Below are 57,671 nucleotides of genomic sequence, written 5' to 3' on the forward strand. Positions count from 1 at the left end.
CAACTTTTTGCTCATTGGACTCAACCCCAGTAATTTTTCTCGATTATACAAAAAAAGTCCCCTATAGGCAGACTTTTTTAAGTGTCTACTCTATAGGGGACAGTTTATGCTGTCGACAGCTCGAAATATTTGCTCTACAAAGTCTTATGCTCCCTCTTTTTTCTCCCGCAGATCAATGACGATGGTTCCAGCCGCCACCTCTTCCTGTACGTCTACCAAACAATGTCCGTACGGATAACGATTCAAGACGGCTGTCATCTGTTTCGTATCATCGTCTGATCCATCATCTATCAAGGTAATTCGGATAGGTCTGCCACTCCAATACGAGCGAAACAGCAGACTCCGCACTACACGTTCCAGCACCTGTTCCGAATTGCGTACCAGCAACCGATAATGCTCATACGGGAGCTCGCTCGCGCTATCCGTCCGATTGGTCCAGCGCTCCGCGATCATTACCAACAAAGAGGAGCATCCAAATGCTGCCAAAAGCCATACAATCAGCTCTTCCATCGCGGTCATACCTCCTCCTATACCAAGGTATGCCGCACGGCTTGAACAGCGTGCAAATAGGAAGCGCTTCCTACAGTTTCACCCAGCCGTTTTTAATGGAGATGACAACAGCTTGTGTCCGGTCTTGCACATTGAGCTTTTGCAAAATGCTACTAACGTGATTTTTAACCGTCTTTTCACTAATAAACAAGAATTCCCCAATGGCACGATTGCTTTTCCCTTCTGCCATCAGCTGCAATACTTCCCGCTCGCGACGGGTAAGCGACTCGATCACTTTTGGATCGATGGCTTGTGATTCATCTACGGAGAAGCTACGCTCTGCCGTCCCTTCCTGCTCGCTCAGACGACGGAATTCTTCAATCAGCTTGCCCGTCACCTTCGGATGTATGTATGCACCACCACTCGCCACTACACGTACAGCGTCAACGAGGTCTGACGTTCCCATTTCCTTCAGCAAGTAGCCAGACGCTCCAGCGCGGAGTGTACGATACACATATCCCTCATCATCATGAATCGAGAGCATAATCACACGAGTAGAAGGGCTTACCGAAATCACATTTTCTGCAGCAGAAACGCCATTTATGTTCGGCATGTTAATATCCATCAACAAGACATCCGGCTTGTGCTCTTCCGCCAATACTGTGGCTTCTCCTCCGTCCGCACCTTCCCCGACGACCTTGAAATCATCTTCCATTTCCAATATTCGCTTTACACCTTCGCGAAATAATTGATGGTCATCTACAATCACGATGCGGAGTTCTTGCTGTCTCTTATCCATGGTTCATCCCCCAGTACTTATTTACATATCATGTCACAATTTTATCGGTATTTGGAATATAACCTTGGTTCCCTCTCCTGGAGCGGATTGCATCTCAACACTGCCCTCTAAGAGCTGTACACGCTCCCGCATTCCCAAGAGTCCAAAAGAGTTGCCATTCGCCATACGTTTTTCCAGATCGAATCCGACCCCATCGTCTTTGACGACAAGACTTAACGAATCTTGTACAAATTCCAGCTTCACTTGAACTGTCGTAGCGCCTGCGTGCTTCTCCACATTGTTCAGACATTCCTGAACCAAACGGAAGATCGCAGCCTTTACTGAACTGCGCAAAGGAGGCTCCACACCGAATACTACCAGATCGATGGAAGACTGAATTCGCTCTTCGCACGTTTGAATATATTTTTGCAAGGTAGGTACTAGCCCTAAGTCATCTAATGCCATTGGACGCAAATCAAAAATAATACGTCGAACATCCGCCAAGCTCAAGCGTACCATTTCCTTCAACTCATGAAGTTCCATTTGCGCTTCCAAAATGCGCTCGTTCTTCAACATGCGTTCTACAATTTCCGAACGCAGCACGACATTCGCCATCGATTGAGCTGGACCGTCGTGAATTTCGCGCGCGACACGCTTGCGCTCTTCTTCCTGAGCCTGGATTACCTTTAAGCCCATCAACTGATGCTGCTTAGCCGATTCTAGCGCCTCACCTATCTTACTTAAGTCCCCCGTTAAGTAACCAAGCACGACGCCCATTTGAGAAACCAACTTTTCTGCACGGACGATGGTTTCTTCCAAGGTACGCAGTTGACGCTCCAAATCATTTCTTCTGCGCTTCAAATTGTTTTCCCGCTCGCGGTAAATGGACAGTTCTACCTGAATACGACTCGCCTCTTCATACGCAACCCGGATATCTTCCTCCGTGTACATATGAAAATTACGACTGACCAACACGAGCTTGTTGCGCGATTTGCGATACGCGAGTTCAAGCGCATCGACCTTTTGAATCACTTTGGAAATCTCTTGTCGAAGTTCATGTAAATCAAACTTCAAAGAGTTGCCATGCTGTCTGGCGTTTTCAGCTATATCAAATATTTGAGTTTTACTCGTTTCTACGGTTTCAATCGTTCGCTTGATCACCCCGTCCAGCACGCTGATATCTATCGCTTTGTTCATGATTGCTCTCCTTCAAACTCATTTTTAGCCTTCGTGAACAACTGTTGGAGGTGCTCTTCTTCAACATCTCGCAGTCCCATGTCATTGCGTGGAATGGCAAACGGATCTGTTCCCTGTTTTACGAATCCACGATTGGATGTAAATACATAGCGGTAGCCAGCTTGACGAGCTGTCTCCAGTACGATTGGACTTGTGTAGCCAAATGGCAACGAGATGACATCGATCTCTTGCTTCATCCATTCGCTTAAACTGACGCGAGATATCCTGAAATCCACATAGAGACGGTCCCTGTACTCTTTTTCGTCCTCTAAACGCTGCAAATCTTTCAGATAGACCGGAGCTGTTTCTGGGCCAAGGTCGCCCCACTCATTTCGTTCTTCCTCTTCATGCAGACTGTACGTATGGGACCCGATTGTAACCAGTCCCGAATGAATCATTTCGTTAACCTGTTGACGCGTAAGTGGTGGCGTCATATTCTCCCGTTTTCGGTCAGCTACATCTCTTAAGCGCCCCGCAATTGCGAAGTTCACTGAAGGGTAGCCGTATGTACGTAAGATCGGAAATGCTTCTCTGTAGTAACTCTCATACCCATCGTCAAACGTAATCAAAACAGCATTCTCAGTCGGTAAGGTACCCGTCTCCATAAATCGCAGGAACTCATCCAACGAAATCGGATTCAGGTCGTTATCATGTAAAAATTTCATGTGTCGGGCAAATTGATCAGGAGCTATGACATACCGCTGATTCGATTGATCCGTGACATGATGGTACGTCAAAACCACAACCTGATTGTTATACCACTTTTTCGTTTGAACCGCTGCTTCTTCAATTGGTGTGACGTTTGGCTCAGCATTTTTTGTCTCACTTATGCTTATAGACGTATCCACTTGGGGAAAAGGTTGCACTTCTTGTTTATTCTTTTTTTCCAGAAAAGATTCGCCTAACAACCCAATAGCCACTGCAAAAAACAAAAAAGTAAGAAATACGATCAGGAAGAGCCTTCTGTTCGGCAAAAAAACCCCTCCTCTACTTCCTCACTAGGAGATTCGACACAGTCCTACAAATTCCTGTGCAACAATCGACCCAATAATTGGATGACTTTGCTCCTAAAATGAAAAAGAGCCCAGTAGCAACACCAGGCTCTTTTTATGTCATTCATGCTATTACAGTTGAGCAGCCTCTTGCTTCAGTATTTCAGCCTTGTCTGTTTGCTCCCAAGGAACATTCAGGTCATTGCGTCCGAAGTGGCCATATGCAGCTGTTTGTTTGTAGATAGGACGACGCAGGTCGAGCTGCTTGATGATACCAGCAGGACGCAGGTCAAAGTGTTTACGAACCAATTTCACCAGAGCTTCTTCGGAAATGGTACCTGTGCCGAATGTATCTACTGCGATGGAAACTGGTTGTGCTACACCAATTGCGTAAGCAACTTGTACTTCGCATTTGTCTGCGAGGCCAGCTGCCACAATGTTTTTCGCTACATAACGAGCTGCGTAAGCACCGGAACGGTCAACTTTTGTCGGATCTTTACCGGAGAACGCACCGCCGCCATGACGAGCATAACCGCCGTAAGTATCTACGATGATTTTGCGGCCAGTCAAGCCAGCATCCCCTTGTGGTCCACCAATTACGAAACGGCCAGTTGGGTTGATGAAGTATTTGGTTTCAGCGTCCAACAGTTCAGCAGGAACAACTGGTTTGATTACGTGTTCAACCAGATCTTGCTTGATTTGCTCCAGAGTTGTTTCGGGAGCATGTTGGGTAGAAATAACGATTGTATCGATACGAACTGGTTTATCACCATCGTACTCAACGGTTACTTGTGTTTTTCCGTCAGGACGGAGGTAAGCAAGTGTACCGTTTTTACGTACTTCAGTCAGACGACGAGCCAATTGGTGAGACATGCTGATCGGAAGTGGCATCAGCTCAGGTGTTTCATTGCAAGCAAAACCAAACATCAAACCTTGGTCACCAGCACCAATTGCTTCGATCTCAGCGTCAGTCATTTTGCCTTCGCGTGCTTCCAATGCTTGGTCTACACCAAGTGCAATGTCAGCGGACTGCTCGCCAATTGCAGTAATAACACCGCAAGTGTCAGCGTCAAAACCGAATTTCGCACGGTCATAACCGATTTCACGAATGGTTTCACGAACGAGCTTTTGGATATCTACATAAGTGTTTGTAGTAATTTCACCTGCTACGAGAACCAAACCAGTAGTTACGGATGTTTCGCAAGCTACACGAGCGTTTGGATCTTTGGACAGGATCGCATCCAAGATGGAGTCGGAAACTTGGTCACAAATTTTATCCGGATGTCCTTCGGTTACAGATTCGGATGTAAACAGACGACGACCTTTTTGCAAAGCCATGAGAAAATACCTCCTTTGACCTCATACAAATAGTGTGGTAGCCGAGTCAGGATTTTATCTACGTAAACGCAAATAAAAAACCTTTTCCATTTTTGAGGAGGAAAAGGTTTGAGCGTTTTTTGCTTCCTTCATCCTCTTATCGGCCAGAACGGATGTCCGTTCTGCTGGTTAGCACCGCTCTAGATCGGTTGCCGGGCTTCATAGGGCCAGTCCCTCCGCCTGCTCTGGATAAGAGTATCCATTACGGATAATAGAATAATTGTTTTTTTCAGAGATGTCAATAGGAAAATTTTTACTTATAATTGATAGGCTTTGGAAAGTACCACTACTACCTCGGCGCGAGTAGCCCTTCCATTCGGTTTAAAGGAAGAACCGTACCCACTGAGCCAATTTCTAGATGTCAAAGCTTCAATGGCAGGAGAAGCCCAATGACTCGCTGGCACATCCTGATAATTCGAGGTACCTCGGTTATACATCAAAACATCACGCGCCCGCGCGATCATTACCGCCATCTCTGCACGCGATATCGGCTGATCCGGCTTCATTTCATTCTTCGGGTACCCTTTCAAAATTCCTAATTGATAGGCTACACCTAAATTGTGATACGCCCAGTGCCGCTTTGGCATATCCCGGAAGGTCGTTTTTCCTGTGTAGGTAGTCGCTACCTTGGAACCGGTCGCACGCATCGATTTAAGCAGCATCGTCGAAAACTCTGCACGGGTCACTGCCTGATTGGGCTTGAACGACGCATCATTAAATCCATTTACAATATCGCGAGAGCTAAGTCTGACGATCTCTGAGCGCGCCCAGTGGTCCGAAATATCGCGATAGCCCGCTATCAATTTCTGCTGCGTCACCGTGAGTCGGTACGATTCATATTTGAACGCAGTACCGCTATTAAGTCGTACATAATATTTTCCTGGTTGCAAACGCAAACCGATAATATCGTTTCCTCGGTTAGACAACTCCGCTACCTCATTCGTCGAAGCGATCGCATAGTTCATGTTTCGATCGCTGTAGAGCGCGAAACGAAAGCCGCTATCGACAGGGATGTACGGCGCTCGGAACGTCACATACGATTCACTATTCACAGTAAATTGGAACCAGTCGGAATCAGTAGCTGTCGGTATTGTGCCTGACATCACTGTCCCACCGCCTAACGGAGACGCTTTTTGATAGGTGTCATTCGGCTCATTAAAATCTTTTTTTACTGGCGTGTATCCCAGATCCAGCTGATATTCGCCATTCACCGCATTGCGATTGTACTCACTCACACGGATGTAATACTTACCTGGTGACACTTCTTTTTGGACGCGCTCTGTCGGATTGTCTTTCGTTCCATTATCGTAGTTAGGGTCCCAGACAACCATCTTTTTTCCGATCTCTTGTTTACCGATACTCAGCAATAGATCGACACGCTTGTTATCAGGACTAACAGTGACATCCAAATGCCCGTATTCACGAACATAGTAGGAGAACCAATCCTGATCCCCTTCATCGTGAAAATTGCCTGTTACACTGATTTGATTACCTACGAGCGGCCTTGCCGTCTCTTGCGTATCGTTCGGTTCATTCCGGTCCGGATTGATGGTAAACTTACTCGTCAACACGTAGGTAAAAGCGTTATTGACCCCTCCGTTACGCATTAACCGGATATTCATGCTTCCCGCCTTGACCGGAACCGTTATCGTATCCCCATTCCCGAAGTACTGCGTGATCGGTGGACGATTTTCTGGGTAAAAGGTAGCTGCCATCGCTGAAGAAACACCAGAAGTCACAGACGCTGTGAAGCTGACCTTTCCATCGTAAGGGATGTCCATCTTCAGCCAGTCTATCGTGTCTTTTGGCCCCAAATTTCCACGTATCTGAGACTCGATCGGGAACGCTTTTGCTGAGTATGTCTGATTATTCGGCTCTAAAAAGTCATAGGATAAGGGCGTTCGAACTGCCTTGTCGACATTTAACAACCCGTAGCCCGTTTTTCGGTCCCATCCCTTTTCTCCTAAGTCCGTAGCCGTTTGATAAAGCAATTGTCTTACATCAAATGGACTTAGTTTGGGATGACGAGCTAGTATGAGCGCCGCTGCACCTGCTACTTGTGGTGCCGCTGCTGAAGTACCGCTAAAAGAACCGTATTTCCCCCCAAGCTTGGTCGTATAAACATTGAAACCAGGCGCTACCAGGTTCAGCTCAGGTCCTGTATTACTTTGATACAGCACTTCATTGTTACTCCTTACAGCCCCTACCGCTACTACCGTGGGATAAGCAGCCGGATAAGCCACACGGCTACTCTCATTGCCACTAGCTGCAATCAGAACAGCTCCGCTTCTTTCCGCTCGTTGCACAGCATTCGTCAGTTCCTTGGAGTAGGCCATACTACTGAGAGACATCACAATGACTTTGGCACCACGATCCAAGGCAGTATTGATACCCTTAGCAAGAGTCGGCTCCGTAGTATCTCCCTTTTTGTCCAAGATTTTAATCGGCAAAACCTTGGCATTCCACAAGACACCGGATACACCCATACTGTTATTCCCGCTAGCAGCCAGTACACCAGTTACTTCTGTTCCATGTCCGTTATCGTCTTGGGCAGATCTCCCTGGATTGACAAGATTCACACCCGGCAGAAGGTTGTCCTTCAAATCAGGATGCTCATAGTCCGCACCGGAGTCCAGCACCGCAATGATAATCTGTTCATTACTATTTACGACTGGCCATGCTTGGAGAGCTCTAATCTGACTCAAATGAAGCTGGTTACTTAAATAGTAGTCATTCGATGCTGGTGGTGCTGCAGCATAGATCGTTTGGTTGTTTGCCATCACTAGCGCGACACTAATCGCAGTCGCAACTGACATGTTCACTGATTTTTTCATGTAAAACAGTCCTTCCTTCTCTCCCCTGCACGATGAGCAGTCTAAAAGGAATTCAGGTATTTATCTTCTCATCCTAGCATAGCGGATGAAAAGGGAGACACGCAACCCTGATCACCCAATATTTGGAACGTCATAACAGTACAAAACCCTTTTCACCATGGGCAAAAAGGGTTTTCTTCTTACTGTAACAAACCTTTATTGTCTTCCACTTCAGGTGTTACCTGAGCTTTTTCTTTTTTTCTCTGCTGTGCTTTCGGAATAAAAGCAGTCAGTTCCGCCAGATTTACCTCTTCCTTTTTAATGGAGGAGAACGGAATATCAAATGCCCATACACGATGGCTATTTGCTTCTACCTTCATGTTTTCCAAGGTGAAGTGTACACGTGCGACGGTATCGCCATCCTTATCATGAACGATAATCGGCACTTCTGTAAACTCCAGACGTTTTGCCAGACCGTTACGGAAAGCAACGATGACTTTTAGGCCGTTATCTTCACCTGGCTTGATGTCGAGGACTTGCAAATCTACTTCGCCCTCTACAATTGGAGCCTTTTCTGCTGCCTGCTGCATGTATTGCTTGGACTCATCTGCACTCAGACCCAAATTATAGTTTTGGTTCTCTTCTACTTCGTTCTTCTTCGGCTTGATATAAGCCAGCTTCAGAGGAACCTCTTTTTCAGGGATACGGTCGAACTCATCCCAGCGGAACATGAATTCCATTGGACGGCTGGACATTTCCATCACTGGACCAGATGTAATCAGATCAAAAGTCTTTCTCGCGACTTCCTCTCCATCCTCCGTCACCAAAGACAACGGAAGCTTTTGCAGCAAAATGCTGCGGTCAGTCGCATTGCGAACGTAGGTAAGAACCAAGTAACCATCATTGGTAACCTGTGTGAAGAAAGGAATGATACCTACTTCGTTACGAACTACTGGAGGCATTTCATCATGCGCATATTGCAAGAGCTCGTGCTCCGCTTCGTCCAATTGATCATCCCACGGACCGTTCAGCACCAAAAACAATTCCTTGGATTCCACACGGTTCGCAGATTGCTGCGGATTATCTAATCCGGATACACCCAAATAAAACTCTCTATGAAGATTCTCATGAATATCCTCGCGTACTTGCTCCAAGCTCTCCTTGGAACCAAACCAATTTTCTAATAACCAACTCATAAGTCAACCTCCTCTTTCCCACACCTCAAAAGTATTGCGCTCTATTCTACCTCAAGCGTCCATCTTTTCAGGTCGGCATCAGGCTTTTTCACTAAATTTGGCGGGAATACAATCAACCACGGACGGCTGTAACCCGGCTTCACATTAATGCTACTTGCGTCCAGCACACCTGTTGCTACGAGATCACCATTTGCATCAGCAATCGTCAGCTTGATTTCATCTGGACGGTAATCGTGAGCCATCCCATTGCGGAAGAGCATCGCTGCTACCAAATGTCCTTCCTTTGTCATTCCGATGTCAAAACCAGTAACCTGAACGGTATCAATCGGAATCACTGGCAGAGAGTGCGCCAATGCTTCCAGACGATCCTTTTGGCGATCAGTCATGCGCTTTTCCATTTCAGGATCGAGCTCCAGATTACGAGGCCACACATGCGAATTTCTACCAGCCTTCATAACCACTTTCCAGCGGTTAAAGGTGAAATTATCATGCAGATAGCTCTCTTCCGGGAACAATACCTCCCACGGACGGCTGGTATGCGGCGGAATTGCATCCATATCTGACAAATCCACCTTGATCCGTGCAAACGCCTTATCATCGAGATAAATCGCTAACCCAACGTTTTTGATCCGTACTGGCTTATTCGTGGAATTGCGGAAGAACATAGCGACAGTCAGGCCGTTTGGTTGCGGAATCATACTGAATCCAGTTACGCTAACCATGCCTTTACGCATCTCAGGCAGTTCTTCTTGCAAAAAGCGGAGCGTATACTTCTTCTCAGAATCCAGCTCACTTTCCCAAATCTGGCTCAGTGACAATTCCGTACGAATCTTTTCAGCTCCACCTACAGAAGCTTCCTGTTGCTCATTGCCTTCCATTTCGACCTCGGTGTTTTTCATCTCAGCGACATCAATGGCAGACTCTTCTTGAATATCTTTTTTCAGATCCTGTTGATCCTTACCTAATAAATTCTTCATAAAGGAAAACATAGGCTACCTCCTCACACGTCCGGACACGAACGAAGCTCTCTCATCATGATAAACTTTTTTGACTAGCCTATGCAAATTTGCTCTCTTGCATCAGGCTTATTGGGGAACGTTTACTTTCCAACGCGACAAGTCCAGCTCTTCCTTTTGAATGCTCTCTGGCGGGAAAATAAACAGCCACGGCTTGCTGGTATTGGCATTTACAGTCAGGCTTCCTAGTTCAAACAGGCCTTCTGCCACTTTATCCCCGCTTGCATCATAAAGCGCCAGCGGCAACGTTTCAAAGGACAGCGACTGTGTAGAGCCATTGCGAATCAAAAGCATCGCATTCAGAGCACCACTTTCGGTTCTGCGAATTTGCACACTCTGTATATTTACTTCTCCCTCTTTTAGAGCAGGGAGGTTCTTCGCTAATTCAATTAAGGACGTTTTTTGTTCATCAGTCAGCGCCTTAATCCAGGATTCCTCAAGCTCCAGCTGCTGTGGAAGAACCATCTTCTTCTGTGCCATCTCAAAGGCGATCTTCCAATTCACGAGAAGAACTTCTAGCTGTAAAAAGTGCTCTCTGGTAAATACAAACGACCACGGCCTTGCAGAACGCGGCGGAATTTCTCCAAGCTCGCTCAAATCAAAAGATTGGCGGGTAAACAGCTCCTGATCCCCAAACAGTACCACCAGTGTCATCTCATTCAGGCTGATTGGACGGTCCGTGCTGTTCCGGACGAATGCCGTCACTTCGATCCCGTCATCATGTGGAACAAGCGCAGTTCCCGCCAAGGAGATATTCCCTGGCTGCAACGGTTCCAGCTCTTGAGCCATAAAGGAGAGCGAGTATTTCTCTTGCGCACTCAGCTGTTTCTCCCAAGATTCATGCAGAGAGAGTGTTGTTGTGACGCCAGTTGATTCAACCTGTACCTGTTGTTCTTCCTGATGTGACTGTTCGGTATCAGCAGCGGAAAGGATTGATTCCTCCTGAACCTGCTCTCGCACCTCATTGGTTGTCGGTTTATTCCCCATTAAATTCTTCAAGAAGGATAACATATCGTCGCTCCCAACTTTTCTCTACATCTATATATAGTTACATTCGTCATCCACTATAGCATAGTGACATCCTTTTGCAACATAGAAAACTTGGCATTCCAAGTGGAAAACAAGCGGTTTTTGCAACCTTTTCACAGCATGATTCGTACTGTTAGTTATGTTAGGATACCCGTACGCAGCAGGCGATGTCAAGGAATGGAAGGATGGGTGGTGGGGCAAAAAACTGCTCTCAGCCTCAAGGACCGTTTTTTAGTCTGGTTATCCCGTGCAAACACCTTTGATCATTCACCATGTCTCAGTCGCATATCTAATGAAGAAAAAATTTTTATGCTATCTAGACGTTTGAGATTTCATGTATAACATTTCCATAATGAGTTAAAGTTTACAACCTTGTTTATTATTGATAAAATGTAAGGGTCTAAACAAATAACTTGGGGAATTTCTTTTTGGCCAACTGTCTTGTGCAGTTGGTCCTTTTTTATGAGGTATAAGAAAGAGCCTATCACAAACGCGATTGGCTCCTTCGATTTTTTTCAGTTCCTTCTATATATACGGATGATTTGATCAGTAACGTCATCTCCGGCATTGCTTGTAATCTCGAGCGTTGCCGTCTGGCGGTATTTTTCGGTTTCTGCGATTGCGATTTCCATGTCGCTTTTTTCACCTTGCGCAAAGGCTACCATCGGTTCGGTTATTAAGAGTGATCATTTGGCATCAATAAAAAACAAAACGCTTATCCTACCCAAGGATTAGCGTTCACTACTAAGTTAGAGGACTATTCGCTAATAGAATAGTCCTTTTTATTTTTACCAGATTTATTATGCTAGTTTTCTTTAACATCAACTTCCAATGGCAGAACTACACTTCCATATTGTGGGGATTTCCATTACTTAGGAACAAACTACATCCATATTCCTTTTTTCTACAAATGACGGGTAACATGGGCCCTATGAAAATACTGGTAGGACGTGATTTGCTGGAATTGGTGAACAATTAGAAATTATTGTAAGGGTTAGTGCTATTAACGGTACAACTGTTGAAGTTAAATTCAACAAAGAAGTTGATGCTGCATCTTTGTTTGCTGATGACAAGAGCGGTGCATTCGACGCTGGTGTTGTAACTATTAACTCTATCGATAACGTTGCAGCTGGTGCTTTGTCCGGTAAATTGAGCGAAGACGGCAAAACTTTGACTGTAACGACAGCAAGTGCAGTTTCCAAGCGTTACAACGTAGTTATCGATGGCATCAAAGCTAAAGATGGCTCTGCTTTTGCTAAATACGATGAAGTTGTAACATTCGCTGCTGACACTACTGCTCCAGCTATCGTTTCCACTGTAAAAGATTCCGCTAGCACTTTCACTGTTACATTCTCTGAGCCAATTAAACAAATCGGTACTGTAACATACAAATATGCTGACGGTACTCCAGTTGCAGATGGTCATGTTACTCATAACTTCACCACTACAACTGACAAAGTGACTTTCACTTTGACTTCCAATATCGCATCTGGCAAAACAGTTATCGCGACAGTAATTGGTGCGCAAGACACTGCGAGCAACCTGCTCTCTCCAAACCCTGCAACAGTAACAATGGTTAAAGGTGCTTTGGACGGAGTAGCTCCAACAGTTTCTGCTATCACGCAAACAGGAGCAACTACTTTCACTGTTAAGTTCTCCGAGCAACTTGCTGCAAACCCAACAATCTCCATCGATGGAACAGACGTTGCTACAGCTAGCGTGGTTAAAGACGCTACAGATGCTACTCTCTACACTGTAACTGCTCCAGCAGTACTTGACGGTGCTAAAACAATCGCTGTAAAAGGCTTCAATGACCTCAGCGGTGAAGTTGGTGCTGACACAAGCAAGGTTGTAGTGTTCACGAAAGATGCTGCAGCTCCAAAAGTTGCTTCTTCTAATGTAGTAGTAGATGCTACTGATAGCAAGCAATATCTTGAACTGACATTTGATAAAGATGTTAAAGTTGATACTGGTAAAGTAACTGTTACTGGTACTTTCGTAAAAGACCATATCACGAACACGATCACTGTAGCTGATACAGAAGTAAAACCAGATGCAACTAACAAGAAAGTAGTTCGTGTAAACCTCGATACTCTCTTGGGCGACACAACTACTGATGTTGAGGGTGCTACATACAACCTCGACCTGAAGTTCACTGGTGTAACTAGTGCTGCAGGTGTAGTTGTTGAAGATGCTAAAGCAACATTTACTCGCGGTAAAGATGGCGTACCAGCTAGCGGTGCAGTTGCGAAAGTAAAAACTGTAATTCAAGATGCTACTAACAACAACAAAGTAAACGTTACTTTTGACCAAGCAGTAGACGGAGCTTCTGCTACGAATGCAGCTAACTACAAAATTGACGGCGCTGTTGTTGAATCTGTAACATTGCTGCCAGCTGTAACTGCAGCTGGAGCAACTACTCAAGTTGCTGTTCTGAACTTGAAAGCAGGTTCTAATGAATTCACTGGTACTCGCAACATCAACATCTCTGATGTGAAAGCTCTCGGTTCTACTAAAGTGATGGAGCCATTCCACACTAACACAGAAGTACTGAAAGAGAACGTTGCTCCAGTTGTCGTTTCTGCTAAGCTGACTGGAACAACAGAAATCACTTTGACTTTCTCTGAAGCTGTACTTGATGATACTGCTGAAGATTTCGAAGTGTTGATCGAAGGCAAATCCCAGGGTACTGCTGAAAAAGTAACCACTGGCATCGGTTCTACTGCTGTTACTACTGTAAAAGTAGCAATCGCAGCGGTTGACGCTGACAAAATTGCTAAAGGTATCTCCCTGAAAGCACTGGATACCATTGATGTGAAGGACGCTGCAGGAAACGCTTTGTCCGTTCCAGCTAACATCGTTGTTACTCAGTAATCGAAACATTACTTCATAAGCTCTACAAAAGAGCAAAGGAAGTTGAAAAAGCACCCCATACGCAGAAATGTGTACGGGGTCTTTTTCTAACCGTCAGAGAAATAATTGTAATCTGTAGCAAATGGTGGGAGGGACTAACGCTTTCATGCGCTAGTCCCTTTCATTTGCGTTTACATAATACTGAAAACTTATATCTTTTTTAATCACATAACATTTTCGTTTCATTGTATGTAAATATCCAATTAACGGTTATACTAATCGTGTTCTTACTTTTTCTGCTTATGTACACTTGGATTCATGGTGGTGTTGCGAAACAAATGGTTTTAACTCAAGCAGTAGACCTATTCTTGCAATACTTGTTCTCTATTGGCCGGAGTGAACAAACAATAACGGGGTATAAAAAGGATCTCACCTATTTTACTCGCTTTCTGGAAAGCAAATACAACTGTGAACCATACATCGATGAAGTGACTGCTACGGATATCGAGGACTTTCTTTTATATCTGAAATCGGAGCGTTCCTATGCTCCTGCTAGCAGACAACGCAACCTCCATACTTTTCGTTCATTCTTTGCTTATGCGCATAAAAAAGAGTGGGTTGCGAGGAATATCGCGCTGTCTGTAGAGAAAATAAAGGTGCAACAAAAAGAAAGAACATACCTGGAAGAAGATGAGGTATACGATCTCGTAAACACCATCGATCATCCCTTAATAAAACTAGTGGTCATGGTCCTCTTCTTGACTGGTATGCGCATATCAGAATGCCTGAACCTCACATTACAAGATGTGAAATGGGATCAGCAGGTGATTCTCGTGGTGGCTGGTAAAGGAAACAAGGATCGGTTCATTCCCATCTCTCCTCGTTTACTGCCATTGTTGAAAGAATACGTACAGTATCAGCGACCTGATTCTGGTTCCAATCGATTCTTTTGTACGAAAAAAACCGGGAAGCTGTCGCCGGTATACGTAAATCGCGAAATTACGGAAGCAGTCAAGCGATTAGGGTGGAGCAAGAAAGTAACAGCACATATCCTCCGCCACAGCTTTGCAAGCCAGCTAGTTAAAAAGGATGTTAATCTGGTACAAATACAAAAACTTCTAGGTCATTCATCTTTGAACGTAACCAGTATTTATACTCACACCAATTTAGATCAGTTACGAGATGCGATCAGCCATTTGTAGATGTGAGTATAAAAAATCCAAACACTTAAAAGCTTAAAAGAGAGAGAAATAGGAGTGTAGAGTGTGGATATACGTACAGAGAAAAAACCAATCTATGATGAGCGAGTCAATGAGATATTGCGAGGCATGATTGAGGGAAAATCAAGAGATGAGTTAGCGCAGGAATTGGGACATAAGAATTACAAGACGTTAGATATATACATGCGTCGCAAGAACTTTATGTGGGATCGTTATAAACAAGCTTATGTACCTATACATACAGTTACCGAGAAGTGGGACCCAAGCAAAGATTTAATGAAGTCTTCAATGGAGTCGACGATTCTCTCGCTCTTTCAGAAAGAAGGAGCAGATGCGAAGACGATTGCCAAACGTATGGGCTTTCAGGATCATCGAGAGCTTGCAACATATATGAAGGCAAAAGGATACAAGTGGTGTTCTGATACGAAGAACTATGTGAAGGAATATGGAAGACTGGCTGATAAGGAAATGGTTCACAACGAAGCAGTAACGAATTTCTCTAATGAAAATCCCCTGGAAGAACTAGAGGAGCCTTTTGTAGGGGCTAGAACCGGCCTTACGGGTTCGAGACAGATGGATCAGTATCTTTCCCTACTCGAGCTGTTGGAGCGCAACAGAGGCCGTTTAATCGATCTGGTGGTCCCTGGCTCGGAATCAGGAAAAGTTCCTCGATATGCCGTACCTGGTGTTTTCGTTACGAAGTCTGTTCATATGACAAATACACTTGATCAAATGGTGCGTGAATATAGTAAGGAAAAAAATATTAGCCAGCGAGATATATTTGCGGTGGCATTGATTGAGTTTTTCAAGCGATATGGGTATGAGAGAGAGATTAGTACGTTGATTGGAAAGTTTTAGAGTAAAATAGTCACTTTCATTATAAATAATTTGTAGGTACTGGCCTCCCCATCTATATCTTTACGTTTAGCTAGGGAGGCAGTTTATGTTGGCGTCTAACTCTTTGCCGTCATCAAAGCGACTTTTCACTATAACTATTGCTTTTTATAATGAAAATAACGCAAGAAGGTCAGGTAAAAAAGAGTCTGCCTCTGCGAGACAGACTCTTTTGGCATAAATACGAATTTGGACGACAGATATGATAAGCCCCGTATTAAGCCATTGTTTAAAAATTTTGGTTAAACTTCATTTCTAACTATTTCTGAGAAAATTAAAAAACGGTTATCACAATTTCTTACTAAATACTAATTACGCGTTAACGAGATGGTTATATTTTGGTCAGATAATGTTTTTGTAGACGTAAATATTACGCTCGCCCCAGAAACAGTGATATTTTGGCGGAATATCCCTTTGCCATCATTGAGTGCATGAAAAGCAGAGGCAATTTTGTCTGCAACTTCAGAAGGTGTTTCTGTACCTTGTAGGGTAACAGTAACAGTCTCGTTTAAAAAGAAAGATCCGTCGGTAAAGTTAACGCGCACATCCATCGCTCCAGAACCAGCCTCAGTAATTTCAAGTTCATTTACCTCAGCTACTCCTCCCGTACCAGCGACTCCTTTGTTCCATTCTGAGCCTACTCCAGTGACACCTGTGGCGTCTAGATCTTCTAACGTGATGGTAATATCTTTGTCTGCCTCTTGAGTCGGTTCATTAATATAAACAGACGTTCCACTTCCTGTAATATTATAATCTGCTTTTAATTCCTGATAAATCGCATCATATAGCTGGAAAAAGATCGCTGAAGCACTGTCATTCATTTTCACCGATTGAAAAATGTCTTTTCGAATCTGACCATCATCAAATACTACCTTAATCCTTCCGTCTTTATTTGCACCTGTTAAAATTTCCAACTGATTCGTCTCTTCTCTACCACCGGTCGGTGCCATACCTTTTACTACTTCCTTTGCATTCCACAAAATCTCGCTATTCTCGTCTTATCCCGTTTGAATTTTAGGGTTATAACGAGCCTACACCGGACGGGCGACTTTCATCGCATACGGCGTTCCATCAGCGAATTAGGAAAGGTTACGTCTTACAATGGGCATGTTCATCCTATCAAATGCTTCTCACAAATTTCTCACAAACTTAACCGTCTAACACGCTATACTGGCAGCAGTCTTAAGCATGATCAAACGACAAAAAGGACTGCAGAATGTATCTCTCTGCAATCCTTTTTGGAAATCGTTCATTTGTAGACTTGAGAAACTACAACGCCCATTGTAAGTTCTCGTATCCTTCTTATCCGCTGACTGGGTTCCTTCGCTCCGGCCAGTTTTCTCCTCCCCGTCTGTGTTACCACTACGGGTACAAACGGCAAGCCATCCACACTACTACGAACCCGCTGCCATCTTATCAGCCTCACGGGTGCTAACCCACCTCTTCTGATAAGACTTCAAACGTTCCACCTTGTCTATCCCTTGTTTTGCTGACCTTAGGTCCCCACTATACAATCCGAGAAAAACAGGTTTAACAGCCTGAATTGTTCCTATTTCGTCTGCACGATCTCGCGTACATCGACTGTTGTTAAACCCCTAGCGCTTAACTACCTAACAACAGCTATCTCGTATCGGGTCACCATGGATTCGTCGCCTGACCATAGTCAACTTTTAAGGAGCCCCGCCTTGCTTTACGCAAGTACGACTTCACCTGACTTCACGGAAGCAGTTGGTATAGGACTGTTTTCCGTGCAGGAGGATTAGGCACATGAGTCATAGGCTGTTCTCATGGATTGGAGTTGCACCAATCTATTTGACAAGATAGTTAGAGAAAAACCCCTAAACCGCTTTAAAAGTTGTCTAGGGGTATTCTCACTTCTTTCACTCAAGTGAGTTTATGAAGTAACGTTTCGTGATTTTTTTAAGGAGTTTTCAATCCATCAAATGCTGTTTCAGCAGTTGCCAAGTCAGCTTTTGCTTGATCCAACTCTGCTTTTGTGGATGTAGCATTGTCGTGTACACCTTTAGCTGCGGTGATAGCTGTTTGGAAGCTAGCTTTTGCTGGCGCTGGATATTCACCAGAAGCGTTTCCTTCTGCTGCTGCATCATGTTTCGCTTGAGCAGCTACGACTGCATCGTTCAAAGCTGTTTTAGCAGCTTCCAATGCTTTTGCATCGTCAAAAGCTTTACGAGCGTCAGTTACTGTTTTGTCTGCAGCAGTTACTTTGCCTTCAAGAGCTGTTTTGTCAGCGCCAGTAGCAACCTTAGCAACTTTTGCTTTAGCATCAGCCAAAGCGGATTCTGCTGCAGTCAGGTTTGCTTCTACTTTGAGGTCTTTACCTGCTGCTGCTTCCAGAGCTGTTACAGCATCTTGTGCTGCTTTCAGTGCAGCTGCACTGTCAGCATCAAACAATTTGCGAGCATCTGCAACTTTTTTCTTAGCCAGAGTTACTTTTGCAGCAAGAACATCTTTATCTGAACCAGCTACTACCTTAGTAACAGCAGCCTCAGCGTCTTTTACAGCTTTTTCAGCTTCAAGCAGATTCGCTTCAACTGTCAGGTCTTTGCCTGCTGCTGTTTCTAGAGCTGCTACAGTTTCTTGCGCCGCTTTCAAGTTAGCTGCTGCATCACCTTGAGCTTTGTCTAGCTCTTCAATTTTCTTTTCTGCTGCTTCGAGGACCTTGATGTTTTTCACCAATGGTTTTGCTTCCGGTTTCAGCGCATCGTACTGTGCACGAGCAGCTTGGACTGCAGCTTTATCTGCAAGGGTGATATTTGCTGGGAGATCAGCAATAGCCTTATCAGCTGCTTTAGCCGCATTTGAGTCGATTGGATCTACACCGACTTCCGGTTTAAAGGTTACAGAATACAAACCAGTCAACTTGGTGCCTTTGTAGGATACCAAGCTCTTCGAAAGCGTAATTACATTAGAATGCTTAGAAGTTCCAAGCGTTCCATCTTTCAAAGTCAAAATTACTCTTTCGTAACCGTTGTTTGTATTGTTATCTGCATCTTCAATGGAGATCAATGTACCTTTTGGCAGGTTCTCACCATCGAGTGTGTAGTTTGCTGGGTTAACAGCATTCTTTTCAGAACCTGTGTACGTAACACCAGAAGTAAATGTTAATACAATTGTATCTTGGCCACTACCATTCAGGAATCCTTCAACTTTGTTATACGTAGAACCATTTGGAAGTGAACCTGCTACCATGAATACATCATCAGCAACTACAACGTTTGGTTTAATAACAAAGTTTTTGGTCAAGGTTTGAGCAGTGTTACCTACGTCATCAGAAATCGAACGGACAACAAGCGTCCAAGTTTGATTTCCACCTTTGTTTACAATGTCTTGTGGGCTATCTTGGTTAGGTTCTGGTTGCGGTACGACTTCAAACTGCTTGTCAGCATGGTTTTTGTCGGTGTATTTCTCAACCTTACCTTTAATTGTGATAGTATTACCATCCTTGTCTTTACCCAAGAATTCAATGATAGGTACAGGGATAGTTGTTCCTTGGCTCTCAGATGGTGTATCAATTACATCATTTCCATTCTTATCTTGGCCAGGAAGTTTAACCGGTTTGCTCATCTCAACATTGTAACGGCCAGTAGCGATCTCAGTAATATCTGTGATGCTTGGGCTGGTTGTATCAGGGCCAGTCATGATTGCGTCGCTGAGAGGCATGATAATGTCTACATTCTGCTTCCCGTTTGCCGGATTCATAACAGATTTAGCAGCAATGAACAGGCGATAGGAGTCATTGTAGTAATTCTTTGTTGTTAATTTTGTATTATAGATTTGTGTCCAGTCATCTTTCAACTCAAATACATACTCAGAATCAGATACTGGATCAATAGTCAACAATGGTGTACGACTATATTTACCAGATACATCCTCTACATTTTTCCACTCAACAGTGCCATCCGCATTTTTTACAGCTACCTGAAGCTTCGTGTTAGCAGTTGTCAAGCCAGTAACTTGCTTGTTAAATGTAACACGGAATTGCTCAGAGGATTCCACACTTACAGAAGCAGAAGGAATTGAATCATCTCCAGCTACATTGAAGTCCAGGGATTGGCTAGTAGAGATATTTTTGTCATCTGTCAAACCAGCATAATCATAAATCGAGGACAACTGAACAGAGTGTGTACCTGCAGGCAGATAGTTCTTGGTTTTGATTGTCAAGATATCGCGGGTATCCTCTAACGTTTCTGCATCGAAATCGCCAAAGCTGTAAGAATCAATTGCTGTAATTCCGCCATCGAGTGATACATCTGCTTTAGCAATTGCTTCAGAGAATTTTACTTTTACTGTTTTCAGATCTTGAGAAACAGCAGAGGTAGCTTCTGGTTTACGTGCATCCGCCAAGATAAAGTCAGCAGAGGTTGTTTGTTCCCCAATATTGCTGTCTTGAATAAACTTCACGAATACTGTCTCGTTATCTTTTAGTGTGTTATCTGCTGCGTGTTTATCCAAGATAACCTCTAATGCTTTAGAGTTCCCAGGAACTGCTTTCAAACCGCGGACAACGTAAGGCGTCGTATGGCCTGGTTGGGTAATCTCGATTTTTGCTTTCAAGATAGCATTTTTCGAAACTGGATCAACTTTAGGCTTTTTGGTAACTTCATCGATCTGTACAAAGTCAGCAATCGTAACATCTTTGTTGAAGTTGACAGTTACACGGTCAGCTTGGTTTGAACCTGCAGATCTAACAGCTGGTTTTTGTTCTGGGCTGGTACCATCATCCAGTTTCACTTTGAAGTGAACATTTTTAGTTCCAACGATTTTACCGATCAGATCTTTGTAATCACCAGATGCTTCAATAACTTGTGCATCTACTTTAGCTACCAGATCTTTTTGGCTAAATTCAGAGCGCAATGTAACGGTTGCAACACCATTTTGAACAGTTACACGTTCATTAGCCAAGTTTCCATAAGTGGAGCTGAAAGCAATCAGTACGTTGTCTGCATTTGTATCAACTTGACCTGTCACTTTATCCAACAGTTTAGCAGTTACAACCAGATTGTCTGCACCGTTGGCGAGGATTTGGTCACCAGGTACATTTGTTGACAATTCCAGGTTGTAAAGATCGGTTACCGCAGGTGTAGTGAATTTGCTATCAGCAACATCTACTGGCTTACCATCCACCAACACTTGTTTAGTTACGATAGTGTACTCAGTTGTGTAGTTCAAGCCGGAAACAGTCAAAGCAACAGTTTTCTTATCTTCGCCAAGAGTAGCTGCAGTTACAGAAGCACCAGCAATGGTGAAGTTTTCAGCTTTTACTGAATCTACAGCTTTGTTAAATTTCACTTGAACTTTAGTTTTGGTAATAGCACTTACAGATTCAACTTTCAGTTCACCTGGAGTTGTGCCATCTACTTTGTCTCTAGCATTTTCATTAGCAGTAGAAGAACCGTCTTTGTTCACTACTTTGTAGAGATCAACGAAGTCTTCTTTTTTCAGAGGCTCGCCCAGAGCTACTTTACCGCCCTTGTCGAACATTTCTTGCAGAGAAGCACCGTTTCCTTTAACGTCAACGAATACGATGTTGTTCAGGTTAGTAGCCATAGTTTTCAGCTCATTGTTATAAGCTGTTTTAGCTGCTGGCGTCATTTCGAACAGAATGTCAGTAGAGTAGAATTTTTTGATGTCTCCACCAATGTAAATTCCATCTTTTGGTGCTGCGAAAGCAGAAGCTGCCAAGCTAGCTACAAGTGTAGTTGAAAGAACAGAAAGTACCACTTTTTTATTCACGTACTACCCCTCCGTATGTTTGATAGGAAGTTCTCTATAGTCGGGTAATATGAGCTAGAGGGGAAATGTCCCCTCTAACTCTTTGGTAACCCAAATCCTGTTTCAGACTAGCTAACTGTAATTCTTACGCTTCTACGAAGTTTACAGTTGCTTTGTCGGAATCTTTACCGTTTTTGTTAGTAACTTTCAGTTCGCTAGAAGTTACTTTGTCTTCAGTTTGGTACTGGATGGAGATTTTGCCATTTTTGAAGTCCAGAACGTCAGGCGTTACTTCTTTGCCGTTGATGGAGAAAATGATGTCATCAACGTCATCAGCCTTGATGTCTTTGTTCAGTTCTACAGAAGCACGGTAAATTTTCATTGTACCAGCAGATACGAATTTACCTTCTACTGTTTTTGGAAGAGCGTCCCACTCTGGTTTTGTTGGCTCAGTTGGCTCTTGCTTCAAGAATGCTTCTGCTTCCTCTGCCAGGCCCTCTTTACGAACTGTCTTCGCGTCGGAAACGATCAGAACGTAGTCGTATTTAGTACCGGTGATATCAGCGCTGTCGATCATTACGATGTAGTCGCCTTCGTTAACGCCATCTACGCCACCGAGGTCATCGAACAGATCGAAGTAAACTGTAGCAGATTTGATGCTAGCTTTCTTCTTGTTGTCGTCAGCATCTTTGTAAGTGATGGTGTCTTTGCTTACATTGTCAACCAAACCAACAACCAATTTGTCGATGTTTGCATCTTTCAGGCCTTTTTCGTCAGTTACTTCTGCGAGCATGCCTTTAGCGTTTTTGTTAACTACTTCAACTACATCGTCAACGATAACTTCGTCGTTGGAATCAACTGTGAATGCGATGAAGTCGTTACGACGGATGTCGTCATCTTTCAGATCGTCTTGATCGCCATCGAGTTTATATTCTTTCTCAACAACTTTATCGCCATCTTTAACCCATACTTTGATGGTGTCTTTACCGCCAGAACGACCGAAGTCGATCACTTGACCGTAGATAGCGTCTCCAGCCAAACCATCACCATCAACAACGAAGATTGCTTCTACTTCGTCTTTGTCGTTTACAGTGTAGATTACGGACAGGTCGTTTTCGTCAGCAACGTCTTTGAACTTCGCAGTTTTAGCGTTTTTCAGTTCTGCACGTTTGCCGTTTGTTTCCAACTCACCAGTCATGTTGAAGACAGCTGTTTTGTCAGTAACTTCGTAGTCGCCAACCATATCGTCGTCTTCATCTGCGAGGTCATCCCAAGCCTTGCCGGATTCTTGCTCAACCTTAACAGGTTTCACGAATTCAACTTTAGATGGTTTGCCATCTGCATCAAGAGTTACTTCTACGAGCAGAGTGTCTTTGTCTTTGCTAGGTACCAGGATGTTTTCCAGATCCCACTCGGACTTGCCATCCCTAGCGTAGTTTTTGCCATCGAAGTCATAGATGTTTTTAGCTTCGAGGGAAACAGTTACTTTTTTACCTTTTTGAGTCAACACAGTGAAATCCCAAGTGTCTTTGCTTGTGTTGAAAGTAGCTGCACGAGTGATGATTGCTTTTTGTTTGCGATCGTCGATAGCATCCTTAGTTTCGATGTGACGAACACGACCAGAAGCATCCAGGTACAGTTTTACTGTTTCGTCGTCCAAGCTGTCAACCAGATCCCAGTGGTCTTTGTCGATGTCTTGAACATCTTTGTTACCGTCATCGGAGAAAGTAGCACCTTCGTAAACGCGGTATGTTTTGTCGCCGATAGTCAGGCGGTAGTCGTTGTTGTTACGGCTAACAACTTTGTCTACTTTACCTTCTACTACTGTGTCAGTAGCGAATACCAGCAGTTTGTCTTCGTCGCCATCAGCGTAGTATACGCTGTAAACCATGCCTTCTTTTAGATCGCTGAATTTAGCTGGTTTACCGTTGAGGAATACCAAGAAGTCTTTACCTTCTTCTTTGTCTTCCAGTTCGTTGAACTTGTCGTTATCACGGTTCGTGATTTTCTTCTTATCAGCATCGATTTTGGAGATAACTTCGGAACCGTATTTAACGCCTTCGTCTTCTTTGTTCATGGATTGGTCGTCAATAACGTGGATGTAAGCAATCTCGTTATTGTTGTCCAGAACAACTTTCGCACCGAAAGTGAATCCGCCATCAGCGTTGTCTTTGATGATATCTTTCAAACCATCAACTGCATCGTTGAAGCGAGTGAAGTTGTAAGTTACTTGAGTGTTTTTGTTGAAGCGGTAGCTTTTTTCGCTAGCATCCAACTCCAATTTCAGATCAGCCAGATCAGAATTGCTCAGTTTATCTAAATCTTTATCTTCGATAACTTTGCCTTTTAGAGTGAACTCGCCCACGCGGTCCATGATAACTTCTTCGTCTGTGGAACCTTCCATCCAAACGATTACGTCTTCACGGTCGTCTTTGATCCACACTTGTACGTGTTGACCAGCGAAATCGTTAGCGTTGATACCGTCAGCTACTTTGTAAGTAGTGTTGCCGATACCAGCGTCTTTACCGTTCAAAGTAACTTCGTTAGCTTTGATTTTGCCCAAGCCGATAGCTGGTACGTTAGTTACCAATGGCAAGTCATCGCTGTCGTTGCCAGACTCTTGAGCCCACTCCATGTCACGAACAGTAACTTTCAGGTATTTAGTCAGAAGAGTTTCTTTCGTGATTTCATGACGGATGTCAGTACCGAACTCAACTTGTTGCATCAGGTCAACGCGAAGAGCGTTGTCGAGCATTTTGAAGATATCGCCACGAGTTGCTGCATTGTTAGGAGTAGTGATGCTTCTAGCAATGTTCAGCTCGGAAGCTTTGGAGATCATGCTGTTAGGCCATACACCTTTAACTGCTGGCTCATAACCCAGTGCACGAACGATCATAGTTACTGCTTCAGCATAAGTAACTTGGTTTTGTGGTTTGAAAGATTTGTCCGGGAAACCTTTTACGATTTCTTCGCCGGAAGCTACGTTTACGAAACCAGCAAACCAATCAGTAGATTTCACATCTGTATAAGAGTTGCTGAATTGTGCCAATTTCGCACCTTGCTCCAGTCCGCGAGCGCGAACAACCAGAGTAGCGAACTCTGCACGAGTGATAGTTTTGTCTACACCGTATTCGCCATTGCCATAACCTGCTACCAGGCCAAGAGCTTCAAGACGTTTTACGGTTTTTTCCATATCAGCATCCATTTTAGGAGCTGTAGTTGCTGCTTCTTCTGCTGCGAAAGCCATTGGAGCAACAGTAAGTGCGAGTGCACTAGCCAATACACTGTTAACGACCTTTTTCATAACCTTGTGTTCTCCTCCTCTAGTATAAACAAATTGTTCTTGGGGAATATTTGTTGTTAATCTATCTTTCTTTTTAAAGCCCGAATCCTGCAAGCGCGTGTCACCTCCTTTCGCAGGAAAGCCTCGCTTTTTGTGTTAAAAATCTCTAGTATATTCAGTATTGTGTAAAATGCAACAATCACTAGTGTAACACAACTGCTAGAATTCGTGAATCTTTTTTACACAATTCCCCGTTTTTCGTGTGACATCCTATTAAACGCCTGAGCGAATCAAAAGTTGCGGCGCCTTCGAAAAAAAATTGAAGTTTTTTTCGTGGTTCGTTATTCACCTGTCCGTTATGTACGAAGTGACATCCGCCACAATCCGTATTATAGGGGACATATGGCGGGCTGTCACGACTGAACCTTTTTCCAATTTGGTTCAAAAGCACATAAATCTTGCTTAAATTAGGTTAATTTCCTAATGCATTTTCAAAGTTTACGACAGCCAAGTTGTAAGATAAAACAGCTTTTTGGTATTCATTCTCGCGAGTAGACAATGCTTCTTCTGATTGAATTACTTCCAAAGTCGTCGCGAGTCCATTTTCAAAACGCAAATTTTTCAAGCGATAGCTCTCAGCTGCAGAATCTTTTGCTGCTTTTTGGAAGTCAATCGCCTCGCGTGCTGCGTTTAAATTGAGGTATGCCTGTGCAACGTCTTTCGAAACGGTACGTTTTGCCTCCTCAATAGCAAGCTGCGATTTCTCAACGTTGTTGCGAGCTTGTTGACCAGAAAGAGTTGAAGCTGCGGTATACTCGGCGATCAGCTTCACATTCAATTCTGCCAGCTTGAGTTCTTCTTCTGCCTTTGTAATCTCTAAGCGTTTAGAGAGAGCCTGCTTCTCTGCATCTTTCAAGGTGATCGAGATTGGAGCCATTTTCTTATTGGCAGCGACGACTTTCCATTCTTTTTGAAGATCAACGCCAAGGAAATCGTTCAGATCCATCACGGCAATTTCCAAGTTGTTTTCCGCAGTCGTCAATTGAGCTTTTGCACCTGCTACGCCCATTTCTGCCTCAAGAACGTCTGTCTTCGCGTTGGTTCCCACATCAAATGCAGCCTTGGCTACTTTCAATTGTGCTTCTGCACGAGCCAAGCTTTGTTTTTTCAAGTTCAGGTCATCCTGAGCAAAAATCAGCTTGTAATAGGCATCTTGTGCGCCCAACTTGATTTTTCCTTCTGTAGTCTTAACAGCGAGGGCATTCAGCTTTTTGGTCATTTCACTTTGGGCGCTTCTCACATACTTTGCTTGTGCTGCGTCCAAGGATTCCAGCATGTCTGCTGTCATTTGCGCCGTGCTTCTATAGGTAATCGAGTTGTTAATATCTGCATTTTTCGCATCCAAACGAGCATTTTGTAATGAGACGTTGGTTTTCAAAGCTTCTTCAATCGCTTTATCCAACGTCAACTCCTCTGCTGCGGAAGTATCAGGCGTTGATGTAGTATCCTTGCCAGCCTCTGCTGCTACTTTATCGTTAGATGCTTGTACAGTCGTAGGTGCCTTTGCTGGATCGGAGCCTGTATTCGCAGATGCCGTCAAGGTTCCTGCGCCAAGTGCTGTTGTTAATAATGCCGCCAAACTAATAGACATCCATTTCTTTTTCGAATATGGAAAATTCACTGAATTCCACTCCTTCATTTTATATTGAGCATAAAATTATTAACCACATTAAATATGTGGTTTGTCCCAAGATCACTATATCACAGAGTTATCCTTCTCACACGCAAAATTATGCCATACCAGCATTTTCATAAGGGAATCATAAGTAACTCCTCCCTTTCCTTTTTTATTCCAGAAGCACCACATAGAGTACTACGATTATGTGTCAAAAACATTTCAGTGTTCGCCAACATTTCTTTGGCATGCTATCCTTTTCTTGAGGTGATTGTACGATGCTTACCCAATACAAAACCATCGCTGGCTACGGTGAAGACTATATCGTCATTGAGCGCTCCCGTTTTATCGGATATGCCCAGCGGGTTACCACTGAGGAAGAAGCGACAGCGTTTATTGCGATGATCAAAAAGAAGCACTGGGACGCTACTCATAACTGTTCCGCTTTTGTCATCGGCGAAAACGATCAGATTCAGCGCTCGAGTGATGACGGAGAGCCTAGCGGTACGGCAGGCAAGCCGATTCTGGAATGCATCAAGAAAAACGGTGTAAAAGATACGGTCGTTGTCGTCACTCGCTATTTCGGTGGAATCAAACTTGGGGCTGGTGGACTCGTTCGAGCTTATACAGCTGGAACCGTCACTGCATTGAAGGCTGCGAAGATCGTGGTGCACACGCTGCATCAGACGATCTCTGTCAGTGTGGACTATACGTGGTGGGGCAAGGTGGAGAACGAACTGCGTCTAGGCGTACATCGCGTGAGTGGTACGGATTTTACAGACAAGGTGACCGCGCATGTGCTGATCCCTGAGGGTGAACAGGATGAGTTTGTCGCACGGATGGTTGATTTGACAAATGGGCAAGCTCAGATCGTGCTCGGAGAGAAGGAATATGTGGAGGTTCCTGTAGACGCGGTTGGAGATGTGGAGGAAGAGTAATTTCTCAATGAAAAAAGCTGAAGAGGCGATGACCTCTTCAGCTTTTCTTCTATTATATATAGCGAAATATCTCGGCTTACTGCTTAGGCAGTTTTTTGAGTTGGACCATAGTACGAATGGTGATGACAGCCATCTCAGCACGAGTCAGGTTGTTAGTCGGTTTGAAGCTGTAGGTCGACTTTTTCTCACCTGGATTATCTATTTCGCCGTTCATCAGTTTCGCCTTACTTACAGCAAGTACGGATGGAGCTGCATAGTAGCTAACGTCTTTGGCATCTGAGAACATTTTGTTCAAAGCGAGCTTGGAAGCATCGAGTGTGCCCAATTTGAGATTAAGCGCACGTGAGATCATGATTGCAGCTTCTTCGCGAGTAAGATTTTCATCTGGACGGAAGTACCCTGGTTGTTTTCCACGAATAATTCCAGCCCGAGCAGCTGTCTCAATGTATTTGTACTGATAATCCCACGAATCGCGATTCGGACGAACATCGGTAAAGGTTGGTTCTGCCGGATCACGCTCATTGCTATCCCGGTATGGACCAGCGTTGATTGGCAGATCCAATGCTTTGGTCAGCATCGTTGCAAATTCGCCGCGTGTCATGTCACGGTTTGCCCCAAAGCTGCTTCCGCTATATGCCGGCATGATGCCTTTGGCGTACAGTGTCTCAATTGCATCACGAGCGAAATCATGACTAATGACATCATCATATGTTTCTCTCGTTTTCATAACCATGTAATAACCAAAACCAGCAAACGGTACCGTAACAGTCTTTTTGCCTGTATTCACTACGCCACCAATGTTTGTCCATTCGTCCCCATTGTGATAGTAGACGGTCAGGATGTTATTCGCTGCGTTTACGATGGATGCATTGTATTTGATGGTAAGTGTACCGCGAAGGCTTGGAACCAGATTGTCTTGCCAACGGCTCTTGAAGTCTTCTGCATCGCCTTCATCGTGGTATGGATCGCGTCCACCCGGTGCTTCTGTGTCACCTGCATCTACGTAGTACAGTGGGCTTGCATAGTTGAAGTTAGCTTCTAGTACCAGTCGTTCTTCCAAGTTATCATCGTCGATGGATATTTGTCCTGTTGTACGATCTGCCATACCGAAATACAGAGGTACATCGACAAAGATATCACCGTTAGGATTCTTCACTTCTTGACCGGCACGGCTGTCATCTGGCGACAACAAAACGGTACCTTTCGGGAACTTCAGTTCAAACTGCTTATCAAATACGCTGAAAGCGGTTTTCTTTCCTAATACATCACGATATTCTGCACCATTTACAGTCGAGCTTGCATTGTAAATTTTGATTTCGTCTTTATAGGTGCTATCGCCTACCACAACCGAGAATTTAATCGAGTTTAGACCTTTTTTAAGTGGAACAGTAGATGTAAACACATAATAAGTCTCTGGTATGGTCTTGCCCTGTTTGTCATCGTAATAGAAGTCAGGGTTGCTTGTATTGGTTACTTTTGCTTCTGTTTTGCCGAACAGTACTTTGTCCGCATTTTCAGCAAACACTTTCACCACTGCACTGTTGCTATTTACGATGATGTGCGGATCGGATTCTTTTGCTTTTACTGGGGACAAAACTTCCCAGCTGGAATACTTCTGATCGATATTGATGTCATAGCGAATGACAGTTCCATTGTCATCTTCTGCTACGATTGTGTAGACCGTTGTTCCACCCTTTTTCAATGTCAGTGGGAAGAGGGCCAGTTTCTGTTCCTGATCTTTGGCATTTGTCACAGCATCTTGTACTTCTTCTACAAGATCGCCATATTTCTTCGTGCTCATCTTCCCTTCAAAACGGGTGCGAGATTGTGAATCAATGTTGTGATCATCATACAATTCTTCCAAATCGTTATTCAACGCTGCTTCGAGGCGTGCTTTTACGTACTCCTGGTTCGTCGTATCTTGGTCCCAATCTCCACTCTTGTAGCGGAAATCATTGATACGCTTCCCGTTCTTTTCAATGTATACATGTGTTGCATCATTTACTGTAAAGCTCAAGTTAGTTAGGAAGTTGGCACCTGTCTTATAAGATGCATCTCCAGCTTTCTTGGTCAGTTCTTCATTTTTACCATTGGAGATGATCTCCAGCTTCACATCCTCGACAGATGGCGTCTTGGATGAGTTGTAAGAAACGTTATAGGTGAATACTGTTTTTGGATCGTCTTTCAAGGTGATTTTCAGGACGTTGTTGCCTTTTTTATAATCGAGCTGATTTTTAGAGATAAGGAACGTACCCTTGGTTGTATCAATACCACTAATACTGATTGTCGAACCATTTAAGGTTGCCTCAATGTTATCAGACTTCAAAACATAGTTGTATACTTTCCCGTCGAGATTGCGGATGTCATTCTCACTTTTTACTTGATATCCATCTTCAAAGCTGCGCACCTGTCCTGTTGCATCTACATAGGTGATTTGAGCAAAAGGGGTAATGCGAATATCCAGGGTGTAAGTAGCAGAACCTGTTCCACCAGGATATCCAATTACTAATTTCCCCTGACCCTGTGGCAGCTTTTTCAAGGTAAGTGTAAATCCATCAGTAGCTGACGTAATTACATAGTCAACTCCAGAAGTCAACGTCTGCCCGTTATACGTAATGGTTGAATTAGCAGGAGTTGGAATATTTTGCGTGACTGCCTTCAACTCTAACGGTGAAGTAACAATGATATTCGTAGCCGTCGGAGACAATACTTGTGCATTTGCCAAATTTATCACTTGTGAAATGTTTGGCTTGGAGTTATCCAAGTATTTGAATTCGTACTCGTAGTTCGCGACATTAATAAAGCCCGATGGAGACGTTATTGTATTATCCGATGCCTTTGTCAGGTATTGATAACTCAAAGATGCTTTGTACGTTTTTCCATCTTGGAATACTCCAGCAGGTACCGCCAGAGAAACCGCATATTCGGTAAAGCCGCTTTGCGGATTACCGATCGGCGTAAAGGTTACTCCGTTTCCACTCTTGTATTCAGTCTTACTTCCGCCTTCAGAAATCGTGACCTTGAATTCCTGGAACTGTTGCGCACCAGCAATATCTACAAATTTCAAAAGTGCCGCACCATTCAAAGTCATCGCTGGAGAATATGTTGAACCTGTTACCGTAGATAGCTGGTTTGGCTGCAGCGCCACGCCACCCAACGTTACTTTGTAATACTGATCAGAGCTTCCGGATGATGTAGTGGTGACCAACAGCTTGCGGACAAATGTCCCCACTTCTTTATTTTGGTTAAATACTCTGATTTCCAAGGTATTTTCACCAAGCTGCGACGGTACACTCAACCCAAAAGATCCAGTGCGGTTCACCTGCGTTTTGACCACATCACCTGTACGCAAGTTTTTCACTTCAACGGTATCCGCATTGAGCGCTTTCCCGTCCAGATTCAAATTCAGACGATTAACCGATGGAACCGTGATATAGGTTGGATTCGAATTGACATTCGGATCGTTCAGCGCTGTATCGTTTACTTTCAAATCACTGACAAGTGGTGTGTTGTTGTATTGCACGTAGAACTGGTAGTGTTCTTTTGTTACATTTCCTACTTTTTCGTAGAAAGCGATCTGATTTAGGCCAGGCTTCAAGCCAATGTTGCTAAATGTAAAAGTGCTACCATTAATCGCTGGCGCAGTATTGGCCAAGTCTTGAATGGAAGTGCCGTTGTTCGTAATCAACTTCAGTCGCAAGCTGCTTCCTGTTACTCCACTACCATACGTACCAACCAAGGTAATCGTAGAGTCTCCATAAATCACTGGAGTATAAGCTGTCGTTCCTCCAGAGAAATTGGTAATGGAGATTGGGCTGTTCTGCGAGTTGTACTCGTAATAGATAATGTCACGTTCGCCTGTATTTGGCGCATACAACTGAACAGCATTCAAGCCTGGGGATAAATCAATATCTGGCAAAGTGCCTCCAGGGCCGTTTACTGTTCGAACAGTGACTCCGTTTACTTGAACTTCTACAGCCTGAGTCTTATCCACTGCAACTGTAACATCATACTGGTATTTCAAATTAGATACTGTTCGGTTTGTTACTTTAATAGGGTCACTTTGATGCTCACCTTGCCCAGAGTTCAAAAATGTTAGCTTACCTAATCCAGGACCAAGAGGGTTTGGTGTGTACTGAAAGAAAATATCTGCTGTATCGTTTGTTGGATCAACTGTTACTTTTGGCCTCACAGTTACTTTTGTTACTGCTCCACTGCTATTCAATTGAAAATCTGGCAGTGTAATTTTGTCGTTTGCGAATAGTTGATTGTTCGCAAGTGGAACATTATCAACTAGTACATCAACACCTTGACCATTTTTGGAGATATCCTTGTAAGTAAGCACTACTCCATGTACCAATTTGGAAATGGTCTTGATCGGCGTGCTATAGATTTTACCATCCCCACTTCCTGACGCAAGATAGCCAGAAGGCGTCTGAATACCTGTCGTATTGTTCCAGTTGGAACCGAGCGCTGCAGAAGCTGGCGCTGCTGGCAACATACCTGTAACAATTAGCATCATCGCCAGGCACATGACCAGCCAACGACGGAATTGTTGATAGGACTTGTTCATATTTTCACCTCTCCGTTTGTTTTTGAAGCCTCTTATGTGTCCCACACTTGTAATGGGTCAATGTAATTCTCCCTATCTTTATCGGACAATTCCCTTCTTCACTTAAGTGTTTCCCCCTAAATATTGGCGAAAAAAAGCCCTAGCACCTTTAGATGCTAGGGTTCTGTTTATTTCTAATTCGTCCGACGCTGTTGATCGGTTTGTTTAATTTTAATGCGTCTGTAAGCATTAATCAGTGGACGGTGACGGCGGCTAACGAGGCCAACAATCTCCGTTCCGAGATGAATGACGATCACCAACGCTACCATGACAATAATCGTAGTCCACTTCGTCGTCTTCGTCAGAAGAATCGCCATCGTCCCGAAGAAAATGCTGATCGAGTAAATCGTGAGTACAGTCGAGCGGTGCGACAGACCCATGTTCAGCAAACAGTGATGCAAATGCCCTTTGTCTGGGCTCGAAATCGGCTTTTTGTTCACGATCCTGCGCACGATGGCGAAGAACGTATCCCAGAGCGGTACACCCAGCACGACGATTGGAATGATAAAGGAAACGAACAACGCTTCTTTAAAACCCATAATCGACAGAGCTGCCAAGTTGAAGCCCAAGAAAAGCGAACCGGTGTCGCCCATGAACAGACGAGCCGGGTGAAAGTTAAAGTAAAGAAAGCCTAGGATCGCTCCGAGGAGCACGAAACAGTAGGTCGCTACCTTGTAATCGTCCATCAACAAGGCCATGACACCCATTGTCCCTGCGGCAATCGCTGACACACCTGCCGACAAGCCATCGAGACCGTCAATCAGGTTGACTGCATTCGTTACCCCGACAATCCAAAACATCGTGATCGGAATCGCCAGCCAGAAGAGCCAGCCACTGCTGAAATCAATGCTTCCGCTATACGGCAGATTCACGACGCCGATTTTCAAGCCAAAAGGAATGACGACAATCGCTGTTGCGACTAGCTGTCCGAGCAGCTTCCATTTTGGCGAGAGCTGGTATTTGTCATCGAGCATACCGACGACCATAACGATCGTGCTTCCGATGAAAATTCCCAGCATTTCCGATATGCTTGTATACGGGACAAACAGGAAGAATGCGACCAAATAACCGATATAAATTGCCAAGCCACCCATACGTGGCATGATTCGCGTGTGTACCTTGCGCTGGTTCGGGGCATCCACTGCTCCTACTTTTACAGCCAGGTTTTTTACATACGGTGTTGCAATAAACGATATGATCAGCGAAGTCAGAAATCCGAGGATTAGTGTAGACATCGACTGTTCTCCTCTCTACGGATGCATCTAGGAACGGCTACTCCATTTTTCTTTCAGTACGGTTAGAACAAACCGGGGAATAGCCAGTTGACGCTTCCAGCGAGAAGGCTCGGAAGCAAGTCGGTAAAACCATTCCAGGTGCAATTTTTGCCAGATCTCGGGAGCGCGCTTCACTTTCCCGGAAATGACGTCAAAGCTTCCGCCTACCCCCATCATCAGGGAGGCATTTAACTGATCGCGATACTTCGCCATCCATTCATCTTGTCTGGGCGCACCCAGTGCGGCGAACAGGAGCTGCGGTTTCGCTTCGGCAATTTCTTGTACAATTTGGGTTTCTTCCTCTGGGCGAAAATAGCCATCCCGACATCCAACGATTCGGGCGTTCGGATAACGAGCACTCAGTTTGTCTTTTGCCAAATGAATGACATCTGGCTTGGCGCCAAGTAAATACACGCCCCACTGATGTTGATCTGCTTTTGCCATGAGTGCTTCCAGAAGCTCCACACCTGTAACGCGCTCATAAATCGGCTGATTCGTCCATTTAGCAGCGTACACGATTCCAATTCCATCGGGAACGACATAGGCTTGTTCTACAATAGAACGGAAAGCGCGATTCTCTCTCGCTACCATGACGATCTCCGGATTGGCGGTTACCACGTGGGTCTTTTGACCGCTTTGTATGCGCTCTGTTATATGATCGACAGTCTCACGAAAACCGCGAGTCGTAAATGGCACATCTAATATGGTTGCGACCTGTTTGGTCATTTCTTCACCTTCAAGTGCTTGTTATTAAATCATTGTTTAAAAATTCGTCTTTTCAGCACCGAGAAAATGGCGAGAACCTGAAGAAGGAAGAGCGGAATGTAGGGGACCTACATGAGCACCGGACTTCGATGGTGAACGCCGGTTTCGATGTCGAAAAAGCATTCATAACTACTTCGTGATCAAAAGACGACTTTTTAAACTACCTTATTCATGCATGGAGTTGCCCATTAGCCATTCTACCCGAAAAGAAAGGCACATTCAAGATGATCATGAATGTGCCTTATTTCCTGCAGTCAGGGCAAACATCAATCCACCCTCTGCTACTACTTTCCCATTTACCAATGCTTTTCCATGCCCTTTGCCAACGGTTCCACGCACACGAGTAAGCTCAACCTCTAGTACCAGCGTGTCTCCCGGCTTCACCTGATCTTTGAAACGGAATTCATCAATACCTGCAAACAGTCCGATTTTTCCTTGATGTTCCTCCATGCTGAGCATCGCTACTGCCCCAACCTGTGCCAATGCTTCCACAATAAGGACACCAGGCATGACTGGATAACCAGGAAAATGGCCTTGGAAAAACGGTTCATTTACCGTGACATTTTTAATTCCAACCGCTTTTTTTCCTAGCTCCAGCTCTTCGATTTTGTCTACCAACAAAAACGGGTAACGGTGCGGGATGATTTCCTGAATTTGCATAATATCCAAAGGCGCTTTGATTTCCATTATGTATCGCTCCATTTCCATACTTAACTAGACTTGTCTATGCATGAATACCCTTTGACCAACGAAACAATATACATAACTCCCGCCCCAGTTGAACGGACAAGCGGGATTAAGATAAAAGGGGCACTTCCTCCCCAAAGAGCGGGAAGTGCTCTTTTTCATCCTTACACGCGATTCAATAGTCGAGCCTTTGCCAGATAAATCGCGCTCACAATAAAGGAGAACGCTATAACCGACCAAAGTATCGCTTCACTGTACTCATAGCGATACATCACCAGCGGAATGACAACATACAAAAGAACAGTTGTCAGCTTGCCGTAGGCGTTTGCCGGTACAGTTTTTTTCCCGCGGAAGTGGTAAACAGCTCCTGTTACTATCATTGCCAGATCGCGCACAAAGAAAAACAGGAGGGCCCATATACTGATTCGATCCGTCAAAAATAATGAGGCGATGACCGCCAGCATCATTAATTTATCTGCCAGAGGATCTAACATCATTCCGATGGTGGTCACAAGCTTATGCTTCCGCGCGATGTACCCGTCCGCAATATCGGTCACTCCCGCCAAAATCAAAATGCCTAAAGCGATTTCAACATGATACGGAAACTCCGAAAAAAAGACATACAGGTACAAAGGGATGAGCACGATGCGAAAGATCGTAAGCAAATTAGGAAGATTCACGGACATCCCTCCGTATTCAAATCGTCACTTCCTTTTTCAACCACTCGATCTATTATACTCTGTGGACAAACACAACAACAAGTCCTCGAAAAAATAGAAGCCCCAACCAAAGGTTCGGGCTTGTCCAGCTTCGTTTTTACGTATCTTCAAACATTAAATCCCACATATGTTTGTAGGTTCCCATATCGAATACATCTGACATTGGCTTCTTGCCAACCCCACCGTATCCGATCATCAGACCAATGACCAGTGAGAAAAACAGCAGGAGTGGGACCAGCACCATCTTGGCAACTCTCAGCCGCCAATTCTTGCCGCTCCGTTCCCGCTCTTTTCCTTTTGACTTAACTTCTTCGGTCTGACGCGGGAAACGTTTGCTCTTCCCTTGTTCCATGCTCCTCTCCTCCGTCATGCTGAAATTATATGGGTTATCTGCTTCTCAGTTGGTTAGCAATTCCCATCATTTGATCACTGATGCCGATTGCGCGTGAGTTCAATTGATACGCACGCTGAATGTTCACCAGTTGGGACATTTCTTCTGTCATGCTGACGTTGGATGATTCGAGAGCACCTTGGCGCAATGTTACATCATTATCATATGCACTGGTGTATTTACTTTGTGGTCCTGCCCGGAAAGCCAATTCGGCATCAAACAGATTCTCACCGACTTGCTTTAGTTGATCAGGATTCTCTACATTCCATACACCAATTTTTACAGATGCCGGCATTCCGTCCGCATTAAAAGTACCATCTGGAGAAATCGAGATGTTTTTTACTGGCTCCGGGAATACGATATTCGTACCACTATCATCTGTCAATATATGACCTGAACTGGTGTGCAATACGTATCCATTCTCATCCTGATCAAAACTGAGCTTAAAGGAGCCATTACGCGTAAAGCGACTTTCTTCATCCACGGTGATGTTATTCGCATCTTTGATTTTACGAGTGACCAAAAAATAGCCATCTCCTTCAATCGCGACATCTGTTGGCACATCTGTCTGCTTGAGACTGCCTTGACCGAGATCCAGCTTGGTCATGGCAAGATGCGCTCCACTACCTACTCTTATCCCCACTGGTGTATTACGATTTTGGTTATCCGCTGCCGGCTGCTCATTCATTGAGTCTGTGAGAAGCTCGGAAAACGATGCGACCCTGCGCTTGTACCCAATCGTATCAATGTTCGACAGGTTGTTGGATGTATTGTCCAACGCTTGCTGAATACCGCGCATAGCTGATGTGGAAATATTAAGCGACTGCATCCTTCCTACCTCCTATTATCCATTAACCCGACCAATTTCATTAGCAGCCTTTTCCAGCGTACCGTCAATTGTGGTAATCACCCGTTGGTTCGCTTCATAGGCGCGAAGCACACTCATCATACTCGTCATGGTTTGACCTGGGTCTACATTCGAGCGTTCACGCCAGCCCTGTTGTGTACCGAAACGACCTTCGACCATAGGAGTATTGTATGTACCTGCTGCTATGGCAGCCTGATCGTTGGCTTCTGCCAAATCAATCCCCTCTACCGCTATGTCGCCCTCAAATCGGAAAACATTCGTTCCTTCACGTACAAGCTTCAGCGGATCGGTTACCACAGCAAGTCCCAATCTAGCATGAGTAGGAAGCGCCGTATACTGTTCTGCTTTTGTGATGGGATCGATGGTAACTTGCATCAACTCGCCACGCTCGTTAATTTTCAGGTTTTGACCGACATTGGTACCGAGTGCGGGATCATGGTTGATGCGAATTGCCTGATTGGAACTATCCAGCACATAATACCCTTCCGCTGTCACCAGGTAACCTTCTGAATTCACGCTCCAGTTACCATTTCTCGTATAGCGGATATCCTCTTGCTGTGCTGGCTGAGCCAAATTTGCTTGTTCAATCCGAGCCACACTGTAAAACAACCGCCGCTCATTGCCATTCTGATCTGGCTGAATATTGTCCATCAACGCAAGATCATACGGATTGCGTGTCTCTTCAATATCCCCCTGCGCAAAATTCGGTAGCGCCTCCGACATGTATACCCCTGTGTTCAAGCGCCCGATAATGGCAGGCTGCCCAGGCATAGTAGGGATGCCCGGAACATCCAGTCCCTCATGATCATTCATGCGTGAGAGCAATTGCTCCGGAAATGCACGCATGACACCCACGTCCTGTTTGAACCCGGGTGTATTGATATTTGCTAAATTGTTCGCCAGCGATTCTTGCCTGTTCTGCAATGCTAGCATGCCAGATGCAGACGTATACAAGCCTCTGATCACTTAAATCTTACCCCCTGAATAATCGCTTATTCGAGTGAGCCGGCATCTTGTCCAAATAGTCCAGCATCATTCCTGTTCCTTTTGCAACGCACATCATTGGCTCGTCCGCTACCAGCACAGGAACCTTCAGCTCCTCTGCCAGAATCTCGTCAATACCGTGCAATAATGCGCCGCCACCGGTCAGGAAAACACCCTTATCAATTATATCGGCAGAAAGCTCCGGAGGTGTTCGTTCTAAAACAGATTTTGAGGCTTGTACAATCGCACTCACCGACTCAGCCAGGGCTTCCTGGACTTCAGTGGAGCGAATGGTAATTGTTTGCGGCAAGCCGCTTACCATGTCTCGACCACGAATGTCCATTTCGTCCTGGCGTCCGCCGGATACGGTTCCAATCTGAACCTTGATATCTTCAGCCGTACGCTCACCAATCAGCAATTTGTATTTATTTTTTATGTAACGCATAATAGCCACATCGAATGTATCGCCTGCTATTTTAATGGAGGAAGACGTGACAATATCGCCCATCGACAATACCGCTACATCGGTCGTTCCCCCACCGATATCCACTACCATATTACCGGACGGCTGAAAAATGTCCATACCTGCCCCAACTGCGGCAACTTTCGGTTCTTCTTCGATAAATACTTCTCTTGCTCCACCGCTGCGCTCAGCTGCTTCGCGAATTGCTTTTTTCTCAACAGACGTGATGTTCGTCGGGCAGCAAATCAAAATACGCGGACGGGCAAACATACTCTTTCCACCAATTTTGTTCAAGAAGTGCTTCAGCATGGCCTCTGTGATTTCAAAATCCGCGATAACCCCTTCTCGCAAAGGTCGGATCGCTACGATATTTCCTGGAGTACGGCCTACCATGCGATAGGCTTCATTTCCCACGGCCAAAACTTTTCTGGTTTTACTATCTATTGCCACGACAGATGGTTCGTCTAGGACAATTCCCTTGCCTTTTACAAAAACCAAGACATTGGCCGTGCCCAAGTCGATTCCGATATCTTTGCCAAACATGAAAGGTCCTCCCTGATTACCAGTTACATTTCTACCTAATATCATAGGCTCTTCTACGTGAGAGGACAAGGAAATTCTTTCTTACACACTCTCCTCCTGTTCTACTCGTACTTTTTTACTACGCCGTTTGTACTTGATTTTGGTCGCTTCGCCTCCCCGAAGATGTCTGATGGCTTTGTGATATTCCAAAATTTCCTTAACCTGGTTCGCCAACTCTGGATTTATCTCAGGCAGCCGCTCAGTCAAGTCCTTGTGCACAGTACTTTTCGAAACACCGAACTCTTTAGCGATCATCCGAACCGTATTTCTTGTCTCTACAATATATCGGCCGATTTTGATGGTCCGCTCTTTGATGTAGTCGTGCACATTACTCGCCTCCTTGTATCTACATTGTCTGATACAATATATGGGTGCGTAGGGACACATATTCTACGTTTCCAAGCCTGACAAGCCAGCACGGCCGCATCTTTTTTCAACAGTTTGTACCACACGCAAAAAAACACCCGCAATTGTTGTATTTTGCAGGTGTTTTTCTAAATTCATCGGTTATTGATTTTTTACTTCCGTTTCAGCCTGAATCAAGTATTGCTCTGGATTGACAGGCTTGTTATCGATGCGAACTTCAAAGTGAAGATGTGCGCCAGCGTCTTTTTCAAAGGTGTTGCGCCCAGCAGACCCGATTACTTGACCTTGAGTCACTTCATCGCCTGGTTTGACTGTTACGCTTTCCAGACTCTGATATACCGTAATCATTTTGTCTGCGTGCTCGACCTCAATCTCGTTGCCGACAAGTGGATCGTTCACCACTTTTACTACTTTACCAGCAAGAGCTGCGATGACATCAAAGCTCTTACCATCCGTGGATACGAGGTCAATACCTGTGTGTGGGTAGAAGGTGTTGTCGAAGCTCACCAATGCTTTTTGCTGATTGTCCTTCGACGCTTTCTCATCGTAGTAGTTCATGCCCACATTGTACTGCACGCCTTTTCCTACTGGCCAAGCGAGTGGTTGTACGCCACTTGTAGCAGGTACCGCTTCTTCGTTTTGCGGTGTAGTCTTCTCAGGAGTTGCAGGAGTTGTCACTGCCACGCCATCTCCGCTATTCGTCATTTTGGATACCGTGTCCATGACGTTGCCCTGATACCACATCACAAAAGCGAGAATGATTGCTGCGGTGCCGATGTAGATTGCAGGAAACGCCCATTTCTTGCCCAAAACTTTTTTCCAAGAACTTGCCTTCTTGAATGGAATTGGTTGATTTTTTTGATCTTCCATTTTATTCATCACCTCATCCCTCAGTATCGCCAGAATTTTGGCGTATAAACCTGAGAGAGTAGGGAAAAGTAAAAATTTGCTTTTCTTTTAAGCTGGGATCACTCTTGAATACACTTGTAGACTAATTCCTTGATAGAAGTGTTTGACGATTTGCTCCGCGCTTTTGCCGCTTTTGGCCATTCCATTTGCTCCCCACTGGCTCATCCCGACACCATGACCGTACCCTTTAGTTGTAATGAAAACCTGATTGCCGCGTAAATCCAACGTAAAGGACGAAGAATTCAAGTTGAGCTTTTCACGAAACTCTCTTCCTGTAAATTCCTTGCCACCAATGCTGATGGTTCCTACGCGATTTCCGGTTGTATGCGATTCGATCCGATACCAGGAACCATTGGTAGAAGCCTCCTGCGTGAGCTTGACGCCCAAATTCTTTTCGAGCTCCGCACTGGACATGACGACCGTTTCCTCATAGCGAGGAGATTGAATATCCCAAGGACTCGCAACGCTCTTCAAATAAGGAATGGGCTTTTCCCAATATTCATCCGAGTTTTCTGTAAAACCATTACTGGTGGAAAAAAACGTCGCGTCAATGGGCTCGTTCTGGTAGGTCAGGATAATTCCTGCTGTCGCCATAACTGCTTGCTGGATGCGTTTGTTTTTCCACTCGTATTGGTCTCCCCAACGCTCACGCCGCTGCTTTTCATCCATATAGACTTGATGCTGCACCGTATCCAAGACCTGCCCGCCTGATGGCACATCATCAAACTTGCCTTCTTTTAATCGGCGCACGATATAGGTCCTGGCCGCCAACGCCTGTGCTTTTAAAGCCTCCAGCTCGAACTCAGCTGGCATTTCCGCCGCTACGACTCCGGTAATATACGTTTCTAGCGGCAATGTTTCCACGGCCTTTTTTTCTGTACGGTACACCTTTACTGGCATAGAGGATGCCGATTCCTTCATCGCCGGTATGGCAGGCTCCGTGACGGCCACAGTAGGCTGACTGACAGGGCCTATTTCTGGTGAAAACCAAAAGACCAGAGCAGCAGGCATCAGGACGAGCAAGATCGGCAAAGCGATAAACCACATGAGTAGATAGCGTTTCATGCAAGAGATCCTCCCCGTTACGTACTAGACACGAAAAGTCTGAATAACCTACTAAAGTCTATGTTTGGTAACAGAGCGGTAGAACGAGAGAATGAGAGAGTCGAGAGAACGAAAAAAAGACCCCCTGCATACGCAGAGAATCTTTCGTTTTGCCATATGGTTGACGCATTTATCAAGCAAAATTAGGAGAGAAGCTTACTTTGATGGTTTCGGAAACTGCTTTTTCACGAGCCTTTTCTTCTGGAACCATACGTTCTACATCTGCGCCCAAAGCCAGCAGCTTTTCCGTAAAGTTCACGTAGCCACGGTCAATATGGTGCAGGGCAGAAACCTCAGTCTCTCCCTCTGATACGAGTCCAGCCAGTACAAGTGCTGCACCCGCACGCAGGTCAGTTGCTGCTACCTTGCTGCCTGTCAGCTTGGAACCACCTTCGACGATGGCACTGCGGCCTTCGATCTTGATGTTCGCATTCATGCGACGGAACTCTTCCACGTGCATGAAGCGGTTCTCAAATACTGTTTCGGTCACGATGCTCGTTCCTTCTGAAACAAGCAAAAGCGCCATCATTTGCGACTGCATATCTGTCGGGAAGCCAGGGTATGGCAGCGTTTTGAGGTCAACTGCTTTCAGTGGGCCTGTACGACGTACACGAATGCCGTTTTCTTGCTCCTCAATGTCCACGCCCATTTCACGAAGCTTGGCGGTCACGGATTTGAGATGATCGCAAATCGCACCTTCCACAAAGACATCCCCACCAGTAATCGCTGCAGCAACCATGAAAGTTCCTGCTTCAATGCGGTCAGGAATGACACAATGTGTGCAGCCCTGCATCTTTTCGACGCCTTCGATGCGGATCGAGCCAGTACCCGCTCCGCGGATTTTTGCTCCCATCCGGTTCAGGAAGTTCGCCAAATCAACGATCTCCGGCTCTTCTGCCGCGTTTTCAATCAATGTGGTTCCCTCTGCCAAAGCAGCGGCCATCATAATATTTTCTGTTGCACCGACGCTAGCAATATCCAGGTAGATTTTCGCACCCTTCAATCGTCCTTCTACCGTCGCTTCAATAAACCCTTGTCCGATTTCGATTTTGGCTCCCATAGCCTCAAACCCTTTTAGGTGCTGGTCGATCGGGCGTGTACCAATGGCACAACCACCCGGAAGAGCGACACGAGCTTGTCCTTTTCTGGCTAAAAGCGGCCCCATCACGAGGAAAGATGCACGCATTTTACGGACCAGTTCATAGGACGCTTCTACACTCGTAAGCTTGGAAGCATCGATCGTCAGCACTTCATGATCATATGTAAGGGAGATTCCCATCGATTTCAAGAGGTCGCATATCGTCCGGACATCGTCGAGGCCTGGTACGTCTGAGATGACGCAAGTCCCTTCTTCTGCCAAGATAGATGCTGCAATAATAGGGAGTACGGCATTTTTGGCGCCAGATACTTTTACATTTCCAGCCAATGCCTTACCACCACGGACAATAATTTTATCCAATGTGTACCCCTCCGCGTGCTAATATTCCACAGTGATGATTGGTGTACCTACCGTAATCCATGTTCCAGAATGGCTGTCACGATGCGTAGCCACCTGTAGATTCATCTTTTGACCGTTTAACGCGATGAATGATTCCCACATAGGGGTATGCCCTGAAATACTGACAACCGTCTCATCTTGCAAACGTTCTAATTCTGTTGCCTGGAGAGTACCAAAAATCGACAATATTTTACCCTCCTGTTGGTCAACACCCATCTTAACATTGTACAATCCGCGAATACAAGTGCTAATTTGCGGAATAAAGTCGGCGCTTTGCAGGGCATTCGTGAAGGTTTCCTGTACTTGTCCAATATATAGTAGGGAATCACGGTTACCAGATAACTGAAGTACTAGATATACAGAAAATGCTCCATTTTTAGGAACTCCTGTCACCTCGTAGCTCAGATCCACGCCGTTTTGTGTGTATGTAGTCCTATATGCAAGTATGTTGTGTTTACGCGATTGTTCGCTTGGGGAAAACGGAATCTCAAGTTGTTGTGCCCATTTCGTCGCCAACTCTTTTACTTGTTCAGGACGCAGGCCTTCTCCCATCGCCGTACGCATACGTACCTGAACCGATACACCCGTTGCGCCCGTTTCTTCTAGTACTTTCATCATTTCTGTCACAACCGGCTTTTCTTCCTTTGCTTGTGCAGGCATCCAATACGCGGCCCCCATCACGAGCAATAGAGCCAGCACGAACCAACTAGACCATTTCCCCATTGATACCCTCTCCCTATGCTTACATGTATCTCTTTGTACTTCTCATTTTGTACATGTAGCTGGGTGGATATACCAGCGAATCGTCGTCTTTCACGTATTTAGTTGAACAAATTCCCGAATGTCAGGGACCAGCCCAAGTAATCAAGGAAAAAGCGGGACAGTTCATATCCAATCACAATGGAAAGAAAAATTTGCAACAGCTTCGCCTGAACGCCATTTGGTTTTTTCAAAATCTTATCAAAGCGAAAGGATTGCAACGCCCACCAAGCGAGCCCAATAAACGCAATCGATAAAATGATACTCAACAAGCCATATACTTCTTGTGGCATGCTCGTTACCTCCTCATTACCCATCCGAGAATCATAGAAAAAGGAACGGCCCGATCACGAGCCATCCCTTCTATTGTACCTGAAGTGCTATTCAGTTACGAGTATCACTGAGAGCTGGGAGAGAGCATGTTCCCAAAATCAAAGGACGGATTGAAATGAATCTGGATATAGTCAGTGACCAGCCCCGGGAAAGCACCGAAGAATACGGTAGCGATTGCCATGATGAGAATAAACGTCCAAATGCCTTTTGGCACGACCATCGGTGCTTCCGTTGTCCCAGGACGCATGTACATCTGACGAATAATCCCAAAGTAGTAGTAGTAGGAAATGACGCTGGTGATGATCATAATCGCCGCCAGCCAGTAGTTTTCTACCACTAATGTACCCATGAACAGATAGAACTTCCCGAAGAAGCCAACCGTAATCGGGATACCTGCCAAGGACAAGAGGAAGATGCTCATCGCAACCGCCATCACTGGTGAGCGATGATACAATCCGGCGAATCCTTTCAAATCCTCTGTCTCTTGCTCACGAGATACAACCATAATCACAGCGAAAGCACCAAAGCTAACCAGCAAGTAACCGAACAGATAGAAGATCACTTCGCTGAAAAAGAGAGAGGTCGGCGGTACAAACGGCACGAGCAAATAGCCCGCTTGCGCAATACCTGAGTAAGCCATCATACGTTTGACGTTTGTCTGCCTGAGCGCCATCGTGTTCCCGATAATCATCGAGGCCGCTGCCATCAGCCCCAGATAGAGGCTTCCCTCTTCGAAAAAGAACCGTCCTGATCCCGTTCCATCGGAAACGTTGAAAAACGAGATCATCATTACTCGAAAGATCAGCGCGAACCCTGCTGCTTTTGACACAACCGCCAGGAAAGCAGTGACCGGGGTAGGAGCACCCTGATAGACATCTGGCGCCCACATGTGGTTAGGCGCTGCAGATATTTTGAATGCAAGACCTACTGCGAGAAACGCAAACGCCGTATAAACGAGGAACTGATAGCCCGCCATTCCCGCTTCTGCCAATCGGAATGAGATTTCATAAATATGTGTGGTTCCCGTAAGTCCGTACACGTACGACATCCCAAACAGGAGCACAGCCGTGGCAATACTTCCCGAAACGACGTATTTGAACGCCGACTCGTTGGAAAGCCGCGATTTTTTTCGCAATCCGACCAATACATAGGACGAGAGAGACAATAGCTCCAGTCCCACAAACAAGGTAATCAAGTCAGCCGACGAAGCCATGACCATTGCCCCGAGAAGCCCGGTCAGCATCAAATAGTAATACTCGCCTCTGTGCTGGATTTCCCCTGATTTCAGATAGGACAGCGAGATGAGAATGGCAAAAGCTGTCCCTGCCAGGAAAATCAGCTTGAACGCATTGCCGTAATCATCGATTCGGATCATGTCGATCATGTAGCTGTATGGCTTATCGAGAGCATTCATATTGATGATCACAAAGATCGCCGCTATGACCGTTCCCAGGAAAGATAGCCAACCAATGACCTGCTTGCCAAGGCGCTTGCCCGCAAAAAGATCCAACAGTGATAAAAAGGTAGCAAAGCCAAGAATGATAAACTCGGGCAGAAGGTAGCTCCAGTCATATGAGAAAATATCTTTAACCTCCATGGATTACCCTCCTATTCCCGTTACGATAGGTACGATCGTTTTCAGCGCCTGCTGCATCGGATTCCCCAGAACTGCCGGATAAACCCCGATAAGAATAATACATCCCAATAGGACTACCATCGGAATGACTTCCATCGGCTGTGCATCAGCAAGTCCTGTGCATCTGCCAGGAGTAGGGCCAAAAGTCGTTTTCAAGATCGCTCTGAGTAAATAAACCGCGGTGAGGACAATCCCGATCGCTCCCACTGCTGCCATTACTGGCAAACGACCAAACAAACCAAGGAAGGCAAAGAACTCACTAATGAATCCGGACATGCCCGGAAGTCCGAGTGAAGCCATCCCGCCTGCCAACAACACGCCGCTGACAAACGGCATGGACTTGGCTAAACCGCCCAAATCGTCGAGCATCGATGTCTGCGTCCGATCCCAAATGACACCGATCAAGAAGAAGAGCAGTGCTGAGATAAAGCCGTGGGATACCACCTGGAACATCGCTCCCTGAAACCCGATCGTGTTCATCGATGCGAAACCGAGCAAGACGATACCCATATGGCTGATACTGGAGTAAGCCAGCACCATTTTTAAATCCTTTTGTACGAAGGCCAGTACAGCTCCATACAAAATGTTGATAATCCCCAAAACCGCCATCCACGTAGAGAAATCATAGGCCTGCTCTGGGAAGAAGCCGATTCCCATCCGCAAAAGACCGTATGCCCCCATCTTCAGCAAAATACCGGAGTGAATCATGACGATAGAAGGTGGAGCCTGTACGTGTACGCGTAGCATCCACGTGTGGAACGGAAATACTGGCAACTTAATCGCAAAAGCGATAAATAGCGCTAGAAAGATGCCAAAACGCATTTCTGGCGTAAGGATTTCGGTTATCGGATGCCCTGGTGTCGTCAGGATCGCCGTGATTTCATCCATATTGAGCGTCCGCATGATGACAAAGATCACGATGAAAGCCAGCAACATAATCCCTGAACCGATTCCGTTATACAAAAGGAATTTGTTCGCCGCTTGTTCGCGCTCCCCATATCCCCAAATCCCGATGAGGAAGTACATCGGTACGAGTGTCAGCTCGAAGAAAATGAAGAACAGAAACAGATTGTCTGCAGCAAAGACTCCCAACATGCCGATCAACAGCAGGTGAAACAGGATAAAATACTCCTTCTGCCTCTTCTTGATCTGCCACGAAGCAATTGCTGCGAGGGTGCCGATAATCGCCGTCAGCAAAATCAATGGCATCGAAATACCATCTACACCGAGTTCATAGTTGATCTCAAAAGCAAAGACGGTGCCTGCCTGAGCCATTCCAATCGGAATCGAAATCCAATTGTGCTTTTCTACGAACTGCAGATTGGCTGTCTCGTAATCAAATATGCCGAACATCCAACCTGCCAAGATAAGTGCCGGCAACGTTCCAAAAATCCCGACCTGCTTGATCACACCTGCATGTCGACTGGGGATAAAAGCCATGACGAGAATCGCCAGCAGCGGAGAGAACACCAGTGATGACAAAAGGATATTACCCAAAGAGTCCACCTCCCCTAGCCGTCAAACTGATGGCGATGATCAAGAGTAACAGACCAAATATGACTATTGCCCCATAGGATTGCATCTGCCCGCTTTGTACTCTTGCGTGCAAAGATCCGATTCCTTGGGTGATTTTTGCTGTCAATCCAACCAAACCATCCACAACATACTTATCAAATACATCCAGGACAAATCCAAGCCAGCCTAAAGGACGAACAATGACGTTATGATACAGCTCATCGATGTAGTATTTCTTGTATGAGAGCTGATAGAGCCACGGCATTGTTTCTGGAATCGTGTCCGAGGAGATTGATTTCTTGCCGTACATTAGGTACGCCAGCACGACTCCAAGAATGGATATCAACAGTGCCACAATCTGTAACCAAGATGGTGCATGCTCACTGCCTTCCCCAAAAATGCTCGTGATTGCCGTCCCTGTGTTCGTTGACAACAACCAATCAGAGAGTAATGGTGCGTACGGTGTATTCACAAAGCCCGCGACAACTGCAAGCAATGCCAAGACCAAGAGCGGACCTGTCATGACTCTTGGAGATTCGTGCGCTTCGTGCTTTCCACGTGCCTTCCCTGCGAATGTTAGGAAGAACAGACGGAACATATAGAATGCGGTAAAGAATGCTGCTAACAGCGCGATGAACAGTAAATCGTAGCGTTGTGCCCCGTAAACAGCTCCCAGAATCGCTTCTTTCGACCAGAAACCAGCGAACGGAAAGATCCCCGCAATCGCCAAGCAACCGATCAAGAAAGTCAAAGCGGTGATCGGCATCTTTTTCCACAAGCCACCCATTTCGAATACATTCTGCGTATGTACGGCATGGATGACACTACCTGCTCCAAGGAAGAGCAGTGCTTTGAAAAAGGCATGCGTCATCAAATGGAAGGAACCTGCTACATAACCAGCAGTACCAGCTACACCCAATGCCAGCATCATGTACCCGAGCTGACTGACTGTGGAATAAGCCAAGACACGCTTGATATCCCGTTGGGTCAGACCGATCGAAGCTGCAAATATGGCGGTGAATCCTCCTACATACGCCACAACTGTCAAAGCCGTATCGGATGCGATAAACAACGGATAGGTAGCAGCGACCAAATAAACACCAGCCGCGACCATCGTTGCCGCGTGAATTAATGCAGACACAGGTGTTGGACCTTCCATGGCATCAGGCAACCACGTATGAAGCGGAAATTGACCTGATTTTCCCATCGCCCCCACGAAAATGAGGATCGCCGCGAGCGTAATCATCCATGGTTCCAGTCGTCCGAGTGTGATACTCTCAAAAATCGCCCCATACTCGAAACTTCCGGTCCACCAGAACAACAGACATATCCCGATGAATAGACCAAGATCCCCGATGCGTGTAACGATAAAAGCCTTTTTGGCAGCCGCTTTTGCCTCTGTCTTGAAGTAGTAGTAGCCAACGAGCAGGAAGGAGCATACCCCGACCAGCTCCCAGAAAATATACACTTGCAACAAATTTGGCGAGATTACTAATCCCAGCATTGAGAACGTAAACAGCGCCAGGTATTGATAAAACACCGGAAAGCGTTCATCCCCATGCATGTAGCCCTTGGAATAGATTTGGACCAACAGACTGACCAATGTCACAATGACGAGCATCATGGCATTCAGCGGATTCACTTCGAATCCCATGTTGATCACGATATCGCCGATATGCAGCCAATCTATCACAAAATTGTAATCGGTTCCCCCACCCTGGAATCTCTCCCAGAAAATGAGCACTGCGATTCCAAAAGAAACAGCCGTCAGGGTAATGCCCACTATGGCCGCTCCTTCTTTCAATTGGCGACCAAATGAGACGATCACGATGAAAGCAAGAAGCGGAAACAGAGGGATCAGCCAGGCATAGTGCATTAGAGTATCCATCTTTGTCCTCCTTTTCAGGTTTCCCTCTTATCGTTTCATTTGGTCCATTTCATCTACATTCACGGTCTCCTTGTTGCGGTACAGCGCAATTAGAATCGCTAACCCTACGGCAACCTCGGCAGCTGCAACCGTCATCGTGAACAAGGTAAAGATTTGTCCCGTCACAGATGGATACAGTCCGAATTTAGAAAAGGCGACCAGGTTAATATTTACAGCATTCAGCATCAGCTCGATTGATAACAAGACGACGACTGCATTTCGCTTCGTCAATGCGCCGTACAAGCCAACACAAAAGAGAATCAGAGCAACCATTAAGTAGGAGGAAATGCTTACTGTCATTCGTTATCCCCCTCCTTTTTCGCCATGATGATCGCACCAATCAACGCGACCAACAACAGAACAGACAATAGCTCAAATGGTATGACGAATTTGGTGAATACTTCGATACCGATTTCTTTTGCATTGTCTACAGGAGCCTCTGCAGGTGGCGGTGGCGCAGGCCACGGTGTATTTTGCACACCCCAGAACAATAATCCGAACAAAACGATCACGAAGAGCAGGATAAAACGGTTTTTCCATGTCCGGCCTGTTCCCTCATCGTTCGCATCGTGCTTGGTCAGCATGATTCCAAAGAGCATCAAAATGGAGATAGCCCCTGAATAAACCAGAATTTGTGCGACTCCGACGAAATCCGCTCCCAGCAAAACAAACAGACCTGCAATGCTGATAAACGTAACGCCCAATGAGATGACCATGTGGACGACGCGCGTAAAGCTGATCATAAATACCGCGCCACCGATCGTCAGAAGAGACAGGATAAAAAAGGCCACGAATTCGCCTGTCATACTAATTCTCCTCCCTGACGTTCGTATTGTTATCGTCGAGCCATTTCAAGTTCTTGTATAATTCGTCCCGGCTATAGGCAGCCAGTTCGAAGTTGTTTGTCATCACAATCGCTTCAGTGGGACAAACCTCTGTACACAGGTCGCATAAAATGCACAGCTCAAAATTGATATCGTACGTATCGATAATCTTTCCCTTTTTCTCCGGATCAGGATGGGGCTTCCCTGTCAGTTGAATACACTCCGTCGGACAAATACGTGCGCATTGGTTACAGACGATGCATTTTTCAGGAGAAAAGTGCTGAATACCGCGAAAGCGAGGCGGCATTGGAAAGGGCACATCCGGATAGAAGTGGGTTACTTTTTTCTCCGTGAGCTTTTTAAATGTATACCCCAGGCCTTTGGCCAGTCCTAGCATGTGTGTCACCCCTCAGGATTTGAGAACTTGGCTGCACCACGTTTTTGACGAAAGCTAGCTTTTGGCGAAGCAAGCCTATGGCGAAGCCTGCGCTATGAAAACAATGGGACGTAGTCGTTTTCGATCAAGTCGCTACTAGAACATGCCATTTTGGTAAGAAACCACTACGGCTGTGAGCAGGATGTTGAGCAATGCCACGGGCAACAGCACTTTCCAGGCAAACGACATCAGTTGATCGACACGTAAGCGCGGCATCGTGGCGCGAATCCAAAACTGGAGGAAGACGTAAACTGAAAATTTAAGGATAAACCAGACGATTCCCGGAATGAAGTCCAGCGATGGATGAATCGGCAACCATCCACCAAAAAAGAGAATCGTGATCAAGGCACCCATCCCGAACATGTACACATACTCCGCCAGCATGAACATCGCAAAACGGAAACCGGAATACTCGACGTGGTAACCGCCAACGAGCTCCGACTCTGCTTCTGGCAAGTCAAACGGCGTGCGATTCAGTTCAGCCTGAGCAGCAATGATAAATACAGCAAATCCGATAAACTGCGGAACAATATTCCAGACATCCCGCTGCGCCTCGACAATATCCTTGAGATTCATGCTGCCCGTCAATAAGACGATACCCACCACGGACATGACCAGCGGTACTTCATAGCTGATCATCTGCGCAGCGGAGCGGAGACCCCCGATCAGCGAGTATTTGTTATTCGAGGCCCAGCCAGCCGTGATCACGCCTAATACGGTGATCCCAGACAAGGCGATATAGTACAAGAGCCCTATTCCCAAATCAGCGAACCGAATCGTTTCCGTAAAAGGCATGACCGCCAATACGGCAAAAGCAGGGGCATAGGCCAATATTGGTGCTAAAGTGAACAACGCTTTGTCAGCGTGCTGCGGACGAATATCTTCCTTTAATAGCAGCTTGGCAACATCGGCAACCGTCTGGAGTAGTCCCAACGGTCCTACTCGATTCGGCCCAATGCGCAGCTGCATCCACCCAATCACTTTACGCTCAAAGTAAATGGCGTACGTAACGAATCCCAACACGACTGCAAGCAGTAAAACTGCCGCTACGATAAACCAAAGCGTGGTCCCCCATGAGGGTGCTTGCTGCAAGAGAGTATTCATCAACAGTCCACCTCCCCGAGCACGATGTCGATACTGCCCAGGATGGCAACCATGTTCGAGAGGTTTTCCCCCTGCAACAGCTTAGGCAGAATTTGCAGATTGGTAAACGAAGGTCGTCTGAACTTCAATCTCCACGGTTTATCCTTACCTTGACTGGCAATGTAACAACCAATTTCTCCCCGCGGTGACTCGATGCGCACATATGTCTCCCCAGCAGGCGGGCGAATCACACGTGGTACTTTGCCCATGACTTCGCCTTCACTCGGAAATTGCTCCAATGCCTGCTCAAGAATTCGCAGAGATTGCTCAATTTCAGCCATGCGCAGATGATAGCGCGCCATGCAATCTCCCTCAGTCGCTGTCGGCACATCAAATTCAAAACGATCGTAAATGCAATACGGTTCGTCCTTGCGCAGGTCCCACTTGACCCCTGTCGAGCGGAGCATGACACCTGACATCGAGTAATCCAATGCCGTTTTTGTATCGAACTTTCCAATCCCTACGATACGGTTGATAAAAATCTCATTCCCTGTCACCAGTTGGTGGTAGTTATTCAATTCTTTCTTCATGTACTGGACAAATTCTTTGGCTTTGTCGATCCAGCCTGGAGGTGCATCCCATTTCACTCCGCCTACACGCATGTAGTTAAAGGTCATCCGCGCCCCGCATAGCTCATTAAACAAATCCAAGATCGTCTCTCGATCACGGAATGCATACAGGAAGGGCCCCATCGCACCAATGTCCAAAAGAAACGTTCCCCACCAAACCAAATGGCTCGCCACCCGGTTTAGTTCCATCGCAATCAATCGCAAAAACTGAGCGCGCTCTGGAATCTCCAACCCCATCATCGTTTCTACTGCGTGGCAGAGAACGTAGTTGTTGGTCATGGCGGACACGTAGTCCATACGGTCTGTATAAGGAATAATTTGCGTATAGGTCAAGTTTTCTGCCAGCTTCTCTGTACCTCGATGCAAGTAGCCCATTACCGGAATCGCTTCTTTAATGGTTTCCCCATCGATTTTTACTACCAAGCGAAATACCCCGTGTGTACTTGGATGCTGTGGACCTACGTTTAATAACATCTCTTCCGTACGAAGTCCTGTTTCGGAAGAGGTATCAACATGAGTCGTGAGGATGTTATGGTTCATCTGCTAAACCTCCTCGTCGTATTGCACATAATCTTTGCGCAGCGGATACCCAACCCAATCATCCGGCAACAGGATTCGACGTAAATCCTTATGTCCCGGGAAATGAATACCCAAAAGGTCAAAAGTCTCTCTTTCATTCCAATTTGCGCCATGCCAGAGGTCCATTACAGAAGCAACTTTTGAATCTTCTCTGCTCGTTTTGACCTTTACGGCCAAGCTTTGGCGATTTTTGTAGGAATAAAAGTGGTAGTATACCTCCAGACGATCCTCGTAATCGACACCGTGAAGATCGGACAGATATTCAAAGCTCAATTGCTCGTCATCTTTTAAAAATTGGGCAACTTGATGCCAACGTTCGTTTTGAATGGTGAGAGTTGGAACTTCCTTTCCCAGCTCGTTAATATACGAAGCCTCGATGACTTCCTGTCCAAATGCTTCGGAAATTCGTGCCACGTATTTATCAAGATAAGGCTGGTTTTTGGAAGGTGCTTTCGGCGCTTCCTCTGCCGGGGCCTCATCACCAGTCGCTTGCGCTGTTTTTGCCTTCGCTGCTGCGGCGGCTGCTGCTTTGGCTTTTGCGGCAGCTGCAGCCTTTGCCTTAGCGTCGTCATCACCAGATTCATCGCCGCCTGCTTCACGTGCGGCTTTTGCCTTAGCAGCGGCCGCTGCGGCAGCCTTGGCTTTTGCGGCAGCTGCGGCCTTCGCCTTGGCATCCGCATCCGGAGCTGAATCAGCTGTATCGGCTCCATTTTCCGCGGCTTCTTTTGCTGCTTTGGCTTTGGCTAGTGCTTCTGCGGCAGCCGCTTTCTTGGCTGCAGCTTTTTCCTCAGGCGTCATTTCAGACACAGGCTTTGTTGGTGGAGAAGTAGCTTCTGTCTGTTCCTTCGTAGCTTTTGCCTTGGCAATTGCTTCGGCCGCTGCAGCTTTCTTGGCTGCGGCCTTTTCTTCCGGCGTCATTTCAGACACAGGCTTTGCTGGTGTAGCAACTGCTTCTGATTGTTGCTCGGCAACCGGAGTTTCCACTTCCGCAGATTCTTTTGCTTCCTTCGCCGCTTTTGCCTTGGCAATCGCTTCTGCCGCTGCAGCTTTCTTCGCTGCTGCTTTTTCCTCAGGTGTCATTTCAGAGACAGGTTTTGCATCCGGAGCAGAGACTTCCTCTTGTGGCTCTTGAGATAGCTCCACTTGGTTCGCCTCTTGGGAAGCCTGGGCTTCCTGTTCTCTTAATTTTCGCAAAGCTTCGGCCTTGGCACGGGCTTCAGCCGCTGCCGCTGCCTTTTCCTCCGGCGTCGGCTTGCGCTTCTCGTCGCTCATAGATTGGTCACCTGCTTCCCAGTCTTCGCTTCGTAACGGATTTTTTCTTGGAGCTTATTGATTCCGTAGATCAAAGCGGCAGGGTTAGGCGGACAACCCGGAATATATACGTCGACAGGCACAATCTGGTCTACACCTTTTACCACGCTGTACGAGCGCACGTACGGACCTCCCGCTGTCGCACAGGAGCCCATGGCAATCACCCACTTTGGTTCAGGCATTTGATCATACAGCCTGCGTAGCAGTGGGGCCATCTTTTTCGTGACGGTTCCGGCTACGATCATGACATCAGATTGTCTTGGGGATGCTCGAAAAATGACGCCGAACCGGTCGAGGTCATATCGCGCTCCACCCGTTCCCATCATCTCGATTGCACAACAGGCCAAGCCAAAGGTTAATGGCCACAACGAGTTGCTGCGAACCCATCCCTTCACTGTTTCCAATGTCGTGAACATGACGTTGCGATTCAATTCCTCTTGCAATTCAGGCGCAATGCTTGTCAGATCTAGTTCCATTCCAGCACCTTCTTTCTCCACGCGTAAATCAATCCTACGATGAGCAAGGATATAAAGATGACCATCTCGACTAAGGCAAATAGCCCTAGTTCTTTGTAAGCGACGGCCCACGGATACAGAAAGAGTGTTTCTACATCAAAGATGACAAACATGAGGGCAAAAATGTAATACTTCACGTTGAAACGCACCCAACTGTCACCAACAGGAATGTTACCGCTTTCATAAGTAGTTTGCTTCTCCCGTGTCGGTTTCTTTGGACGAAGTAATGGACCAACAAAACTGACTGTAGCCACGGGCAACAGCACACCAAGAATCAAAAAGATCGCGACAATCACATAATTGTTGGTATAGATGTCACTCACCCACGTTCCCTCCGCTCTTGAGAAAGGTATGAATCGTCTTACGCTGTCCTCCAGAAGAAGTCGTGACTCCCTCAAAAGGGTACTGCTCGCAGCATCAAAGGTGTAGGTATGAACGCTGTCGCTAAATGATACTGCTAGAAAAAAATACCTTTATCATTATAGCAAATTGCCAATAGGGTGTCTAACGAAAGCCTTCCTTTTGTGCCATATAAAGGGAAAAAACTCAGAGATTTCTCCCTGAGTTTTTCCAGCATAGTATGATGACCAAACGAATATGCCCGTCTGTTCCTCATATTCTCTTAATTATTGAACGTTGTTTGAAAATTGCTGTCCGAGGAAATCCTCGTAAATGCGTTCCCATACAATCGTAAAGTTCATCTTCTCGTCCTCTGGGATTTCCAGCATATTTTCAATCGCTTCTTCCATATATGGAGTCAGCTTGATCAGAACCTCTGCCAGCATCTGATCATTGGTGTTCAGCAATTGCTTCATTTCTGCTTTGGAGATGCTGAACGCATTTTCTTCTTGCTCGTGCAGCTTCATCACGAGGCGGCTAAACATCGGATGAACCAATGCTTCCAGTTTAACATGAGCCAATGCAAGGGATTCTGCTTCACTCAGCTTGAACAACTCAGATGCATCTGGGAATGGATAAACGGGTACATCCCAAGCATCTCCATTATCGATTACCAGACCCCACTTCACGAAAAGCTCAATCGCTTCGTCAAGAGATGTCGGATATGCATAATCGGAACGGCTCATGAACCCTTTGAATCTGTTCAAGAGGTTTACATAGCCTTTAAAATCCTCTTCAGACTTAAAACCTTCTTGAACAGGCTCGGTGAATGTGCCTTTCAATGCATCGAACTCGTCCAGAGCTTTTCTCATTTCTTCTTTTGATTCATGCTTTGTTACCACATAGCACATTGCCTGGAAGAGAACATTCATTTCATGAGATAGCACGCTTGTCCAGCCATTAGCCGCAAAGCTGCTAGGAATCACTACGCCATCTTGATTGTGGCGGATATCGCGAACGGTTTGCATCAATTACACTCTCCTTTAATCCCAATAGCCAATGCCGCTTTTTCCCGCTGTTTTTCATGCTAACGTAGCTCGTCGGCAGGGCATTAGGTCTATTATACACAGAAACATTAGGCAATTACCAACTGGAAATATCATGCCCGATTACCATGCTCATCATTCATCGCCAGATAACCGAAAAATCCCCGCAGCCACATGGGCGCGGGGATATCTAAGCTTACGCTTTACTTCGCTACGTCGAGACGTGCCATCGCACGTTGCAGCGCGCGTTCTGCACGCTTGACGTCGAGCTCGGCATATTTCTCAGCCAAACGCTTTTCAGCACGCTCTTTCGCTGCCTTTGCGCGTTCAACATCGATGTCTCCCGGCAATTCAGCCGTTTCAGCAAGGATGGTCACTTTATCGCCGCGCACTTCCATGAAGCCGCCGCTTACAGCCATCTTTACTTCTTTATCGCCTTCTGTCTTAATCCGAACTGGCGCTGTTTTCAGCGGGGTTACCAACGGCACGTGGTTCGGCATAATACCGATTTCCCCTTGCAAGCCGCGAGCAATCACCATTTCAGCCTGACCGCTGTAGACAACCCGTTCAGGAGTTACGACTTCAACTGTCATCTTACTCACTTACTCGTCTCCCCTTTCCAGGGTGTCTTACGCCATTTTCTTCGCTTTTTCTACCGCTTCTTCAATTGTACCTACGTACAGGAACGCGCTCTCTGGCAGGTGGTCATGCTTACCTTCGAGGATTTCCTTGAAGCTGCGAACGGTTTCTTTCAATGGCACGTATTGGCCTGGGTTACCAGTGAACTGCTCGGCAACGTGGAAGGACTGGGACAAGAAACGTTGAATGCGGCGTGCGCGTCCAACTACTTGCTTGTCGTCGTCGCTCAACTCGTCCATACCGAGGATCGCGATGATATCTTGCAGTTCTTTGTAACGTTGCAGGATTTTTTGAACGCTACGAGCCACATCATAGTGTTCTTGTCCTACTACATCAGGAGCCAGAGCACGGGAAGTGGATGCGAGTGGATCTACCGCAGGGAAGATACCCAACTCAGCGATGGAACGCTCCAAGTTCGTTGTAGCGTCCAAGTGAGCAAACGTAGTAGCAGGAGCCGGGTCAGTGTAGTCATCCGCTGGTACGTAGATCGCTTGAATGGACGTTACGGAACCTTTTTTCGTAGAAGTAATACGCTCTTGCAGCTGACCCATTTCGGTAGCCAGTGTTGGCTGGTAACCTACCGCAGATGGCATACGGCCCAAGAGAGCAGAAACTTCGGAACCCGCTTGAGTAAAGCGGAAGATGTTATCAACAAAGAGAAGAACGTCGCGGCCTTCTTCATCACGGAAGTATTCCGCCATAGTCAGACCAGTCAACGCTACACGAAGACGTGCACCCGGCGGTTCGTTCATCTGACCGAATACCATCGCGGTTTTCGGCAGTACGCCTGCGTCTTTCATCTCGTGGTACAGGTCGTTACCTTCACGGGTACGCTCACCTACACCAGCGAATACGGAAATACCACCGTGCTCTTGCGCGATGTTGTTGATCAGCTCTTGAATAGTAACGGTTTTACCTACACCCGCACCACCAAACAGACCGATCTTACCACCCTTGATGTACGGAGCCAAGAGGTCAATAACTTTGATACCTGTTTCCAGGATTTCAACAGTCGTTGCTTGGTCTACGAACTCAGGAGCTTTACGGTGAATTGGGTCACGACGATCTACTTGACCAAGTTCTTGCAGGTCGATCGGCTCACCCAATACGTTGAATACGCGTCCGAGGGTAATTGCACCCACTGGAACGGAGATAGCTGCACCAGTATCAACTGCTTCCATACCACGAACCAAACCGTCAGTGGAAGACATTGCAACGGTACGAACCAAGTTATCGCCCAAATGAGTAGCAACCTCAACAGTCAAGTTGATGTCGCGCTCACCAGCGCTTTGTGCTTTATGTTGAATCTTGATCGCATTGTAAATGGCAGGCAGGTGTCCGCGGTCGAACTCGACG

The 57,671-nt window shown here is 45.8% G+C and carries 46 protein-coding genes and 1 riboswitch (1 of these 47 running past the window's edge); of the genes, 4 read left to right on the plus strand and 42 right to left on the minus strand.

Annotation, left to right across the window (positions count from 1 at the left end; translation table 11 throughout):
- Positions 1–144: 144 nt before the first annotated feature.
- The 9 genes from ACQ5DJ_RS06165 to ACQ5DJ_RS06205 all read right to left on the minus strand — a co-directional run bounded on the left by ACQ5DJ_RS06165 (position 145) and on the right by ACQ5DJ_RS06205 (position 10,908).
- On the minus strand, positions 145–510 hold the full coding sequence (locus ACQ5DJ_RS06165; RefSeq protein WP_429841675.1) for a glycosyltransferase family 2 protein: 366 nt from the start codon (positions 508–510) through the stop codon (positions 145–147).
- A gap of 70 nt (positions 511–580) precedes the next feature.
- Positions 581–1,288: a response regulator gene (locus ACQ5DJ_RS06170; RefSeq protein WP_069850892.1), complete on the minus strand. Its 708-nt coding sequence runs from the start codon at positions 1,286–1,288 to the stop codon at positions 581–583.
- A 33-nt stretch (positions 1,289–1,321) separates the two neighbouring features.
- A complete protein-coding gene (locus ACQ5DJ_RS06175) occupies positions 1,322–2,464 on the minus strand; it encodes a sensor histidine kinase (RefSeq protein ID WP_069850894.1) in 1,143 nt (380 codons plus the stop codon).
- Positions 2,461–3,477, minus strand: coding sequence for a polysaccharide deacetylase family protein (locus ACQ5DJ_RS06180; protein ID WP_429841676.1), 1,017 nt, complete (start codon positions 3,475–3,477; stop codon positions 2,461–2,463). Before ACQ5DJ_RS06180 ends, ACQ5DJ_RS06175 begins: the two co-directional genes overlap by 4 nt.
- A 150-nt stretch (positions 3,478–3,627) precedes the next feature.
- Positions 3,628–4,833, minus strand: coding sequence for a methionine adenosyltransferase (gene metK / locus ACQ5DJ_RS06185; RefSeq protein WP_429841677.1), 1,206 nt, complete (start codon positions 4,831–4,833; stop codon positions 3,628–3,630).
- Between the two features lie 133 nt (positions 4,834–4,966).
- Positions 4,967–5,068, minus strand: a riboswitch (SAM riboswitch).
- 61 nt (positions 5,069–5,129) lie between these two features.
- The gene (locus ACQ5DJ_RS06190; protein ID WP_429841678.1) at positions 5,130–7,706 is read right to left on the minus strand and encodes a S8 family peptidase; all 2,577 of its coding nucleotides are present in this window, start codon (positions 7,704–7,706) and stop codon (positions 5,130–5,132) included.
- 179 nt (positions 7,707–7,885) lie between these two features.
- Positions 7,886–8,881, minus strand: coding sequence for an SLAP domain-containing protein (locus ACQ5DJ_RS06195; RefSeq protein ID WP_429841679.1), 996 nt, complete (start codon positions 8,879–8,881; stop codon positions 7,886–7,888).
- A 41-nt stretch (positions 8,882–8,922) separates the two neighbouring features.
- A complete protein-coding gene (locus ACQ5DJ_RS06200) occupies positions 8,923–9,870 on the minus strand; it encodes an SLAP domain-containing protein (protein WP_429841680.1) in 948 nt (315 codons plus the stop codon).
- Between the two features lie 96 nt (positions 9,871–9,966).
- Positions 9,967–10,908 carry an accessory Sec system S-layer assembly protein gene (locus tag ACQ5DJ_RS06205; RefSeq protein ID WP_429841681.1) on the minus strand — a complete coding sequence of 314 codons (942 nt, stop codon included), beginning with the start codon at positions 10,906–10,908 and terminating at the stop codon, positions 9,967–9,969.
- Positions 10,909–11,982: 1,074 nt separating this feature from the next.
- Between ACQ5DJ_RS06205 and ACQ5DJ_RS06210 the strand changes: the two genes are divergently transcribed.
- From ACQ5DJ_RS06210 to ACQ5DJ_RS06220, 3 genes are all read left to right on the plus strand, one after another.
- Positions 11,983–13,800: a hypothetical protein gene (locus ACQ5DJ_RS06210; RefSeq protein WP_429841682.1), complete on the plus strand. Its 1,818-nt coding sequence runs from the start codon at positions 11,983–11,985 to the stop codon at positions 13,798–13,800.
- A 317-nt stretch (positions 13,801–14,117) separates the two neighbouring features.
- Positions 14,118–14,981, plus strand: a complete 864-nt coding sequence (locus ACQ5DJ_RS06215) for a tyrosine-type recombinase/integrase (RefSeq protein ID WP_429841683.1) — start codon at positions 14,118–14,120, stop codon at positions 14,979–14,981.
- A 63-nt stretch (positions 14,982–15,044) separates the two neighbouring features.
- A complete protein-coding gene (locus tag ACQ5DJ_RS06220; protein WP_429841684.1) occupies positions 15,045–15,857 on the plus strand; it encodes a hypothetical protein in 813 nt (270 codons plus the stop codon).
- A 344-nt stretch (positions 15,858–16,201) separates the two neighbouring features.
- On the opposite strand, the gene ACQ5DJ_RS06225 is transcribed toward ACQ5DJ_RS06220, so the two are convergent.
- From ACQ5DJ_RS06225 to ACQ5DJ_RS06240, 4 genes are all read right to left on the minus strand, one after another.
- Complete coding sequence (locus ACQ5DJ_RS06225; protein ID WP_429841685.1) at positions 16,202–16,843, minus strand: hypothetical protein; 642 nt, start codon at positions 16,841–16,843, stop codon at positions 16,202–16,204.
- A gap of 970 nt (positions 16,844–17,813) precedes the next feature.
- Positions 17,814–21,647: a sugar-binding domain protein gene (locus ACQ5DJ_RS06230; protein WP_429841686.1), complete on the minus strand. Its 3,834-nt coding sequence runs from the start codon at positions 21,645–21,647 to the stop codon at positions 17,814–17,816.
- 124 nt (positions 21,648–21,771) lie between these two features.
- Complete coding sequence (locus ACQ5DJ_RS06235; RefSeq protein WP_429841845.1) at positions 21,772–24,930, minus strand: S-layer homology domain-containing protein; 3,159 nt, start codon at positions 24,928–24,930, stop codon at positions 21,772–21,774.
- Between the two features lie 451 nt (positions 24,931–25,381).
- Complete coding sequence (locus ACQ5DJ_RS06240) at positions 25,382–26,590, minus strand: TolC family protein (protein WP_429841687.1); 1,209 nt, start codon at positions 26,588–26,590, stop codon at positions 25,382–25,384.
- Between the two features lie 272 nt (positions 26,591–26,862).
- On the opposite strand from ACQ5DJ_RS06240, the gene ACQ5DJ_RS06245 reads away from it, so the two are divergent.
- The gene (locus tag ACQ5DJ_RS06245; protein WP_429841688.1) at positions 26,863–27,522 is read left to right on the plus strand and encodes a YigZ family protein; all 660 of its coding nucleotides are present in this window, start codon (positions 26,863–26,865) and stop codon (positions 27,520–27,522) included.
- Positions 27,523–27,598: 76 nt separating this feature from the next.
- Here the strand turns inward: ACQ5DJ_RS06245 and ACQ5DJ_RS06250 are convergent, their stop codons facing one another.
- The 29 genes from ACQ5DJ_RS06250 to atpD all read right to left on the minus strand — a co-directional run.
- Positions 27,599–32,095 carry an S-layer homology domain-containing protein gene (locus tag ACQ5DJ_RS06250; RefSeq protein ID WP_429841689.1) on the minus strand — a complete coding sequence of 1,499 codons (4,497 nt, stop codon included), beginning with the start codon at positions 32,093–32,095 and terminating at the stop codon, positions 27,599–27,601.
- Between the two features lie 173 nt (positions 32,096–32,268).
- Positions 32,269–33,369 carry a glycosyltransferase family 4 protein gene (locus tag ACQ5DJ_RS06255; RefSeq protein WP_429841690.1) on the minus strand — a complete coding sequence of 367 codons (1,101 nt, stop codon included), beginning with the start codon at positions 33,367–33,369 and terminating at the stop codon, positions 32,269–32,271.
- 27 nt (positions 33,370–33,396) lie between these two features.
- The gene (locus tag ACQ5DJ_RS06260) at positions 33,397–34,134 is read right to left on the minus strand and encodes a WecB/TagA/CpsF family glycosyltransferase (protein WP_429841691.1); all 738 of its coding nucleotides are present in this window, start codon (positions 34,132–34,134) and stop codon (positions 33,397–33,399) included.
- 267 nt (positions 34,135–34,401) lie between these two features.
- On the minus strand, positions 34,402–34,860 hold the full coding sequence (fabZ, locus tag ACQ5DJ_RS06265; RefSeq protein WP_429841692.1) for a 3-hydroxyacyl-ACP dehydratase FabZ: 459 nt from the start codon (positions 34,858–34,860) through the stop codon (positions 34,402–34,404).
- 164 nt (positions 34,861–35,024) lie between these two features.
- Positions 35,025–35,546 carry a CDP-alcohol phosphatidyltransferase family protein gene (locus ACQ5DJ_RS06270; RefSeq protein WP_429841693.1) on the minus strand — a complete coding sequence of 174 codons (522 nt, stop codon included), beginning with the start codon at positions 35,544–35,546 and terminating at the stop codon, positions 35,025–35,027.
- Between the two features lie 130 nt (positions 35,547–35,676).
- Positions 35,677–35,931 carry a DNA-directed RNA polymerase subunit beta gene (locus tag ACQ5DJ_RS06275; RefSeq protein WP_144618788.1) on the minus strand — a complete coding sequence of 85 codons (255 nt, stop codon included), beginning with the start codon at positions 35,929–35,931 and terminating at the stop codon, positions 35,677–35,679.
- Positions 35,932–35,965: 34 nt separating this feature from the next.
- Positions 35,966–36,799 carry a flagellar hook-basal body protein gene (locus tag ACQ5DJ_RS06280; protein WP_429841694.1) on the minus strand — a complete coding sequence of 278 codons (834 nt, stop codon included), beginning with the start codon at positions 36,797–36,799 and terminating at the stop codon, positions 35,966–35,968.
- A gap of 15 nt (positions 36,800–36,814) precedes the next feature.
- Positions 36,815–37,804, minus strand: coding sequence for a flagellar hook-basal body protein (locus ACQ5DJ_RS06285; protein ID WP_144618785.1), 990 nt, complete (start codon positions 37,802–37,804; stop codon positions 36,815–36,817).
- Positions 37,805–37,811: 7 nt separating this feature from the next.
- Positions 37,812–38,828: a rod shape-determining protein gene (locus tag ACQ5DJ_RS06290; RefSeq protein ID WP_429841695.1), complete on the minus strand. Its 1,017-nt coding sequence runs from the start codon at positions 38,826–38,828 to the stop codon at positions 37,812–37,814.
- 81 nt (positions 38,829–38,909) lie between these two features.
- Positions 38,910–39,194, minus strand: a complete 285-nt coding sequence (gene spoIIID, locus ACQ5DJ_RS06295) for a sporulation transcriptional regulator SpoIIID (RefSeq protein WP_003388385.1) — start codon at positions 39,192–39,194, stop codon at positions 38,910–38,912.
- A 180-nt stretch (positions 39,195–39,374) separates the two neighbouring features.
- A complete protein-coding gene (locus ACQ5DJ_RS06300) occupies positions 39,375–40,103 on the minus strand; it encodes a peptidoglycan DD-metalloendopeptidase family protein (protein WP_429841696.1) in 729 nt (242 codons plus the stop codon).
- Between the two features lie 87 nt (positions 40,104–40,190).
- Entirely contained in the window at positions 40,191–41,207 is a 1,017-nt protein-coding gene (gene spoIID / locus ACQ5DJ_RS06305; protein WP_429841697.1) for a stage II sporulation protein D, read from the minus strand.
- 172 nt (positions 41,208–41,379) lie between these two features.
- Positions 41,380–42,705: a UDP-N-acetylglucosamine 1-carboxyvinyltransferase gene (gene murA, locus ACQ5DJ_RS06310; RefSeq protein WP_429841698.1), complete on the minus strand. Its 1,326-nt coding sequence runs from the start codon at positions 42,703–42,705 to the stop codon at positions 41,380–41,382.
- Between the two features lie 18 nt (positions 42,706–42,723).
- On the minus strand, positions 42,724–43,467 hold the full coding sequence (locus ACQ5DJ_RS06315) for a YwmB family TATA-box binding protein (RefSeq protein WP_429841699.1): 744 nt from the start codon (positions 43,465–43,467) through the stop codon (positions 42,724–42,726).
- 98 nt (positions 43,468–43,565) lie between these two features.
- Entirely contained in the window at positions 43,566–43,796 is a 231-nt protein-coding gene (locus ACQ5DJ_RS06320) for a DUF1146 family protein (RefSeq protein WP_106654755.1), read from the minus strand.
- A 104-nt stretch (positions 43,797–43,900) separates the two neighbouring features.
- Entirely contained in the window at positions 43,901–45,433 is a 1,533-nt protein-coding gene (gene nuoN / locus ACQ5DJ_RS06325; RefSeq protein ID WP_429841700.1) for an NADH-quinone oxidoreductase subunit NuoN, read from the minus strand.
- A gap of 3 nt (positions 45,434–45,436) precedes the next feature.
- Positions 45,437–46,969: a complex I subunit 4 family protein gene (locus tag ACQ5DJ_RS06330; protein ID WP_429841701.1), complete on the minus strand. Its 1,533-nt coding sequence runs from the start codon at positions 46,967–46,969 to the stop codon at positions 45,437–45,439.
- Positions 46,962–48,875, minus strand: coding sequence for an NADH-quinone oxidoreductase subunit L (gene nuoL / locus ACQ5DJ_RS06335; RefSeq protein ID WP_429841702.1), 1,914 nt, complete (start codon positions 48,873–48,875; stop codon positions 46,962–46,964). The genes ACQ5DJ_RS06330 and nuoL overlap by 8 nt, the downstream gene beginning before the upstream one ends.
- Before the next feature lie 27 nt (positions 48,876–48,902).
- Entirely contained in the window at positions 48,903–49,214 is a 312-nt protein-coding gene (nuoK, locus tag ACQ5DJ_RS06340) for an NADH-quinone oxidoreductase subunit NuoK (protein ID WP_007722089.1), read from the minus strand.
- Positions 49,211–49,720, minus strand: coding sequence for an NADH-quinone oxidoreductase subunit J (locus ACQ5DJ_RS06345; RefSeq protein WP_429841703.1), 510 nt, complete (start codon positions 49,718–49,720; stop codon positions 49,211–49,213). The genes nuoK and ACQ5DJ_RS06345 overlap by 4 nt, the downstream gene beginning before the upstream one ends.
- 1 nt (position 49,721) lies before the next feature.
- Positions 49,722–50,135 (minus strand): NADH-quinone oxidoreductase subunit NuoI, encoded by a 414-nt coding sequence (gene nuoI, locus ACQ5DJ_RS06350; protein ID WP_007722093.1) that lies wholly within the window; start codon positions 50,133–50,135, stop codon positions 49,722–49,724.
- Between the two features lie 135 nt (positions 50,136–50,270).
- Positions 50,271–51,281, minus strand: a complete 1,011-nt coding sequence (nuoH, locus tag ACQ5DJ_RS06355) for an NADH-quinone oxidoreductase subunit NuoH (RefSeq protein ID WP_429841704.1) — start codon at positions 51,279–51,281, stop codon at positions 50,271–50,273.
- Complete coding sequence (locus ACQ5DJ_RS06360; RefSeq protein ID WP_429841705.1) at positions 51,278–52,426, minus strand: NADH-quinone oxidoreductase subunit D; 1,149 nt, start codon at positions 52,424–52,426, stop codon at positions 51,278–51,280. The genes nuoH and ACQ5DJ_RS06360 overlap by 4 nt, the downstream gene beginning before the upstream one ends.
- 3 nt (positions 52,427–52,429) lie before the next feature.
- On the minus strand, positions 52,430–53,737 hold the full coding sequence (locus ACQ5DJ_RS06365) for an NADH-quinone oxidoreductase subunit C (protein WP_429841706.1): 1,308 nt from the start codon (positions 53,735–53,737) through the stop codon (positions 52,430–52,432).
- Positions 53,734–54,252 (minus strand): NuoB/complex I 20 kDa subunit family protein, encoded by a 519-nt coding sequence (locus ACQ5DJ_RS06370; RefSeq protein ID WP_007725455.1) that lies wholly within the window; start codon positions 54,250–54,252, stop codon positions 53,734–53,736. The genes ACQ5DJ_RS06365 and ACQ5DJ_RS06370 overlap by 4 nt, the downstream gene beginning before the upstream one ends.
- On the minus strand, positions 54,243–54,614 hold the full coding sequence (locus ACQ5DJ_RS06375) for an NADH-quinone oxidoreductase subunit A (RefSeq protein WP_007725457.1): 372 nt from the start codon (positions 54,612–54,614) through the stop codon (positions 54,243–54,245). Before ACQ5DJ_RS06375 ends, ACQ5DJ_RS06370 begins: the two co-directional genes overlap by 10 nt.
- Positions 54,615–54,917: 303 nt before the next feature.
- A complete protein-coding gene (locus ACQ5DJ_RS06380) occupies positions 54,918–55,658 on the minus strand; it encodes a DUF6042 family protein (RefSeq protein ID WP_429841707.1) in 741 nt (246 codons plus the stop codon).
- 221 nt (positions 55,659–55,879) lie between these two features.
- A complete protein-coding gene (locus tag ACQ5DJ_RS06385; RefSeq protein WP_017252349.1) occupies positions 55,880–56,278 on the minus strand; it encodes a F0F1 ATP synthase subunit epsilon in 399 nt (132 codons plus the stop codon).
- Between the two features lie 27 nt (positions 56,279–56,305).
- Positions 56,306–57,671, minus strand: partial view of a F0F1 ATP synthase subunit beta gene (gene atpD, locus ACQ5DJ_RS06390; RefSeq protein ID WP_064200405.1) — the 3' portion only. The gene runs 44 nt beyond the window's last position; 1,366 of the gene's 1,410 nt are visible here — the last part of the coding sequence; its start codon lies beyond the right edge, outside the window; the stop codon is at positions 56,306–56,308.

Origin of the sequence: Brevibacillus sp. FIR094, assembly GCF_050477165.1 — a bacterium.
GTDB lineage: Bacteria > Bacillota > Bacilli > Brevibacillales > Brevibacillaceae > Brevibacillus.

Bases quoted from the DNA above. Each gene is read 5' to 3' on its own strand.
- ACQ5DJ_RS06200 (WP_429841680.1), bottom strand. From the start codon at position 9,870: ATGTTTTCCTTTATGAAGAATTTATTAGGTAAGGATCAACAGGATCTG.
- ACQ5DJ_RS06345 (WP_429841703.1), bottom strand. From the start codon at position 49,720: ATGACAGGCGAATTCGTGGCCTTTTTTATCCTGTCTCTTCTGACGATC.
- ACQ5DJ_RS06280 (WP_429841694.1), bottom strand. From the start codon at position 36,799: ATGCAGTCGCTTAATATTTCCACATCAGCTATGCGCGGTATTCAGCAA.
- nuoL (WP_429841702.1), bottom strand. From the start codon at position 48,875: ATGGATACTCTAATGCACTATGCCTGGCTGATCCCTCTGTTTCCGCTT.
- ACQ5DJ_RS06320 (WP_106654755.1), bottom strand. From the start codon at position 43,796: ATGCCACAAGAAGTATATGGCTTGTTGAGTATCATTTTATCGATTGCG.
- ACQ5DJ_RS06360 (WP_429841705.1), bottom strand. From the start codon at position 52,426: ATGAACCATAACATCCTCACGACTCATGTTGATACCTCTTCCGAAACA.
- ACQ5DJ_RS06275 (WP_144618788.1), bottom strand. From the start codon at position 35,931: ATGGAACAAGGGAAGAGCAAACGTTTCCCGCGTCAGACCGAAGAAGTT.
- ACQ5DJ_RS06315 (WP_429841699.1), bottom strand. From the start codon at position 43,467: ATGGGGAAATGGTCTAGTTGGTTCGTGCTGGCTCTATTGCTCGTGATG.
- nuoI (WP_007722093.1), bottom strand. From the start codon at position 50,135: ATGCTAGGACTGGCCAAAGGCCTGGGGTATACATTTAAAAAGCTCACG.
- ACQ5DJ_RS06290 (WP_429841695.1), bottom strand. From the start codon at position 38,828: ATGTTTGGCAAAGATATCGGAATCGACTTGGGCACGGCCAATGTCTTG.
- ACQ5DJ_RS06205 (WP_429841681.1), bottom strand. From the start codon at position 10,908: ATGTTATCCTTCTTGAAGAATTTAATGGGGAATAAACCGACAACCAAT.
- ACQ5DJ_RS06195 (WP_429841679.1), bottom strand. From the start codon at position 8,881: ATGAGTTGGTTATTAGAAAATTGGTTTGGTTCCAAGGAGAGCTTGGAG.
- ACQ5DJ_RS06170 (WP_069850892.1), bottom strand. From the start codon at position 1,288: ATGGATAAGAGACAGCAAGAACTCCGCATCGTGATTGTAGATGACCAT.
- ACQ5DJ_RS06190 (WP_429841678.1), bottom strand. From the start codon at position 7,706: ATGAAAAAATCAGTGAACATGTCAGTTGCGACTGCGATTAGTGTCGCG.
- ACQ5DJ_RS06260 (WP_429841691.1), bottom strand. From the start codon at position 34,134: ATGACCAAACAGGTCGCAACCATATTAGATGTGCCATTTACGACTCGC.
- ACQ5DJ_RS06235 (WP_429841845.1), bottom strand. From the start codon at position 24,930: ATGAAAAAGGTCGTTAACAGTGTATTGGCTAGTGCACTCGCACTTACT.
- nuoN (WP_429841700.1), bottom strand. From the start codon at position 45,433: ATGGAGGTTAAAGATATTTTCTCATATGACTGGAGCTACCTTCTGCCC.
- ACQ5DJ_RS06165 (WP_429841675.1), bottom strand. From the start codon at position 510: ATGGAAGAGCTGATTGTATGGCTTTTGGCAGCATTTGGATGCTCCTCT.
- ACQ5DJ_RS06175 (WP_069850894.1), bottom strand. From the start codon at position 2,464: ATGAACAAAGCGATAGATATCAGCGTGCTGGACGGGGTGATCAAGCGA.
- ACQ5DJ_RS06245 (WP_429841688.1), top strand. From the start codon at position 26,863: ATGCTTACCCAATACAAAACCATCGCTGGCTACGGTGAAGACTATATC.
- ACQ5DJ_RS06225 (WP_429841685.1), bottom strand. From the start codon at position 16,843: ATGGCACCGACCGGTGGTAGAGAAGAGACGAATCAGTTGGAAATTTTA.
- ACQ5DJ_RS06215 (WP_429841683.1), top strand. From the start codon at position 14,118: ATGGTTTTAACTCAAGCAGTAGACCTATTCTTGCAATACTTGTTCTCT.
- metK (WP_429841677.1), bottom strand. From the start codon at position 4,833: ATGGCTTTGCAAAAAGGTCGTCGTCTGTTTACATCCGAATCTGTAACC.
- spoIID (WP_429841697.1), bottom strand. From the start codon at position 41,207: ATGAAACGCTATCTACTCATGTGGTTTATCGCTTTGCCGATCTTGCTC.
- ACQ5DJ_RS06380 (WP_429841707.1), bottom strand. From the start codon at position 55,658: ATGCAAACCGTTCGCGATATCCGCCACAATCAAGATGGCGTAGTGATT.
- ACQ5DJ_RS06270 (WP_429841693.1), bottom strand. From the start codon at position 35,546: ATGTCCGTGAATCTTCCTAATTTGCTTACGATCTTTCGCATCGTGCTC.
- fabZ (WP_429841692.1), bottom strand. From the start codon at position 34,860: ATGGAAATCAAAGCGCCTTTGGATATTATGCAAATTCAGGAAATCATC.
- ACQ5DJ_RS06365 (WP_429841706.1), bottom strand. From the start codon at position 53,737: ATGAGCGACGAGAAGCGCAAGCCGACGCCGGAGGAAAAGGCAGCGGCA.
- nuoK (WP_007722089.1), bottom strand. From the start codon at position 49,214: ATGACAGTAAGCATTTCCTCCTACTTAATGGTTGCTCTGATTCTCTTT.
- ACQ5DJ_RS06300 (WP_429841696.1), bottom strand. From the start codon at position 40,103: ATGGAAGATCAAAAAAATCAACCAATTCCATTCAAGAAGGCAAGTTCT.
- ACQ5DJ_RS06370 (WP_007725455.1), bottom strand. From the start codon at position 54,252: ATGGAACTAGATCTGACAAGCATTGCGCCTGAATTGCAAGAGGAATTG.
- ACQ5DJ_RS06255 (WP_429841690.1), bottom strand. From the start codon at position 33,369: ATGTCTACACTAATCCTCGGATTTCTGACTTCGCTGATCATATCGTTT.
- ACQ5DJ_RS06250 (WP_429841689.1), bottom strand. From the start codon at position 32,095: ATGAACAAGTCCTATCAACAATTCCGTCGTTGGCTGGTCATGTGCCTG.